The organism is Paenibacillus sp. P5_B5 (assembly GCF_056400365.1).
Map to the genome: position 1 here is coordinate 230,685 of NZ_JBFULK010000002.1, position 57,671 is coordinate 288,355.

A 57,671-nucleotide genomic window follows, 5' to 3' on the forward strand; every position below is an offset into this window, starting at 1 on the left:
ATTCCAGAATACTATATTGAAGGGGTGTAATTTCATCTGATTTAACATCCTTCGTAAGCTCATATGTAGCTTCATGAACAGCAGCTGTGAATGCGACTAATTTATGAAAAATAGTTTCCTTGTCCATAACGATCACCTCATACTGTTAACATAACAAAGTTATTATCATAAAACAATTATCATTTGACAACTAAAAAGAGAGTGTGTTACGATTTACTTATCAAATGATAAGTAAAGAGGTGCCCTTATGAGAACATTAGTTATTTACACACATCCTAATCATACAAGTTTAAGTTATACCTTTTTGCAAAAAGTCATTCAAGGAAGCCGTGAGAATTCCCATATAGAGGAGTTAGAGGTGCTGGATTTATATGAGGAGGGATTTGATCCTCTGCTTGTCTTTAATAAGAATAAACGAAGACGGGATATGCATGCTGATCCTAACTTTGAAAAGTATAGAAATCAAATTATCTGGGCTGACAAAATTGTTTTTGTCTATCCAATCTGGTGGGGACGGCCGCCAGCAATGCTCATGGGATATATCGACCAAATGTTTGCTTCTAATTTTGCGTACAAGGATAACGGTGGACTTTTGCCAGAGGGTCTTCTCAAAGGAAAGTCTGTCGTGTGTATTTCGAGCATGAAGGGACCTGCGAATTATCCTTTGATCTATTTGAATAATGCGCATAAGATATTAATGAAACGAGCTCTATTCAATTATGTGGGGATCAAAAAAGTTAAATTTTTTGAATTCGGGAATATGGAAAGTCCGAAGGGAAGACAAGCGGAGAAATTAAATAAGGTTTACCGTTATTTTCAACAAGTAGCCCGTTAAGAATAGATAGGATTAATTAAAATTAATGAACAAATGGGGCTGCCCCTTCGATCGATGCACGCTAGTGATACCTAGGGGCTGCACCAACAGTCATGAGTCACTGAGGTACAGCCCCTTTCTCTCCAGAAACTTGTTGTAGTTCTTCTTCTGAAAGCTCTATATCCTCTTCATGCAATTCATCGAGACTTAATTCGAATTCGCCTTGCTCTTGTTGTAAATGATTATAATAATCAGAATAATAAATAAATATCACCTAAAGAGGAAGAAACACTTGACACTTACCCTACGTAAGAAGGCTAAATATAGCTATAGGCAGGTGAATAAGATGAAAATCAAACAGGTTTGTGAGCTAACGGAGCTAACAGAGAGAACGATACGGTCTGCTATAGATTTACATCCGAATTTCGGCAGATTAGATCCTGAAACGAAAGAAGAGAAGGAGAATGCAGTTCTTGAATTTCGGGTTAAGCAGCGGATTTATGATCGGATTCACAGAATATGGTTACCTATTCGCAATGTTCTTCTCGTACTTGTTGGCATGGCGGCATTATTAGCTGTGATCGTTGGCATATCAGGCATACCGAAGAAGATTGATGTCGTTTATCCTGCAGTAGAGTTTCGTGCGGAAGAAGCAGGGTACTTCGACCACACGACAGTTACAATTAAAGGCAAGCTATATACTCGATTGTTCTCTGATCCCAAATTTGTAGGTAGGCTTAGTATTGATAAATATGATTACACGAAGACATATGAAGCAAGAAATATCATATTTTACGACGACATTTGGGGTGGCAATTTACACTATTCCACGATTATTTCCAATCAAACTTCACCAAACTCTGCACCAGAAGTACAGATTGTAATGGAATCCTTGGGTACGATCTTGATTGAAGGAGACATGGACAAGGTGAATATTTGGGTGTTTGAGCCAATCATTGGGGATTCCAAATCAACTAAGGATTTATTTATCTCTGCGCCTGCAACAACAAGAGAAGAGGCTGTTGTAATTACACAGCAGCTGAGTAACTATGGTGCTTTGCGAGAATAAATCTAGGGCAAGAAGCCAACTAACTGTTATAATAGAGCTATACTTGTAGTAAGGAGAGATAATTCCATGAACGTACGTATATATACTGACAGCGCTGCTGATTTGCCCGCATCTGTAATCCAAGCTTTAGGGATCACGGTGCTGCCTCTGATGGTAAGCATGGATGGACAAGAGTACGAAGATGGTGTCACTTTTACATCCAAAATGATGTTTGACGGTATGCGTGGCGGTAAAGCATATAAGACCGCTCAAGTGCCTATTCATACTTTTCAAAAGGCTTTCCAATCGATAGCTGAAACTGGAGAAGAAGTCCTTTACATAGCCTTTTCTTCTGAACTTTCAGGTACCTATTCTTCCTCACTTATGGTGCGGAATATGATCAAGGAAGATTACCCGGAAATCGCATGCGATATCATTGATACCAAATGTGCTTCCATAGGCTTCGGACTGGTAGTTCATCAGGCAGCCTTATGGGCACAAGAAGGTATGACCAGAGAAGAGCTTGTAGCTAAGGTTACGGATTTGGCTGCCAATATGGAGCATGTGTTCACGGTTGACGATCTTGAATATTTATATCGTGGTGGCCGTGTCAGCAAGACCTCTGCAATTATTGGCGGCTTGCTTAATATTAAACCCGTTCTTCATGTGGAAGATGGCAAGCTGATTCCAATTGAGAAGGTACGTGGTCGCAAAAAATCCATTAGCCGCCTCGCAGAGTTACTGAGTGAGCGTGGTAATATAGAAGATAAAGAGCAGCTTATCGGTATTTCACATGGTGATGATCTTGAAACGGCAGAAACACTCAAATCTATACTGGTTGAAAAATATGGTCTGAAGAACTTTATGATCAATAGTATCGGTTGTGTCATTGGTGCACATGCCGGACCAGGTACAATAGCCTTATTTTTCCGCAACCGGAACTACAAGACCTTACCGTAAGTGGTAGCAGAAAAATTAGGAATTCGAAATTGCACACAATTAAAAGCAAAGAATGTCCGCCTTCAACCCAGGTCTTAGAAAAGGGGTTGAAGGCGGACATTGCAGAGGTAGGCTTCTTAGGAAAGGATATATCCAAGTATCAGGCTGGGAAAGTAGCTCTCACTTGGTCGAACAGTACGTTATTCTCCAGATGGATATGTTCAAACGTATCTTGCTCAAGCAAAGATAAGCGTTGATAAACAAGACGGTATGTGCCACAGGCGTCTACAGGTGGTTCATAATCGTGTGTAATGTCGCGCAGCTCCTTCAGCAGATTGCCTGCGGAGTCATGCTCTTCTTCCAGATTGAGTAGATATGGCATAAGCTGATCCCTCGTTTCTTGCACAGGATTGCTTGTATATTGAAGCACCAATGGAAATACGACTTGATCCTCTTCCAATGTATGCTCGAGCAGTTCTTTCTTTAAAGCTGTGAACAATTCCTGTACACGCAGTAAGTGCGGATGATGATCGCCATGCACGCGAGCGACCTTCGTTACATATGGTGTCAACTGCGGTAGTTCTTCACGCAAAAAAGCATGGTGCTTCTTCTGAATATGTTCAATAAGCGTAGCCTCATCAAGTGATTGGGGCTTGCTTGATGCATGAGCAGCTTGGTGTTGTTCGATCTTCAATACATCTGCGAGAACCTGCTCTAGGTCTAAATTCCGCTCTTTAGCGGCTTCTTCCAAGCTGATTTTTCCGCCACAGCAATAATCAATCCGCAGCTTTCGGAACAAGTCGGCTGTTTGTGGAATAGCTGTAACAATATCTGCAACAAGTGTTTGATGAGTTGTTTTATTCATGTATAGTCCCCCTTAAAGAAATTAAATCCTTAAAACAATTTTATAGCTTAATCTGAGCTAAACTTGTGATTATACTCACACGATTAGAGAGCTTTATGTGACTATATGTTTTAAGCTCTCGTATAAATAAAAATAAAACCCATCCAGCAATTTAGTTTGCTGGATGGGTTTTATGATATAACGAATTATTTTTGTACTTGATAAATATTATAAAGCTCATCAACCATTAGATTCGCAGCACGAACGCCACCAGCCGTATTGAAAATGGCATCATCGACTTTAAATGCTTTGCCATTCTTCACGACATTTAGATTCTGCCAGAGTGGATCTTTCATGAATTCTTCAGCTTGCTTATTGCCTTTGTCATCCCCAGTCTCATAGGTGAAGTATAGCAACATATCTGCATCAACTTCAGGAATACGTTCCTTCGAAATCTCTTCTACGAATGTATCCTTATAGTTTGTTTCTGGGCGAGCAATCCCGATCTGCTTAAAGATGATCCCAGTAAACGTATCGGATAGGTAGATTCTTGTTTTGCCACCCATAAAACGGACAACCGATACTTTCTGATTCAGTTTATCTCCTGCTTTAACTTTGAAATCTTCAACCTTTTGGTCAAAAGCAGCAATAACTTTCTCGCCTTCTGCTTTCTTATTTAACGCCTCAGCATAGAGAGCGAAGTTCCCTTTCCACTCACCTCTAAGTGTTTCGGAGAATACAGTAGGGGCGATTGCTTTTAGCTGCTCATATACTTTCTCCTGGCGCATTTTATTACCGATAATCAGATCTGGCTTAAGACTTGCAATTAATTCTATGTTAGGCTGAGATTCTTCTCCAAGAACTGTTACACCTTCCATATCGGCTTTAATGTGATCATACCAAGGGTCACCTGTAAAGGATTTAACAGCTCCAACGGGCTTAATTCCAAGAGAGAGTAGTGCTTCAGTTCCTTCATTTGTAAGAATAACAACTCGTTTCGGAGTTCCTTTGATATCTGTTGTTCCCATTGCATGGGTGATGGTACGCGTTTCTTCTGAAGTTGGCGTAGCATCTTGTGTATTCTTGGCATCAGTTGAGGACTTACCACAGCCTGCAAGCAAGAGGCTAATAGATAGTGCTAATATGAGCATTTTAATAAAATTACCGTTTCGTTTGGTGGTTAACATGATCTTTAAATCCCCCTATATATGATTTTAAATGAATTAAGTGAAAATGATTATCATTACCATTGACAAAATAATAATATTGGATGTTAATAGTAGTGTCAATAGTTTATTTGAAAATGATTCTCAAACTCATTGACAGATAAAAGTTCGTCTCCTACAATTTAACTTGGGTTTAGGATCGAAATAGCTTCAAATTACAATAGGCGGAGTAGATGGGAATGAATATTGGAATATTATCGAAATCAAATAAATCGATCGGTTTGTTGGTTTTATTAGGTTTAGTCATCATCGCAATGATCTGCAGCGTACTGTTCGGTGTTACCCCGATTTCGCTAAAAACGGTGGTCGAATCCTATACATCCTTCAATGGGTCTAACGAGCATCTGATTATTAGAAATACACGTGTACCAAGGGCCCTCATCGCTGCTTCCGTTGGCGCTTCCCTTGCTGTAGCAGGGGCTTACATGCAGGCACTTACACGAAACCCACTAGCTTCCCCAAGTATTCTGGGCGTTAATGCAGGTGCGGCATTCTTCATCGTAGCTACTTTTTCTTTGTATTCAGATATTTCATACATAGGACTAACATGGGTGGCATTCATTGGTGCCGCTATTACAGTTGCACTAGTATACGGTATTGGCTCTCTTGGCAAAGATGGACTGACTCCGCTTAAAGTGACCTTGGCTGGGTCGGCGATGACGGCCTTCTTCTCCTCCTTAACGCAGGGCATTCAGCTAACGAATGGTAAGGCTTTTGAGCAGACTCTGTTCTGGCTTGTAGGCTCTGTGGCCGATCGGGAATTGGACATGCTTACCGTCGTATCTCCCTATTTATTAATCGGCGTTCTGCTTGCGTTATTTATATCGGGTCACCTTAATGTGCTCAGCATGGGGGAAGATGTCGCAACAGGCTTAGGTCAGAGAACGGCTGTTATTAAGGTGCTTGCTGTAATCATTATTCTCCTGCTTGCAGGAGGTTCTGTTGCTGTTGCTGGGCCGATCGCATTTGTCGGCATTATTATTCCTCATATGGCCCGTTATCTGGTTGGTAGCGATTATCGGTGGGTTATCCCTTACAGTGTGCTGTTAGGTGCGTTACTTCTACTGTCGGCTGATATAGGCTCTCGGTTCATCGCCATGCCGAAGGAAGTGCCTGTTGGGGTGATGACAGCGATCATTGGAGTTCCTTTCTTTGTTTATATCGCGCGCAGAGGAGGGGATCTGAAATGAGTAAATATATAACGGTAAGAGGTAAAAACTACTCCTTTATGCTAAGTCGGAGGGTGCTGGCGGTTAGCCTAATCCTCACTCTACTCATGCTAATCGTCGCCATAATTAGTATTGGCAGCGGCAGTGTTAAAATCAATCCATTAGATACTATTCTAGCGCTATTCGGCTCAGCCACTGACAGCTCGCATAGTGTGATTATTTATAATTTGCGTTTACCACGGATTATTGTTGCAATTCTAGTAGGTTCTGCTTTAGGGGTATCGGGTGCCATTCTTCAGGGCATGATTCGTAATCCACTTGCTTCACCAGATATCGTCGGAATTACAGGCGGTGCCACTCTGGGTGCAGTCACGTATTTCTATTTCTTTGCCGAAACATTAAGTATTCATCTGTTGCCTGTTGGCGCAATTCTAGGCGCATTCATCTCTACGTTCTTCATTTATTTGATGGCTTGGAAAAAGGGGGTTTCCCCCCTAAGACTAGTCTTAATCGGAATCGGAATGAATGCAGCTTTCACTTCCATCACGTACATGCTGCTCATTTCTGCACCACCCGTACTTGCGCAGAAGTCCTTAACCTTCATGTCGGGAAGTATTTACGGCACATCTTGGAGTAAGGATGTATTACCGCTGCTACCCTGGATGCTTCTGCTGATTCCGATTGCTTATCTGTACACTCGCCATGTGAATGTACAAGAGCTTGGGGATGATACCGCATTAGGACTTGGCAGCAGGGTTCAGAAGCATCGGCTTATCCTGCTTATTCTAGCTGTTGGCTTGGCTGGGGCAGCGGTTGCTATAGGGGGCGCAATTTCTTTTATAGGGCTAATGGCGCCGCATATCGCGAGGCGACTGGTGGGCCCATCCTTTGGAGGCGTACTTCCTGTTTCTGCACTCCTAGGTGCGTTACTCTTGCTAATAGCTGATTTAATTGGTCGCACCGTGTTTGCGCCTCTTGATATTCCAGCAGGTGTGTTTACCGCTATTGTCGGTGCGCCCTTCTTTGTCTACTTGTTGTACCGTCATCGCAATCACTAATCGGGATATAGAGAGGAGTATGGCATATGAGTGCTATAGAAGCCAATGACCTTTGCCTTGCTTATGGAGATACACGCATATTTGATGATCTGAACTTTACCATTCCGAAAGGCAAGATTACTGTGTTTGTGGGCAGTAACGGGTGTGGTAAATCGACCTTACTGCGCTCTTTGGCACGGCTGATTAAGCCCAGAGCAGGGAGCATTCTATTAGATGGCCATGAAATTGCCAAGCTACCCACGAAAGAAGTAGCGAAGCGTCTCGCTATTCTACCACAGGGACCTATAGCTCCCGAAGGACTAACTGTTCTGCAGCTCGTTAAGCAAGGGCGATACCCTTACCAATCATGGATGCGTCAGTGGTCGCAAGAAGATGAACAAATCGTCAGACAAGCACTTGATTCAACCAATATGGCGCCATTCGCAGAGAGAACGGTAGACTCCTTATCGGGCGGTCAGCGGCAACGGGCATGGATCGCCATGACTCTTGCGCAAGGCACCGACACGATTCTGCTAGATGAGCCAACGACATACCTTGATCTAGCCCATCAAGTTGACGTGCTTGATCTTTTGTTTGAACTGAATGAAACAGAGAACCGGACGATTGTGATGGTTCTACACGATATTAATTTGGCTAGTCGTTATGCACATCATATGGTTGCGATTAAAGACCATCAGATTTGGACTTCAGGCAAGCCAGAAGAGATTGTTAATGCAGAGATGATTTCTTCCGTTTTCCATATGGAGTGTGTGGTATCGAGTGATCCTTTATTCGGCACGCCTATGGTCATACCGCATGGCAAAGGGAGAAAAAACTCAACCTCGCAGGTAGAAGTTAACTTTTAACGTCTAACATCGAACTTCGAACTTCGAATATCTAGCGCGATTTATGCGTAGTACGAGTGACTACATTAAGTTAATTAATGGATAGCAATCAAAGAAGCGACCATTACCGGTTCATTACCGTGAAATGGTCGCTTTCATTTGTTTTCTATTCAGTTGTAGGCTTAACTTCTTAATGGAGTGCCTTGTACTTACGCAAACGCTCTTCCTCAGAAATACGCGGACATGTGTAACAGGAGCGGTCTTCGCCAGGCAAACAATGTTGAAGGCAGCACTTCGCACGAAGGAGTACAGGTTCACCGTCTATGTCCACCTTTTTGAACTGGGAATAGATCGGGTTAATCGGGCAATCAGCAAAGCTACCTACCCAAGCATAGTCTGTGAAGAAACGATAGTCTTCTTCAATCCTACTTCTCAGTTCTAAGGATTCTGTTATTCGAAGATCTTCTTCCTTCCAGTAGGCAAGCAAATAGGATAATGTTGCCCACAGTGTCGAGCCGCTAATTCCCGTAGCATGTATAACAGCACTCCACATAGGTTTAATGTTGGTATGATACAAATGATGGAGCAATAATCGCCTGCGTTCTTTCCGATCCTCTACCAAGCTAACCGCTTCTGGCTCATCATCATGTTCTAATACGATGAACAATTTATCCTTCTTCAGGACGAGATGGATGTGATCTAATGACAAGTCTAAGCATCGATTGTGCAACGAGAAGGCATGGAGGGCCCCAGCAACAAGGGATACGTAACGTTTGATGAAGATCGAACCGGTTACTTCTTTTTTGGGAGAGTTGATTGCACTCGCGAATACGGATAAGAAATCATTTAAGGCTTCCTCATCGGTAACATGTGACCCTTGTAATCGTAGGCTCTCCGGGATGATTCCATCTTTATTCTGAAAATATAAGCTATATCTACTTTGCAACAAAGGATATTCAGGAACAAGCATCAGATCCTCCACTAGTGGTTGTATTTGTGTGATATATAAATTTTATAAAATGCTTAACATTAAAGAGTTCGAGCATAATCTTTCTAATTCCTCTTCAAGAACTATACTTCTTGTTAAAAAGAGTTGTCAAAAAGAGTTGTCAAAAACACAATAAAATTGCATGATTTAGAGAGATAAGAGATCATAATAAATGAGGTAATGACATGATTATTAGGGAAATTGAAGATAAAGATAATAAGCAGATAGAAGAAGTCATTCGCACTTGTTTGAAGGAATTCGGAGGGGACCGCGAAGGTCTAGCTTGGGCAGATCCGTACTTGGGTCGATTATCAGAAGTATATGATACAAGTGGTTCTAAGTATTGGGTTGCTGAGCATGAGGGAAGAATTGTAGGAGGCTGTGGAATTGGGCCGATGGACAATCTGGAGGGAATCTGCGAACTGCAAAAGATGTATTGCTTGCAAGAGGTTAGAGGAACTGGAATCGCTCATCAGCTGATGACTACTGCATTAGCGTTCGCTAGTCTACATTATGATCGGTGCTATCTGGAAACTTTGAATAACATGGAAGCGGCAAATAAATTCTATAAGAAGCATCATTTTGCTGAGCTAGATCAGCCGCTTGGTGATACGGGACATTACTCCTGTGATGTGTGGTATCTCAAAAATTTATAACACTAACCTGATTAGAATCTGATTATAATATTCGATTATCCTTCGCTTATTTACCTCATATCGGTTAGAATTGAATATAGAAAGTAATTAGGAGCTGTGAAAATGTCAAATGAAGAAGTGCTTTTAACGCAAGAGGGTTACGATAAATTACAAGCTGAACTGGATGATCTAAAGTATGTGAAGCGCAAAGAATTAGCGGAGCGTATTAAACTGGCGATCAGCTATGGTGACTTAAAAGAGAATAGTGAATATCACTCTGCTAAGAATGATCAGTCGTTCATGGAGACGAGAATCATCATTCTAGAGAAGATGCTCAATAAGGCAAGAGTTGTTGATTCTAGCTCACTCAACCTTTCAACGGTTAGCATTGGTTCCACGGTCGTGCTCAACGATACAGAGTTCAACGAGAAAATCGAATATAAGATTGTGGGTACGGAAGAAGCAGATGTTATGGAAAACAAAATTTCCTATGAGAGTCCGTTGGGTAAGGAGCTTCTTGGGAAAAAAGTAGGCAGCGTTATTAGTGTAGACGCTCCAATGGGCATTATTAAATATGAGTTACTTGAAATCAGAGCATAATAGCCTAATGGAATAAAATGATGCAAAGCTGGTCTCGTTCGCAATTGCGATGGGATCAGTTTTTTTGTTATTTGAATCAATTTCATAACTGATCTAAATGGTTATATTGAAACTATATATAGACAAATTAAAGCGTTTTGATCTATATATACTCCCGATTGAAGCAGCTAAAGGTATTATGAAATTGATTCATTTACTCATTTTTTGTAGTATTGTGTAAAAAGTTCTGATAAAATTGGAAGGGTTTAACTATTATAAAACAAATAAAGTATCGGAAGGAAGAGATGAGATTGAGAAGAGTTAAAGCAATTATAATGGTTCTTTTGATGACAATGCTAGTTTCAAGTGTTGCGGTAGTGCCTGCATTTGCAGCGGGGATTAAAGGCGAGCAATTCAATCTTATTAATGAGAACTCTGGCTACAAAATTATTATTCCAAACTTAATCGAGTATAAGACAGTAACAGTAGAGGTTGATGATGAAGAATATGATTTAGATGTGATCGTTGTAGAGACTCCGCAAAAGGATGCTACTGGCGGTTATCCCATTTTTGAAATTGTGACAACGGATAAGAATGCTGATTCTGTCATCTCCTTCCCAGGAATTTTTGATGATGGTCAAATAGGCAACTTTGAACAAAAATTTAAGAATAGCAGTCTTCTGTACAATCCACAATTTAATACTAAGCAAGATTTAAAAGATTTTAGCAAAGATAAGGTTTTCAATTTTGACTTAATGTTCCGTGACAAAGATTCTAATGTCTTACTGGAAGTAATTGATATTAATTTCATGTTTGTCAATAAAGGTGATGCAAGCAACACAGAAAAGGAAACACCAACAACGACTGAAGCTGTTTCAGCGAAACCTACTGCTTCCAAAGTTATGGTTAACGGCAAGGAAGTGGCATTTGAAGCTTATGAAATTGCAGGCAGCAACTATTTCAAGCTGCGTGATCTTGCAATGGTCGTAAATGGAACAGGCAAGCAATTCAAGGTTGATTGGGACGGCGCTAAGAATGCGATTAGTTTAACGACTGGTACAGCTTATACGTCTGATGGCAACGAGCTTTCTGTATCAGCTAACCTTGCAGCAAAGGATGCCAAGTCTACGTCAGCTAAGGTTTATGTGAATGGTGAAGAGGTTCAATTTACAGCTTATGAAATTAACAATAACAACTATTTCAAATTGAGAGATATCGCGAAAGTTATTGATTTTGCAGTTACTTGGGATGCTCAAGCTAGCACAGTAGGTATCGATACATCAGCTGGCTATATGGAATAAGGTATACCAGACTTAAAATGTCTGTTTTATTCTTCTATGGAGGTAATTATGAAAAAATTTAAAGCATTTGTAATGATTCTTATGATGATAATGCTAGTATCAAGCATTGCCGCGCCCGCATTTGCAGCAGAGATGAAGGGCGAGGAAATCAATTTGGACAAGAAGGGCAGCTATAAACTGATTGTTCCCAATTTTATCGAGCACAAAATAATAAAAAAGAGTTATGCTGGCAAGGAATATCCTTTAGATATAATTGTCGTAGAAATGCCGCAAAAAAATGCGGATGGTACATATCCAATTTATGAAATCATTACAACGGATAAGAAAGCAAACATTATTGCTTCCTATCCCAACATTTTTGATGGTGATTTTATAGGAGGGGTCTATCAAGAGAAATTCGTGAATGGCAGTCTCGTTTATGCCCCAAAGTTTACATTAGGAGATAAAGTTATCAAAGACATTGTCGAAGGCAACATTTTAACACTAGACTTCATTGTTTATGATGATGATTATAGATCTAACGACTTATTCACATCACCTACTCTTTATTTCATGTTCGAAAATAAAGGTGGTTCAAACGCTTCAGCAGAAGAACCACTGAAGGTTGAAGCAGTTTCAGCTAAGCCTGCTGCTTCTAAAGTTGTTGTTAACGGTAAAGAAGTTGCTTTTGAAGCTTACGAAATTGCAGGTAGCAACTACTTCAAATTACGTGACCTCGCAAAGGTTGTTAATGGAACAGATAAGCAGTTCGAAATTTCATGGGACGGCGCTAAGAATGCGATTAGTTTAACGACTGGTGCAGCTTATACGTCTGATGGCAACGAGCTTACGGTATCTGCTAACCCGGCAGCTAAAGAAGCTAAATCTACGGAGTCCAAACTGTATCTGAACGGTCAAGAGCTTCAGCTTACAGCTTACAACATTAACGATAACAACTACTTCAAGCTAAGAGATATTGCGAAAGCAATCGACTTTGCAGTTACATGGGATGCTAAAGCTAGCACAGTAGGTATCGATACATCAGCTGCATATACGGAGTAAGTGTAAGTTTATAGCACCTATACGCACTCGTATTCACATGAAGAAACGCATTCGCCCTAAATGGACGGATGCGTTTCTTTGGCTATCAATTTGCAATACTGTTACATGTGTATCACTATTCTTTACTAGAAGGATGATATACTAGATTTACTATTGCACTAACAATACGAAGGGATTCACCATGATCATACCATTAAATCGATTGCGCTTATGCTGTAGCTTAATGATCATAGCAGTTGTAAGTTGCCTTATCATGCCACAGATGGTGAAGGCGGATTCACAGCCTTTATTATATCTAGACGGTAATCGTATACATATGCAAGAGCCTATTGTTCAAATGAATAATTCTGTGCTTGTACCTGTTCGGGTAGTTTCTGAGAAACTAGGTTATACAGTTGGTTGGAAGCATGAAACGAAGACAATCTCAATTAGTAATAGTAAACAAACGATTATACTTACAATAGATAAGAAAGAGGCACTCGTAAATAAACAAGTGGTTAAGCTTGATGTTCCAGCAACGATTGTTAATGGCGTGACTATAGTCCCGCTGAGGTTTGTTGGAGAAAGCTTGGGACTTGAGGTTGGATGGGATAACGCGACCAAATCCGTTCATTTATCGACGCCTAAAAATCCCAGTGGTCCTAATGTCAGTTCCGATGACCGCTCAGTGAAAGATCTTGTCTTTGTAAATGATCGCTTAAATATTACGCTGGATCGTGATGTGGAACCTAAAATTATGGTGTTGTCAGAGCCCAATCGTATTGTCATTGACATCCCTAATGCTTATTTCTCTGATGAATTCAGTCGCAAATTTGGGTTTCAGCCGCTTGGTCAAGGGGAAAGCGCGATAACGAACCATGCCTCCATTTATATTATTCGTTTTTCGATGTTTAGTACATCGCCTAATACGACTCGTTTTGTTGTAGACATGAAGGATAAACTAGATTATAAGATGACACGAGATGGCAAGGGACTGATATCCATTGCGTTTAGTAAGTCGACAGTAACAACACCGGGTGGTACAGGCTCTGTGAAACCGATTAACCCGGTAGATCCTATAAATCCAGTAGATCCAGTAGATCCTAGTAATCCTGGGCCGCCTACACCTACGATTCCTGTGAAGCCCAAAGACAGCTATACGGTCGTTCTAGATGCAGGTCATGGCGGCAAAGTGGGCTCCGTTAGTGTTCGAAATCTACATGAAGATGACTTGAACCTAGCGATCACAATGAAGGTTGCCGAACTAGCTAAGCAAGAAAAGAAGCTCCATATTCTATTAACACGAGATACGGATGTTGAACTAGCGCTGTCAGCCCGTGCTCCTATTGCGAATAACGCAAATGCAGATTTATTCGTCTCCATTCATACGAATAGTGTGGAGGATCGCAATCCGATTGCACGCGGAACAGAGACGCATTATACCCGGAGTGAAAGCCTAGCTTTTGCAGAAACGATGCATAAGTATTTGCTGCAAGGTACACAGTTCAAAGATCGAGGAGTTAAGCAAACCGATCTTAACGTGACACGCACGACGACGATGCCGGCGATCCTACTCGAAATTGGATTTTTGACCAACCCTGAAGAAGAAGCGATCATGTTTACGGATGAGTTCCAGTGGCGCGTAGCCAAGCAAATTGTGAATGGGATTAAAGCCGAGCTTGGCTTACTGTAATTTCTTCAGCATCATCACATGCGAGAGTGTGTATAATAGAGGTTAGAATTGTTGAAAGGATGAGGACATGCTGAACATCAAAGAATACAGCGTAGAACTAGTTAAAGACCCATTTGGGATTTTATCTGGAGAAAGATATGAATTTTTGATTGATCTAGACGTTCCGGAGGATGATGAGCTTTATTCAGAGAATGGCGTCTATGTAAGAGTTATTTTTGCAGTGGATGGTGATCAATTACGTATTACCAAATATGATTTTTACGAGAAAACGACCGATCTATACCTCGACTTCGATATGGAAGAAGACGAAGAAGCAGCGTTAACGACTTTCTGTAAAGAGCATTATGTAGAGGCTTAAAGTACAACTGAAGGTTTGTGTAAAAGGCTTATTCCTACTTGTTACAAGGGGAATGAGCCTTTATTTGATTGATATAGCATCTATATCTATCGGCTTGCTAAGTATCACCTTAAGAAACGTACTCGCCTTTGTAAAGACGGCACAACGAGGACTGCTTGGTTACGAATCTCAATTTCGTTATACTAGAATTGTGCTTGAAGATGGATCGGAGGCTTAGTCATGTCCACAAACATTCTAATCATAGATGATGATACGGATTTATGCAGATTGCTTAAGAAGTGTATGGAGATGGAAGGGTACGAGGCAGAGGTCGCTCATAATGGGGCAGAAGGCTTAAGGCTTCTACATCATCGTGACTACCATCTCATTATTTTGGACGTTATGATGCCTGTAATGGATGGGATTACAGCTCTTGCTCGCATTAGGGAGAACAAGAACACACCCGTTCTTATGCTCACAGCCAAAAGTGATGAGATGGATAAGGTGCTGGGGCTGAAGTCAGGAGCGGATGACTATATCACCAAGCCATTTAGCTTGTCTGAATTAACGGCCAGAGTGCAATCCTTGATTCGTCGTTATATGGTGTTAGGTGCTGCTGAAGCAAAGCCCAATTGCAGAACCTATGGTCCACTTGTGATTGATCCTGCGCATATGCGTGCCACTTATAAGGGACAAGATCTTGGACTGACAGGCAAGGAATATGATTTGCTGTATTTTCTATCTTCCTTTCCGGGGCAGATCTTTACGAAGAAGCAAATCTATCAGAACGTATGGCAGGATGAGTACGCTTATGATGATAACAATATTATGGTACATATTAGAAGACTACGTAAGAAGCTGGAGCCAGACCCTGAGAACCCTATCTATATCGTGACTGCATGGGGAATGGGCTATAAATTTAATGGAGATGCGGGTCATGAGTAACGAATGGATCTGGTTTATTGTCATACTAGTGTTTGTTATATCATTCTTTATTTATCGTGAACGACAGAGTCGGAGCCGCATTCAGGAAACTTTACATACGCTAGAGGACATTATTGCAGGTAATGAAAATCGCAGGATTCATGTAGGAGCTAAGGAGTCGATTGCTCCCTTAATTTTTAAGATTAATGAACTTGTAGATTCTTATCAGAAGGTTCAAGTCCAACAGCTTCGAACGGAGAAGGCAAGGAAACAGCTGCTATCGAACTTATCACATGATGTGCGTACACCCTTGACCTCCGTGTTAGGTTACTTGGATGCTCTCTATGAAGGTAAGGCTGGTCATGAGGCGGATGAATACTTACAGATTGCACGTAATAAAGCCTACTCATTAAAGGAATATATGGACGAGCTGTTTACGATTGCCCAGCTAGATGCTGACGAAATGCAGCTAGTCTCTGAGCCAATTGATCTCTACGAGCTGTTGCGAAGTGAGCTGATTGGCTTTATTCCTATACTACAGCAAGCAAATATAGAGCTGCAGGTCGATATGCCGGATGATGAAAGCTATATTGTAGGCGACCCGCATGCGGTAAAACGTATTTTGAGCAATTTGCTTCAGAATGCGATGCGATATGGTAAAGACGGTCGATTCATTGGTGTAACAGCTTGGACCGACGAGGCATATGTTCATTTTGAAGTATGGGATAAGGGTACCGGGCTTGCAGCTGAGGAAATAGATAAAGCGTTCGATCGCCTTTATAAAGTGGATTCTTCAAGATCGACGAAGGGGCATGGACTGGGTCTGGCTATTGCCAAGGATTTGGTACAGAAGATGAATGGAGCCATTCAGATGACGAGCAAGCCATATGTGAAAACGGCTGTACGAGTTTCTCTTCCGAAATAGCAAAGAATCGAAGTTAACCAAAGTAAGAAAAAGTAAGAATTGCGTAAGCTCCATGTCAGAACTGCTAAGTACAATTGAACTATAAGTCGTATAACAACAGAGATGACAAGGAGTGATTACGGGTGCAGGAGTGGATTCTAGAAACCAAGGCGCTAACCAGGAAGTATGATGGGCAAATAGCGGTTGATGCAGTTAATCTTCATGTTCCTAAAGGATGCATCTATGGGCTATTAGGACGTAATGGTGCTGGTAAGACAACGACAATTCGTATGATTATGGGGCTGGTGAAGCCAACCTCTGGCGAAATTCAGCTTTTTGGTAAGCCGGTACAGTCGTCGAATAGCAAGCAAATCTATGGGCGGATTGGTTCGATCATTGAAGCTCCAGGATTCTATCAGAATCTGACGGGAAGGGAGAATCTTGATATTCTAGCACGCCTGCGGGGAGTTCACCGCTCAGATGCTGCCGAGTATGCTCTTGCTAGATTGGGTCTCGATCAGGAACCTCGGAAATTGGTATCTCAATATTCCATGGGCATGAAGCAACGGCTAGGGATAGCAGCCGCTATTATGCATGAACCAGAGCTATTGATTCTGGATGAGCCCATTAACGGTCTTGATCCGATCGGTATACAAGAGATGCGCAGCTTTTTAACCGATTTGTGCAAAGAGAAGCGTGTAACGATTGTCATCTCTAGTCACATACTAAGTGAGATAGAGCAGCTAGCGGATGTCGTTGGAGTTATCCATCAAGGGAAGCTGATCGAGGAAATCACAATTCAAGAAATTCAGAGAAGAAATCGTCGATATCTTGAGTTTCAAGTATCAAATCCGAATAAAGCAGTTATGCTGATGGAGCAGCATTATCAGATTGACGATTATGAAGTACATGAGCAAGGCTGCATTCGGGTTTACTCCCATCACGGTGAACAAGCCCAGATTAATCGCTTATTGGTAGAGCATGATATCGATGTCTCCAAAATTGCTCTAAGCGAGGATAATCTTGAAGATTACTTCGTGAAGCTGATCGGAGGTGGGACGATTGGTTAATTTATTCTTAACTGAGCTCCTGAAGCTAAAGCGAGCCAAAATGTTCCTGGTCAGTCTCTTGGGTGCTTCTGCTGCTCCAATCGTCAGTTTTATTGCTTATCTTGATAGTAGTAGAATCGAAAGGGATTCCATTACTTTTGCTGAGTTTATGGCGAACACGAATATGAACCAAATTATGCTGACTAACGTTCTGATCTTTGGCGTTGTGACAACGTATTTAATCAGCCGAGAATATGAAGAGGATACTTTGAAAAGTATACTGACCATTCCAGTGTCAAGAACTAGCTTTCTTCTGAGCAAGTTTATGCTGCTATTTATCTGGTTTATGATATTGACCTTTGTTTCTTGGGGATTAACGTTTGGATTTGGAGTCATTGGACAAATGCAAGGTCTGAGCCTTACAGTTGTATTAGAATCACTAAAGCAGTATGCTATAGGCGGTAGCTTATTGTTTCTACTTTCGACACCTGTCGTATTTGTAACGCTGCTATTCAAGAATTTTGTGCCAACAATTATTTTTACAGCTGTACTCACGATGATTAATCTCATGATTATAAACAACGAGTATAAAGCGTTATATCCTTGGTCAGCTGTGCTACTTATCGCAGAGAATCAGTTCGTCCCTGAATATTCGCCGATCTATTCGTTTATTTCAATTTTTGTTACAGCAATTGTGGGATTCGCAGCAACTATTCTTTATTTCAAAAAGGTGGATATTTAGATAATGGATAATTTATGGTTTATTTTAAAATCGATTGTTTTAGGTATTGTTGAGGGCATAACGGAGTTTCTGCCTGTATCTTCAACGGGACATTTGGTTATTTTTCAAAATTTAATGGGCTTTGAAGGGACAACACCAAATTATGTGGAGATGTACACCTATGTCATCCAGCTTGGTGCCATACTTGCAGTAGTCGTTCTCTATTGGCAAAAAATCAAAGGAACTTTAGTTAACTTTTTTCCTAAGAAGGTTGGATATGAGAAGTCAGGATTCAAATTCTGGCTGATGATTGTGATTGCTTGTATTCCTGGTGGGGTCCTAGGCATATTATTTGATGATATAGCGGAGCAATACCTGTTCAATACAGTATCGATTGCCATCACTTTATTCGTAGGTGGGGTCTTGATGATCTACGCTGAGAATAAATTTCGTAACAACAGGGCAGAGGGTCATGAATTAAAGGTCACGGTAAAACAAGCATGGATCATTGGATTATTCCAATGTTTAGCCATTATTCCGGGGATGTCTCGCTCGGCCTCGACTATTATCGGTGGATGGGTATCTGGTCTGTCTACGGTGGCAGCTGCTGAATTCTCATTCTTCTTAGCTATTCCCGTTATGGTCGGCATGAGCTTCTTGAAGCTTGTGAAGATTGGCGGATTCGCGGTTCTAACATCGCAAGAGATTATTTCACTCATCGTCGGCTTCGTCGTATCGTTCATCGTTGCTCTAGTCGTTATTAAACAATTTATTTCCTATCTTCAAAGAAAGCCAATGCGAATTTTCGCCATCTATCGCATGATTTTTGCGGTTATTATCCTTCTAGTAGGATTTGCACTATAAGATATATGCAACTTTCTCCAGCATTTTCGGATACAACAAATACAGTTCTTTACCGAACTTGAAAAGGGAACGAATGGATTAAGGTTTCGTTGAAATAGACGAGACCTTTTTCTTATACTCTGAAAAGGGAAACGTGGTATTACAGAACGCAAACCTCGCAAGCGTGGTGGAACATCATTTGTATTTCAAATGACAGATACTTATGATAGTTAAAGAAGATTTAAATAAAACCGTAATGAAATAGGTTAAAATTTAATAAAGTTCTAATGAGGAGCAGGTATTAAAAATCATGAAAAAAATTATGGTTGTTGGAGCATCTGGCGCTCTTGGTAAATTAGTTTGCATTGAGTTACTAAGAATATTTGAAAATAAAATAAATTTAATAGTAACAGATTATAAGACTACAAGAGGAAAGAAATTAGCAGACTCTTTTAACAGAGACGTTCAATTTCAATATTTAGATGTAAATGATGAAGAAAATGTAAAACAAGTAATTAAGAATGTTGATATTGTAGTAGTTGTATTAAAACAGATAATTCCTAATATCCAAAAATCATGTATCGAAAATAAGATATTATGTATAGATGTTACACCGTTTTATGACTTTATAGAGAAAGTAAATGAGCTAAATGAAAGTGCAGAAAAAAATGATATAGGATCGGTTATTATGTCAGGATTTTTCCCTGGATTATCAGGTTTAATGGTAAAAGAAGCTGTCTCAAATTTTCAAGAAGTAGAAGAAGTAAGCGTTGGATTATTACAAAATACGAATGCTAAAGCGGGAGTATCTGGGATTTTAGATATGTTAAAGATAATTGCTCAACCAATAAATTTTCAAAACAAAGTTATATCTGGATTTACTAAAAAAAGAAAAATGTATTTTCTTAATCACTATAAGGAAAAAGAAGTAAGGCTTATAGATCATTCAGAGAGAATTCTATTAAAAGACAAATTAACAACTAAGCCTATAAACTATTGGACTTCTTGGAATATTAATGCTTTCAATAAACAGGTGTCTTTACTAAGAAAAATAGGCTTCATTGGAATTATTCATAAGGTTAATAATAAATTTCTTTCTAAGCTAGTAAAACATAATCCTAATAAAAATGAAAATGCTTTTCTTACTGTTGAGGTAAAAGGAATAGTTGATAATAAAAAGAGGGTAAAAATATTATCTTTATCTACTTTTTCTGATTATCATACAACAGCAATGGTTACGGCATCATTAGCAAAAATTGCTCAACACAAAAACGTGAAAGGTGTAGTTTGTCCTTTTGAAGTAACAAGTTTAGATGAATTGTTATCCGTAATAAATTGCCCTAATATTGTAATCGATATGGATTCACACGATATTTAAAGCGGAGTAAAGAGTAAGCTTACGGTTTATATACGGCTGGGTTAGTGCCATCATTAGGAGGTAATTGCATGTCAAATGTCCGAATGTCTGTTTCGTCAACTGTCCAGCGAATAGCCGTTGTTACAGGAGCAAGCGGTGGTATGGGTAAAGCAACTGCTGCTCTGCTGGCTTCCGAGTATGGAATGAAGGTTTACTTGCTTGCGCGTAACGCGGAGAAAGGTCGATTAGCTGTTGAGTATGTGAACGGTCGAAGCGGTCGGAAGGATGCTGAGCTTGTGATTTGTGATCTAGCATCGCTGGACAGTGTTCGCAGAGCTGCTGCTGATCTTGCAGAGAGATGTCAGCATATTGATATACTGATTAACAATGCTGGTGTCGTCACCTTAAAACGAGAACAAACCAAGGAAGGCTTTGAGCAGCAGCTTGGAGTGAATCATCTTGGGCATTTTGTACTGACAGGATTGCTAATCCCTCTCTTGAAGCAAAGCCAAGCAGGCCGCATTATTATCGTCTCATCAGGGGCTCACAAAATAGGGCGCATGAATTATGAGGATATACATATGTCGAAGAAGTTCACGGTTTGGGCGGCATATGGTCGCTCCAAGCTTGCGAATATTTGGTTCATGAAGGAACTGGCGAATCGGTTGAAGAATACTTCGATTACGGTTAATGCCTTGCATCCCGGCGCAGTATCCACTCAGATCGGGGTTGACCGTCAAACTGGATTCGGTGCTTTTATTCATAAGCTACTTAAACCATTCTTTCTCACTCCAGAACAAGGGTCAGCGACTGCGCTGTATTTGGCAACCTCAAGTGATGTGGAAGGGAAGTCGGGACAGTATTATTTCAAACGTAAAGTAGCTCCGGTGTCACAGCGAGCTGGCTCATCTGAAGATGCTAAGCGATTCTGGGACTGGAGTGAACAAGCGACTCAGTACAGATATCATATAAATAACGATGCCACCAACTAGAGTGCTATCCTCAAGTATAAAGGGGGGTATAGGGAATTCATTATGGCAGCATTAATCTATCCAATCGTATCTTTATTCGTAGTAGCAATTGTGTTACTTGCCATATTGTCCATTGTATATAGGAGCTTAAGAAATGGGATATCTCCGATGCCTTCATCCTTTGCCGTTCGGCGAGTAGTGGTAGGTGAAATGAATCGAATCGGTAGCGGAGGTTCCGTGATAGAAGCAGGTTCTGGCTGGGGGACACTAGCATTTCATCTGACAAAAGCATGTCCTTCATGGCAGGTGAAAGGGATCGAGAATTCATGGATTCCATTAGGAGTATCTCAGCTCGTTAAAAGGTTACGTGTACACTCGAATGTTACTTTTAACAGAGGTGATATTTACACTTGCGCTTATCATAATGCAGATCTAGTCGTCTGCTACCTCTTTCCTGGGGCGATGCGAAAGTTAAGCCCATTACTTCGTGAGCAATTAAAACCGGGAGCGTATATGATCAGTGTTTGCTTTGTGCTTCCTGATTGGGAGCCTGAACGAGTCATTACTTGTCGGGATTTATACCAAACGAAGGTGTATGTGTACCGCCATATGTGAGGAGACGTAACGTATGTCAGAATCGATTCTACAATTTCTAGGAACCGGAGATGCAATGGGAGTTCCTCGGGTATATTGTGATTGTGAAATTTGCACGGAAGCACGTCGTACTGGCGTGAATCGGCGTTACCGCTCGTCAGTCCTATTACGTACGGATGAAGGTGATTTACTGATCGACTGCGGTCCTGATTGGCGCGTGCAAACAGAGGCTCTTCACATGCGAGGTATGGAGCGGGCGCTAATCACACATGCACATTTTGATCATATCGGAGGGTTACCCGAATGGGTGGATGCCTGCCGGTGGACGGGGAATACAGGGAGCATCTTTGCTCCACAAGAGGTACTCGCTATCATTAATGGACAATATCCTTGGTTAACCAATCATATGAAATATATAGCACTAGAATCACTTCAATCGCAAGAGGGGACGCTTTGCTTCGGTGGTTGGAGGATCACTTGGTGTAAGGTGTGCCATGGAAAGAATGGTTATTCGTATGCGTATCGTTTCACTCGAGATGCGTTCAGCTTTGCGTACTGCTCGGATGCGATTGATCTAAAATCGGAGCAGAAAGAATTCTTAATGGATTTGAACCTTCTTATTCTAGGGACAAGCTTCTACTATGAGGAAGCCGAGTTTGCATCACGTTCTGTGTACGATATGGTAGAGGCAGCGCAGCTTGTTGAAGAGCTAGGAGCTGAGCAAGTGATTTATACGCACATGGGACATGGGGTGGATCTGAATTATCCCTATCCATTACCGGAGAACGTTAAGCTAGCGATAACAGGGATGCAGGTAACTTTACCAACCAGGGATAAGACATAAGCTAATCATTTCTCCTGATTGGGAGGATGCTCTATTTACCATTGCTGATTCATTCCTAAATAGGATTTAAAGCGAGGGTGTATGAAGTTGAATTCACATACTAGTTGTTGAAAGGTGGTTGTTGTAGTGCCAAGTTGGGAAAATCGATTTGATGATGAAATGCTGACTAAAGCAGCTCATATCATTGGAATACAGAAGGAAGCGTTAAAGCATATTGGCGGCTTTGAAAATGTGATCTATGGTTTTGAACGTGAAGGTAGAGCTCTCATTCTGCGTGTCACGCATGACTCTCACCGTTCAGTTGAACTGATGGCCTCAGAGATGCATTTTATGGACTATCTGGCTAAGCATGGGGTACAAATCGCGAGCCCAGTTGCTTTTGATTCGGGTAATTTGATGGAGTGTATTTCTAGAGAGAATGAGACGTTCATTCTGACTTTATTCGTGAAAGCACCCGGTGGACATATTGATGCAAGACATAAGGATTGGGGACCACAGTTATTCGAGCAGTGGGGAGAAATCACGGGAACCATGCATGCTTTGGAGCAGAATTATGAGTTGCCAGAAGGCATGATCCCGAGACCACATCAGGATAAGATCGATTTCGATCTATCGAAGTTTAGTGAGATCGAGAAGATGGCTTACGAGAAGCTACTCCAAGTAGATGCGCAGATTAATGCACTTCCGCATGAAGCAGGTGCTTATGGCTTATGTCACCGCGACCTGCATCATGGAAATTTTCATGTACATAATGGGCAAATGATTGCCTTTGACTTCGACGATTGTGGGTATGATTATTTCTTGCAGGACATTGCGATGGCGGTCTATTATGGTTCAGTGTTTGGAAACCGCAGCATGCTGCAATACGACAAGGAGCGAATATCCGAACTAGCGAACGGGATTCTAACATCCTTCATGAAAGGATACAATCGTGAGTATCAATTGGATTCCAAGTGGCTCGTTCATCTGCCGTTATTCATTGAGAAGCGTCGTTTGGAGCTTTTCTTATTGCTATTTGAAGAGTTCGGTAATTCAGCCGATCAAGATAAGAAGGCATGGTTAGAGTACAATCTCCATGAGATTGAACAAGGGATTCCATGTATGGAGCTAGACATTCAATAATTAACTAGACACCCATGTAAACAATTAGACATTCAATAAGTAAACAGGGACTCAAGGAGCCTGCCCCCAAAGTAGAGTTATCTATTTTAAGGGGTAAGCTTCTTTTTTTGATGTAAGTTTTCTGCGCAAGTAGATCTTGCATGTTTCAGGCTAGGCATATATTTCTTCTACCACGCATCATCGTTTATCCACTCGAATTTTATCCATTTGCCAGCCCATATTAAAAATCTTAACTCTAGGATTGAGCGCGCTATTCTTTACACAAGTCATATCAGCCTCTCCATATTGGTTCATGAGAACTGGATATATGCTTGCATTGGGTAAGGAGGATTCTTCTGCTGCAGAAATCATAAGGTAGGTATTTTCATGTGAAATACTGTAAGTAATATCTCCTTCTAGGTAAAAATATGGCTCTCTACTTCGTAAAGCTTTATTCACTGCACTGAAAAATCGCTTCTTCTCGTTGGTATGTAAGGGTTCAATTTTGACCTTAACTGAAGCTGTGTCGATCATTTCGTCACCTCTATTACGAATATATGTTCTTATTGTATAGGATTATAGCAGGAGATTACAAGTGATATGTTAAATTACAGGTAGATGGATAGATTAAATAAGGTTGGTGCTAAAATGAAATCAATGACGATAACGAGAGAGCAATTACGGCAATTCCTAGTTACATACCATCATTTGACGGACGAGACAGCCTTAGATCAGAATCAGATCGTAGCGTATATCCGTAAGGTTGGCTGTATACAATACGATCCTCTTGATGTGGTAGGGAGAAATCCAGATCTCGTGCTTCAGGCTCGTTGCCCTACTTATCTCAAAGGTGATATTGATACCTTCTTATACAAGAATCGAAGTCTGTTTGATGTATGGGATAAGTGTATGTCCATCTGCACTGTTGAAGACTGGCCTTATTTTTCGAGATACCGACAAAAATTTCTATCCTGGTGTGAACAGTACAGCGAGGTCATACAGCAAATAACGAATGATTTACATGAGCATGAATCTGCTTGTTCATCTGACTTTGCTCTCGAAGAGAAGGTTAGCTGGCATTATGGCCCACAACGTCTTGCGAAGGCGGCACTAGAATGTATGTGCTATGCAGGGCTTGCTGTTGTTCATCATAAGAAGGGCACTCGCAGGTATTATGGTTTAGCAGAGCGACATATTCCGAGTCAACTATATACGGCTTCAGATCCTAACCAAACAAATGAAGCATACGAGCAATGGCTAGTGCTGAGGCGAATGAATAGTATTGGCGTGCTTTGGAACAGACCTAGTGATGCTTGGCTGGGTGTTAATAATTTTAAGAGTGAACAGCGTAAGAGAGCTTTCGTAGCCTTGCTTCAGGACGATAAGATTGCTGAATTGCAAGTAGATGGCTTAAAACACCCTGTATATATAGATCGGAAGAATATCCCGCTGTTAGAAGAGGTCATGCAGAAGAAACCCGAGTCCAGTGGGACAATCCGATTTCTTGCGCCTCTTGATAATCTGTTATGGGATCGTAAGTTTATCGCTGTGTTATTTGATTTTGATTACAAATGGGAAGTATATACACCAATCGAGTTAAGAAAATACGGCTATTATGTATTACCCATTTTGTGCGATGCTAAACTGATTGGACGAATTGAATTGAGTACGGATAAGAAAACGAAGACCTTAACATTGAAGTCTTTGTGGTGGGAGGACAGTGTTCAATCGCAAGATCTCTATCAAGACAGTCTTGTTCAAGCTATTCATAGATTAGCAAACTATAATCAATGTACAACTGTCGATTTGGGAGTCTAAGTGATCCTATTAATCCAGCCAGCCTTTATCGCGGGCGATCGTGATCGCCTCGATTCGGGTATGTGCGCCAACTCGGCTGATGGCCTCAGACATGTAATTGCGTACGGTGCCATGCGACAAGAATAGAGCTGCGCCAATGTCTTGGAGCGTCATCCCTTGTGCAGCGTAACGCAGCACCTCCCGCTCACGCGGAGATAGTGGACAGGGGTCATCCCAGACGGCGAGTGATAGCTCTGGGCTGATCACTCTCTTGCCTTCATATACTTGCCTGATGGCATCGGCTAATTGGTCACTTGTGCTTTCTTTTAATAGATATCCACCGATCCCGCTTGTCATCGCCCTTTGAAAATATCCCGGCCGCGCAAACGTGGTGAGTATTAGCACCTTGCAAGTTAACCCTAGCTTATTGACGGCTTCAGCAACGTCCAGTCCCGTTTTTAAAGGCATTTCTATATCGAGGATAGCAATGTCGGGCTCTTCCTTCTGAATAAGTGCGAGCGCCTCTTCCCCATTCTCGGCTTGTCCTACTACTTCTATATCGTCTTCCAGCGATAAAAGAGTTGCTAACGCGACTCTCAATAGCTTCTGATCTTCTCCAAGAATGACACGAATCATCCTGTTGCACCTATCCTTTCATTACGTATTGTTCGCGGAATATGTAATGTGAGCTTAGTTCCTTGGTCCGGCTCCGAATCTAGAGTCAAGTACCCATCCACGAGTGCAAGTCGTTGCTTGAGTCCAACGATTCCACTTCCGTTTGCCTGCTTCATACGTTCTTGATCGATTCCAGCCCCATCATCGGCAATCGTCAGCCGCACCAATCCGTCTTCAATTTCAAGCGTAGCGCTGCAATGAGTCGCACGGCTATGACGAACGACGTTTGTTAACGTCTCCCGAAAGCACATAGCAAGGATTGACTCCTGCAGTGGTGAAAGCGGCAAGCGTTCGAAACTGGAGGTGGGTGCACCGCTCCTTGTATCCTGATCGAAATCCGTTCCATAGCACGAATCTGTAATTTTAACTGAAATCCCTGCCGCTGCGCACAAGGCCTTGGCATGAGTATACTCATCATGCAACCTTACAACACGCATCGTTGTCACAAGCTCTCGCATTTGCTTAAGAGCAGCTCTTGCTGTTTCGCTTATCTCATGTGCTTCCTCAAGCGCTTTTTCTGGTGCACGCTTAATCAATTTACTCATTAAATCTCCCTTGAGAGAAATCAGAGACAACGTATGACCAAGTGTATCATGCAGCTCTTGCGCAATACGTTGACGCTCTTCCTGCTGTGCCATTCGTTCCAATTGCTCGGTCGCTGCCTTCAGCCGCTCAGCCATCTGCATCTGACTGCGGATGATAAACGGCATGATGCATATGCCAAACATTGGCGGTAATAAAATGAGCGGAAGCACCACACCCATTTTGGTATAAAGAGGGAAGGCAAGCACCACGCCCAAGACGGCAAAAATAACCGCGATTATACTTATAAATCGTAAACTTTGCCTGCTCAGCGGTAAAGCAATGAGAAATGCAATATAGGCATAGAAAGGATGGTAGAAAGTAATGAAAGCCAAAACAATCGCCAGTTGAATGATGATAAATAGCTGTACATACGCTTTTCTCCAGAATTGCTCTCGGTATACTACAATGAATACAAGCAGCAAAGCGAGCCCGATCCCAAGTTTCAGGGGTGGCTCGCGAAGAAGTAAGAATAAGGGTACTGATAGATTAGCAAGAGAGATGAGAGGTAAGAGGCCTTCATTTGCCGGAAATAATTTGTCTCGAATGGGTTTCATTTACACTGCTTCCCGTCGATTTAGTATGTATCCCGATAATACCATAAACACGATTCCACAGCCGAGAAGAATTGCCCAATCGAGCGATACTGGCGCACTTCCGCTTAACATATTCCACGCACCATGCGCGTAACGGTAAGATGGTAGCCATACTCCGATTTGCTGAATCCAGTTAGGCAGTCCTTGAAGCGGCATCCAGAGGCCACCGAGAATGGCAAGTGCCATCTGCAGGACATTCGCTATAGCGACGACCGCATCAGCATTTTTCATCGTACCAAGCAAAGCGCCGATTGCTAGAAACGGCAAGCTACCGAGCCATAACCATAAGCCGCATAGGACCCACTCTGTTAATGTCATATCCAATTCATAAGCAAGGTGTGCAGCAGAGAAAATAACGAGAATCGTAAGAAGGTGAACACCCATGTGTGCAATCATTTTGCTGCCAATCCAGATGGATGACTTAAGTGGAGTTAACTTGAGCAGACGAACCCAACCATCGCGACGCTCATAAGAAATACGGATTCCGAATTGGCTCATTGCTGTGCTGATCAAGCTGAATGCCGTCATCGACATTAAGGAATATTGGGCATACGTTGTGGATTCAATCGTTTTATTGGCACCGCTTAAACTTGCGAATAAGAAGTAGAAAGCAAGCGGCATTAAGATCGAGAATAGTAGGAAAAAAGGGCTGCGTATAATACGTAAGCTTTCGGCTTTTGTTTGGCTAATTAACATGTTCATATTCATGGTGAATTCCTCCTGGAATGATGTTTTAGTTAGTTTAATAAGTTTTATTTGGTTTACTTGATTATTTCGTAAGTGACCGGAATGCATCTTCGAAATTAGCTGCGTGGACTTCGATATCGGATACGCCCCAGTCCTGCTGCAATAAGAGAGTAAGTAGTTCATCTGTTTGTTTCACATGTAAGCAGATACGGGATTGAAGCATCTCCACTTTCTCAACACCTGGTAGCTTACGTAATTCATCTTCTTGAGGTGGGTGTATGGCTTGGAACGATACGGTACGAAGTGCGCTTTGTTTCTTCAAATCTTGCGGAGTTCCTTCAGCTACGATTCGACCGCCTGCGATAATGCTGATATGATCAGCAACTGCATCTGCCTCATGCAAATCATGTGTCGTGAGCAATACAGAGCGTCCATTAGCTGCCAATGCCCGAATCGTGTCCCAGAAGCGTATTCTCGCCTCGACATCCATTCCCACCGTTGGTTCATCAAGCACGATCAGCTCAGGATTGCCAATTAAACTTTGAGCAAAAGCAAGTCTGCGACGCTGCCCACCAGAGAGCGTGGATGCACGACGCTTAGCTTCTGAGTGAAGACCGGAAATGTCTAGAAGCTGCTCTAAGGACATTGGATTCGCATAATAGCTACGGAACAATTTCAGTACTTCCACCACTGTTAATCCGTCGGCTGCCTTTACCTCCTGCATCAATGCCCCTACACGCTGCCGTAATTCACTTGTTCCTGCAGGCTTGCCAAGCACGCTAATTTCACCAGAGGTTGGCTTAATTAAGCCAAGAATCATCGATATTGTAGTCGTTTTACCTGCTCCGTTTGGGCCAAGTAATGCGCTTATTTTTCCTGCTTCAAACTTCAAATTTATTTGATCAACAGCTCGGTAGCTGCCAAATTGCTTCACTACGTTCTTAGCTTCGATTATGAATGTCATGGCTCATCATCCTTATTTGTTATGGTGTGTTTCACTTGTTATGTCCTTATTGTAGGGGATGAGCGCAACTGTCAGTTAGTCGTCAATGTCACCTGTTTCCTATGACAAATGTCAGAAAGTCATGATAAGAAATGATTTCATCTAACAAAAAGAGGCGATTCAGCAACCTCATTAGGTTCCTAATCGCCTCTATTTATAAGCTTCGTCGATGGTTATTGTTATGATAATGCCTGCCTAGCTTAGTGTAGAATCATAGCTTTGTCGTATCATGAATAGGTCGTGAACCTAAAAAGAAGTATAATAAGAAGTATCAGCCAAATTATACACAATAAAAGGGGTTCACATATGAGTGGAAGTAGCTTTAAAGACTATAAATTAAGTGAAGAAATCATTCGAGCGTTAGATAGCTTGGGTTATGATAAGCCGACAGACGTACAAAGTAAAGTGATACCGATTGCACTAGAAGAGCGAGATCTTACCGTTAAAGCCAGAACAGGAAGCGGTAAAACAGCAGCCTTCGGGATTCCGCTTTGTGAACTGGTCGATTGGGAAGAGAACAAACCGCAAGCCTTAATCTTAACACCGACACGTGAGCTTGCTGATCAAGTGAAAGCAGATATCACGAATATCGGGAGATTTAAACGGATTAAAGCAACTGCTGTCTATGGCAAAAGTCCGTTTGCGAAGCAAAAAGCTGAATTGAAGCAAAAGAGTCATGTTGTCGTTGGTACACCAGGCCGTGTGCTCGACCATATTGAGAAGGGGACGCTGCAACTAGATCGGTTAAAGTATCTTGTCATTGATGAAGCTGATGAGATGCTCCGTATGGGATTCATCGATCAAGTAGGCGCAATTATTGATGAGCTACCTAGAGATCGCATGACCATGTTGTTCTCCGCGACACTGCCTGAAGACGTAGAGAGATTATGTCATCGGTATATGAATGATCCTCTCGATATTGAGATCAAAACAGAGGAAAGAAAGACCGATCAGATCGAACATTCTCTTTATGTGGTTCGAGAAAATGATAAACTGGGTCTTTTTAAAGACATAACGATCATAGAGAATCCGGACAGCTGCATTGTTTTCTGCCGAACGCAAGAACATGTAGAAACTTTATATAAAGAATTGAATCAATTGGGTTATCCTTGTGACAAAATCCATGGGGGCATGATGCAGGACGATCGATTCCGCGTAATGAATGAGTTCAAAAGAGGGGAATTCCGCTTCCTTATCGCAACTGATGTAGCAGCGAGAGGTATTGATGTGGACAATATAACCCATGTCATCAACTACGATCTTCCTCTTGAGAGAGAAAGCTATGTACACCGGATCGGAAGAACGGGTCGCGCTGGCAAAACAGGCAAGGCGATCAGCTTTGTCACACCGCATGAAGATAGATTTCTGGCTGATATTGAGGCTTATATTGGTTTTGAAATCCGCAGAGATGAGTTCCCTTCAAGAGAAGAGGTTTCCGGCGCTAAGCCTGCCTTTGAAAAGAAAATGAAGGTTCAGCCCGTTCTCAAGAAGGATAAGAATGAAGAGCTGAACAAGGAAATCATGAAGCTCTATTTTAATGGTGGCAAGAAAAAGAAAATAAGAGCCGTAGATTTTGTAGGTACGATTGCTAAAATTGATGGTGTATCGGCAGAGGATATTGGGATTATTACAATCCAGGATAACGTCTCTTACGTGGATATTCTTAACGGCAAAGGCCCGCTTGTCATCAAGGTCATGAAGCAAACGACGATCAAAGGTAAGCTGTTAAAGGTACATCAAGCGAATGAGCAATAGAATATTTGCGATAGGGGATATGGTCCTCTGTCAAGAAAGTGGACACTCCGATAGTGTAAATTAGCTGCTCTTCATATAAAAAGGTCAACCAGTGATTACTGGTTGACCTTTGTTAGGTTAATTCGCCTATAACATAGCGTTTTCGCTGCTATTAAGCAATGATATAAAATAGAAGCTCTTGTCCATTCTTTTCTGGCTCTTTAGCAAGTGTATAGCCATGTTTAACGACTTCTTCTGGTACGTTAATGAATGCTGCGGGGCAGTCTGCTATAACTTGTAGCAGTTGGCCTTTTTGCATATCCTTCAAGGTTTCGAGCGTATAGATAACTGGATAGGGACAAGGTTCTCCTCTAAGATCTAATGTGAAATCAATTGACATTCTTGTTAACCCCTTTCTTAAATCCGACTCCGAATCGGTAATTCTTTTGCCAATACACGGCGACTGCATAGCTTAATCCTAACAGACCCAAGGTTAATAGAATAGCCCCTGTAGGTCCCATAGTTGTGATTAGATTGATCGGTTTACCACTCTTAACAAGTAGGTTGAAGACACCAAGATGATCCCAAGCATAAGCAAGTGCAGTAGCGCCCAAGATGTTACCCATAAATACAGGTAGGAAGATAACTTGACCTTCCATTAGTCGGTACATCATACCTGTCTCACAGCCACCAGCTAGTACAATACCGATACCAAACAGAATACCACCGACTAGTGTACTTGGAGCAGCAATTTTGGTAATCGGATCGATTCCATATGCCAATATAACAATAATCGTCGCAACGGAGCTGATTGCCATACCAAGCGTGATTGCTTTGGTCATCGTAGCTCTACCGCTGATCCATAAATCACGGAATGCAGATGTGAAACAGATTTGTCCTCTTTCGATCAAAATACCAAAGGCTGCGCCGAATATAGCAGCAACGCCCAGCATGTTTTGACCAGTAGAGAAGAAGTAAATAATAAGACCTGCATAAGCGATTGCAACGACAGTGCCAATATACGGCTGAATCTTTCTTGGCTTGCTGGCGCGTACCGCTGTATTTCCTTTTTGTAAAACAGGCTTACCTTTCCACCATCTGGTATTCACTACTTTAACACCCAAATAGGTACCAATCGCAGTCGCGACAATGAAAATCCAAGCATGTAGTGAAAATTGTGGAACGCCAGTGAAGAAAGCAGCTAAGTTACAGCCTAAAGCCATCCTTGCCCCCAAACCAGCGATGATGCCGCCAATAAATCCTTGTACGTAACGACGTTTTTGTCTCGGGACTCTAATCTTAAAATTATTGCTAAATAGAATCATCACTAGTGCGCCGATAAACATTCCCCATACGATCCAGCCATCGGTTCTAGTTAATGTCGATCCATTCATGCCCACTAGCTTAAAATAAGCCCAATCCGAAATATCTACCCCAAAGAGTTGTAGGATATGACCTCCAAGACGAGTGAATTCGCCTGTCACAGCCCATACGGTATGGGTAATACCAAAATATAAAGCAGAGAGTATACCGGCAATACCCATGGCGATATATGGGCTCCAGTAGTGGGTAAATAGTTTACTTACTTTGAATTTCATCTTTCTTAACCCCTTACGTTAATCATGATAGCAAATAGAATTAGACTTGGTTGTGACTAAACAGCCACTGTTTACTCGCCTGTAAATTGTCCTTATTCATATTACTATAATCCGTTAGATAATAGGGATATATATATTTTGGTTATCGCTGAACCAACTGTTGTACAACCCTACCGTTTTGCTTCCTCCCTCTTTTTGGTGACAAAAGTAATATCTATTATGTGACTATAGTGAATTATAAATTAATTCTAACCATTATATATTTAATCTATAGACCAAATAAGAAGCGGAGCGATATAAGATGGATGGAAATAGTGGAGTCGTGTTTGATGCAAATGTGATGGGGCAAATGTCAGTTGGGATCATACTTTTGGTAGCTGTACTTGTACTATGGAAACGAGCTAAGGCCATGTATAGACCGATGAATAAGAATAGCTTCCGAATTATCTTACCCTTACTTTTCCTTACACCAGCATTTACACTATTTATGGATTCCAGAATTCATTTAACTGTGGGTGAAGTCCTTATTCCTGCCTTGATTGGAATCGTATGTTCCATTCCACTTATGCTGACTACCGTATATGAAATCCGCGAAGATGGGAACATATATATGAAGAAAGATATGTGGTTTATCATCTCATTTCTAGCGATTCTATCTTTGCGGTTTCTACTTAGAGGTTATTTACAAACACTCGAGCCGATTAACTTCACATCGATGGTTATCATTATTGGGATCTGCTACTTGGTGCCTTGGCGAATTGTATCCTTCATCAAATTCCGCAAAATCGTTGCGTTAAGCGCAAGAACGTGATTGAACGAATAACATGTTTTAATTTTAAAAAAAAGACCAGCCCAGATGAGATTGTATCCAATCTCATCTGGCGCTGGTCTTCTTGGTGTTATAGGTTTTTATAAACCGCTGCTTCTAGGTTGTATAGTCTTAACCTGCTTCAACATCCTCAAACTGACTGTTGTAGAGGCCCTCATAGACGCCGCCTTTAGCAAGCAGTTCTTCATGATTACCTTGCTCTACAATGTCTCCGTCTTTCATGACGAGAATCATATCGGCATCACGGATTGTAGATAATCGGTGTGCAATTACGAAGCTGGTACGACCCTTCATGAGATTGGTCATCGCTTTCTGGATCAAGGTTTCTGTACGCGTATCAACTGAGCTCGTCGCTTCATCCAGGATCAAGATTTGCGGATCTGCAAGGATCGCACGTGCGATTGTGAGAAGCTGCTTCTGTCCTTGAGATACATTGCTTGCTTCCTCATTCAGCACCATGTTGTAACCATCTGGCAATGTACGAATAAAGTGGTCAACCTGTGCAGCTTTGGCAGCAGCTAATACTTCTTCGTCGGTTGCATCAAGTCTACCGTACCTGATGTTCTCTTTAATGCTGGTATTATACAGCCATGTTTCCTGAAGTACCATACCGAATAATGAACGCAGATCATTACGTGTAAAGTCCTTGATGTTCACGCCATCGATCAGAATCGCGCCTTCTTGAATTTCGTAGAATCGCATTAACAATTTAATGATCGTTGATTTACCTGCACCCGTAGGTCCGACAATCGCGACCTTCTGTCCATTCTTGACTGTTGAAGAGAAATTGTTAATAACCGTTTTGTCTGCATTGTAGCCAAAGTGAACACGGTCAAATGTCACATCACCTTTAATATGAGTGACATCAGCAGGTGTCTTCGTATCTTCAGGCTCTTCTTCTTCTGCTAGGAATTCAAACACACGTTCAGCCGCGGCTGCGGTTTGTTGAAGAACGTTCGAGATGTTCGCAACCTGTGCGATAGGTTGTGTGAATTGACGCATATATTGGATAAAGGCTTGAATATCCCCGACAGAAATTTTGCCGTTAACAGCTAAATATCCACCTAGTATACTAATAGCCACATATCCTAAGTTCCCGATAAAGCTCATGACAGGCATCATAAGTCCGGATAAGAACTGGGACTTCCAAGCTGATGAGTAGAGCTTATCATTGTATTTATCAAAAGCTTTTACAGAATCCTCTTCACCATTGAATGCCTTCATTACCATATGGCTTCCATACATTTCTTCCACATGTCCGTTTACCTTGCCTAAATATTCCTGTTGCGCATTGAAATGCTTTTGCGATTTTTTGACAACCAGAATAATGAAAGCAAAGGATAACGGAACCACACATAAAGCGACTAGAGCCATCTGCCAGCTGATTGTAAACATCATGATCAGAATACCAATGATACTTGTAACTGACGTAATGATCTGGGTCAGACTCTGATTTAAGCTTTGGCTGATCGCATCCACGTCGTTCGTAATATGGGATAGGACCTCACCATAGTTCCGTTTATCAAAATACTTAAGTGGGAGCCTGTTAATCTTGGCTGAGATATCTCGTCTAAGATTATAGGTTACTTTCATCGAGACACCTGACATAACATAGCCTTGCAAGTAACCGAACACGGCACTAATGACATAGAGCACGACAAGGAGCAGCATGATTTGACCAATATAACCAAAATCAATACCTTCACCTTTACCCGAAATCATATTCATGACGCCTTCAAAGATTTTGGTCGTTGCATTACCTAGAATCTTAGGACCTAGGATGTTAAAAATAGTTGAAGCAATCGCGAAAATAATGACGATGCTAATCGCTAGCTTGTATTTGCCAAGATAGGAGACGAGCTTCTTAAAGGTTCCTTTGAAGTCCTTGGCTTTTTCCCCGGCCATCATAGCTCCGGGTCCACCACCCATAGGTCCCCCTGTAGGTCCTTTGCGAGCAGGTTTTTTAAATTTGGAGGTTTTGTCACTCATTGTAATTCCTCCTTCGAAAACTGAGATGAAGCAATCTCATAATAAGTTGGGCATTCCTTCAGAAGTTGTTCATGGGTACCAATTCCAACAACTTCACCATCGTTAAGAACGATAATTTGTTCTGCATTCATAATGGTGCTGACACGCTGAGCCACGATTATAACCGTGCTATCACCTGTTTCTGATTTGAGTGCGCGGCGCAAGGCCACATCTGTCTTGTAATCTAATGCCGAGAAGCTATCGTCAAAAATATAAATCGGTGGTCGTTTCACGAGCGCACGCGCAATCGATATCCGCTGTTTCTGTCCACCAGAAACGTTAGCTCCACCTTCGGATATGGCTTTCTCGAAGCCTTCTTCTTGCCCTTTAATGAATTCCATCGCTTGCGCAATCTCAGCAGCTGTCTGAATTTCTTCATCTGTTGCTTCTTTTTTACCATAGCGAAGATTGGAAGCAATCGTGCCTGTTAATAGTATGCCCTTCTGTGGCACATAACCAATTTGTTCGTGCAGATCATATTGCGATACATCCTTAACATTCACACCACTTACCAGAATTTCACCAGCTGTTACATCATAGAAACGCGGGATGAGGTTAATTAAAGTCGTTTTACCTGAGCCCGTTGAGCCAATGATAGCAGTTGTTTCTCCTGGCTTAGCGGTAAAGGAAATATTACGCAGCACATCTTCCTCAGCATTCTCAAAATGGAAGCTGACATTGTTGAATTCTATAAGACCACGTTTACTGTTAACGAAAGGTTTAGGTTGTTTAGGGTCCATAATAGATGGTTCTGTTTCGAGAACTTCTGCAATCCGTGTAGCGGATACAGATGCACGCGGAACCATAATGAACATCATCGAGATCATGAGGAACGCCATTATGATTTGCATTGCATATTGCATGAACGCCATCATATCCCCAACCTGCATAGAGGCATCAGCAATTTGTTTCGAGCCAATCCATACGATTAGTAGACTGATTAAGTTCATTATGAGCATCATCGCTGGCATCATGAATACCATCACGCGATTGACGAACAGGTTTGTTTTGGTTAAATCGGTATTTGCTTGATCAAAGCGCTTCTCTTCAAACTTCTGTGTACCGAAGGCTCTGACAACCATCAGACCGCTTAAATTCTCTCTAGAGACAAGATTCAGCCTATCAATGAGCTTCTGGATAATCTTGAATTTAGGCATAGCCACAGAGAATACAATACCAATTAAGGCGATAAGTAATGCCACGGCAATACCAATGATCCATGTCATCGAGGCATTCTCTCGAACGACCATGATGACACCGCCGATTCCGAGAATCGGAGCATAGAAGACCATTCTCACGCCCATAATGATGAGCATTTGGACTTGCGTCACGTCATTCGTTGTACGAGTAATGAGCGAAGAGGTTGAGAATTTATCAAATTCATTATTCGAGTAGCTCTCCACCTTGCTAAAAATATCACTCCGCAGTTTTTTAGACACACCTGCTGCCACGAGAGCGGCACAGTAGCCAACCCCAACAGTTGCAGCAACACCGCCTAGAGCAATTAATAGCATGATAAGACCTGTTTTAATAATATAGGCATTCTGAATGCTGCCTAGATCCATCCCAAGCTCACTATAAAATAGCTTTACAAACCCAACACCTGTTTGTTTCTGCATCAATTCATCGGTTTGTGCTGCCTTGGTTCTTGCGGAGTCTAGGATATCTGCTGGCAGTTGCTCGAACACCGGAATCATCGAATAGAGCTGATTAAAATCCACATTAGCTGGATCACTTGTATTCGTCGTTGTGGATTGTCCACCCGACTGAGCAGCCATCTCTTTGGAAACATTAATGAACGTCCCAGCGGCTTGACCGAAGATAGGCGTTAATTCCTCAATCGTCTGTTTATCTGATGATTTGAGAATATATATAGGCTCTGTTTCAGCAAGTGGATATTGATCCGTATAGGCTTTGTCACCTGCGGATACAAGTTCATAATTGTTATCAACAGTAGCTTTATCTTCATCTGTCATGAAGGTCTTCATTAAGGCGAAGCCATTCTGACTAACGGCTTCAGGCACGGCAGTCTCAATTCCGTTCTGCTGAATACCTGTGTTGACGATGTCGGACATATAGTTTGGCAAATTGAGGTCTGCCATAGCTTGCCCGAATAGCAGTGCAATCGATATAATCAATGTCACTGTAAAAGGTTTTAGATACTTAATTAATTTTCTCATACAGGGATAGCTTCCTTCCTTTCACCTAAGTAATGTGACAATTGAGTTGGTTTACTTAGCATTCTCTTTCTCCGCTCTTATATCACCAATGATTTCATATAACCGATCAATCAGTCTAATCAAGTGATCGGCTTCTTCCGTACCTAATCGATGAACGATTTCGTCTGTAAAAAGCAGAAAATTTTTGGTGACATCTTCTAAAACCGATTTCCCTTGATCTGTTAACCGAATGTAAACGACCCGTCGGTCATTCTTGGTATTGATTCGCTCGACGAGGTCTTTGTTCTCGAGTAAATTGACCATTTGGGAGACAGAAGGAGGACTGATTTTGAGAAGCTCACTGAGCTCGGATACTTTAATACCTGGAGGAGTATGTTGCTCTTCCAATTCGCTGGCTTGTTTTTGCATTGCGTGCCAAATGACATGCAGCATTTGAAACTCTCCCCTAGGGATCTGCTCATTTAAGCCTGTTTTAGCATGCAATTGTTTAAGTTTGGCCATAACATTTAAGAGTTGTTGGCCTTGACTGCTGCCGGCTTCCATGATAACCTCCTTAAATTATGTTGTTATAAACTTTAATATTTAAATTTATACTATATTAGTATACCTAACTATTTACCTGTTAACAAGTTTGTATGAAAGACAATTTCTGGTAATAAATTGGGCTCTAAGTCATAATCAGTGCTTGCTAGAAAAAGCTAAACGTAGATCGTAGCGGAGGGAACGGAATTGTCCTGAAGAAGCGAAGCGTTCGCCTTTGCCACCGGATTTCTACCGCTCTAAGCGGTATATGATCAAGAAATCTGGGGGCAACAGCGATCGTAAGGATAATCCGTTAACGCAGCGGTCATTTATGGGCACTGACAATCTTTAACCACTGGTTTTGGGGCTGAGCCTATAAATTGAATTCTAATCATCGTATTTTGGAAGCCTTATGTTACAATGGCAACATCAATACATTTAGGAGATGACAATCATGAGCGAGAAGTTAAACGAGCAAGAGCTCTTGCAGTACATAGCAGATAAAACGAAGGCGGATTCACATAACATTAAGCTTGTCCTCAAGCATGAGCAGGTATTTATGGATAACGCGAAGGCAGATGCTAAAGGTGAAGTGGACATCGATAGTGATGATCTTGTGGATTATATTATGGGTCAGCGAGAAGTGAAGCTAGACGAAATTACGGTTGAAGCCATTCTGGATGCAGAAATGGACTACCTGATCAAACAGGGGATTGCTGGTTACTTAGACTAATATTACTTATTCTCTCCCTTACAACGCTCTCTTAACAAGAATGACCGGATCGAACCTGAGGGTTCTTCCGGTCATTTTCATTAACTACTCCTGATTATAGCTGTGTCAAAATAATAGGACCATCATCCGTAATGGCAAGTGTATGCTCATACTGGGCGGATAGACCGCCATCGATAGTTCTTGCGGTCCAACCATCGCTATCCATCTTGATTTGATAAGAGCCTGTGTTGAGCATCGGCTCAATTGTAATTACCATACCAGCTTTAAGACGTACGCCTTTACCTGGGGAACCGTAGTGAGGTACCTGCGGATCCTCGTGCATGGTTTTGCCTATTCCATGCCCAATAAAGTGACGAACTACGGAGAAGCCATTCGCCTCGGCATATTGCTGAATAGCATGGCCAATATCGCCAATTCGGTTGCCAACAACCGCTTGTTCAATGCCAAGAAAGAGACTTTTTTCAGTCACAGTTAGCAGCTTATCTGCTTGTTCGGATACTTCGCCTACTCGGTAGCTCCACGCGGAATCGGACAATGCACCATTGAGATTGACGACCATGTCAATTGTTACAATGTCTCCTTCTTTTAAGGGTTCATTCTTTGGAAATCCATGGCAGATTACATCGTTAACGGATGCGCAGGTTGCAAATGGGAATCCATGGTATCCTTTTTGTTCGGGTGTAGCTCCATGTTTTCGTAAGAAATTCTCAACAAATTGATCTATTTCAAGTGTAGTAACACCTGGCTTGATCTTGCTCTTCAATTCCTGATGACACTGAGCCAATAATTTCCCTGAAACTCGCATGTCCTCGATTTCTTGCTTCGTCTTTAGAATAATCATGATAGTCCCTTCTTTATCTTAGGATTGGTTGGTAAGGCATCTATTCTATTTTACCATTATTCGCGCCAATAGCGTGTCATATTGTTTTAATCCTGCTTGGAAATTAGTAACAAACGTTATTGGCCAAAATTTAATGATAAACGTTGATACCAATGGTATACATAAAATGGCTATTTTTAAGACATTTGATAGTAGAGTTGACATAATTGGGATATTCTAATAACATTAAGGTACGCTTAGTTCCTAATTTAGGGAGCGGGGGAACCATTTCTGGGGCGAATCGCAGTCATGCGTAGGAAACCATCTATTCCGAGTCCGTCAGCTAACCTCGTTTGCAGAAGATGGGTCATATTTTTATATTGAACAACCATGACCCGAATTTATATTCGGGTTTTTTGCAGTGATACACAATTAATATTGTTCAGGCTGTGTTTTTAAATGACCCTAATTCACATCAAAATGACTCATTAGTCGTTTTTTTTGTGTTGGGGTCTTTTTCTATATATTTGGATAGGGGGAAATAAATGTGATTGAATTTCAACATGTCAATAAAGTATATGATGATGGTTTTCAAGCGCTCAAAGACATTAATCTGACGATTAAGAAGGGTGAGCTTACGGTTATTATTGGTCCGAGTGGTTGTGGAAAGTCAACGACAATGAAGCATATTAATCGGCTCATTACAGCCTCGAGCGGTAAAGTGCTGATTAATGGTGAGGATATTTCAGAGAAGAACCCGGTTGAGCTTAGACGTAAAGTAGGTTACGTGATTCAGAACGTAGGGTTATTTCCACATATGACAATTGCAAAGAATGTTGCGGTAGTTCCTCACTTATTGAAGTGGGAGCAGAGCAAAATTGATCAGCGTGTGAATGAACTGATGGAGATGGTTAATCTAGAACCTGAAGTTTATAGTCATCGTTATCCCTCAGAGTTAAGTGGTGGTCAACAGCAGAGGATTGGTGTTATCCGAGCATTAGCAGCGGATCCTGATATTATTCTGATGGATGAGCCCTTCAGCGCACTTGATCCGATTAGTCGTGAACAGCTTCAAGATGAATTAATTCGTCTACAGCAGGACTTGCAGAAGACGATTATCTTCGTTACGCATGATATGAATGAGGCTATTAAAATCGCCGATACCATCGTACTGATGAAGGATGGAGAAATTATACAGGCTGGCACACCAGAAACAATCTTACGTTATCCAGCGAATGATTTTGTGCGTACATTCATCGGACAGAAGAATGTGGAGTCAACACAGCTCGGAGAGCCTATGCGCGTATCGACTGTGGATGATGTGATGGTGACACAGCCAGCAACAACCTACCCGAATCGTGGTTTAGCAGAAGCAATTAAGATGATGGAGGCTCGTAAGGTGGACAGCTTATTTGTAGTCGATCGTTATCGTAAGCTGCTTGGGATTGTATCCATTTATCGTGTGCTGCATGAATTCGGTGGGGAAGACAAGACGGTACAGGATGTGATGCGTCTGATTGCCTATCAGGTGTCTCCTGGAACTATTTTGCCTGAAGCTGTCGAGATGATGACTAATCATCGGTTATCGAACCTTGCAGTTGTTGATGACACGGGCAGATTGGTTGGACTACTAACCAGAGGTAGTATTGTCAGCCATCTGAATGAGGTTTACCCAGCTCTAATTGATCAGTATGCGTTGAGCCTCGGAGAGGAGGCTAAATGATGAACGATTTACTAACTTTCTTTTCAGAGCGAAGTGGAGATATTTTTACGGCATTACAGGAGCATTTAACCATTACGGCAATTTCTGTTCTTCTAGGCTGTATTGTATCCATCCCACTCGCAATTCTCCTTGTCTATAATAACAGGTTCAAATGGTTGAACAGCGTGGTATTCTTCTTGGCGAATTTATTACAGACGATACCAAGCTTAGCCTTGTTAGCTGTTCTTATTCCGTTTCTTGGAATCGGGATGAAGCCGGCGATTATGGCGCTCTTCCTCTATTCCATCATGCCAATTCTTCGTAATACGTACGATGGCTTCCAATCAGTTGATTCAAGTGTATTGGAGTCAGCGAGGGGCATGGGCTACAGTACGATACAACGTATTTTGCAGGTTCAATTGCCGCTTGCGCTGCCTTATATTATGTCAGGTATTCGGATTACGACCGTTTATATTATCAGCTGGGCGACACTCGCTACACTTATTGGAGCAGGTGGCTTAGGACAGTTAATTGTTGCTGGTCTTGGGGTTAATAAGATCGAATTGATTGTTACTGGTGCTGGTGGTGCGATCGTGTTAGCCTTGCTCGCAGATGCATTACTTGGCTGGCTTGAGCGTGTACTTGCACGCCGTTATGGCAGAACAAGTTCTGTTACGGCTTAATTAGGATCGGCAAAGGAACAGAAGGGGGAATTCAATATGCTACCTAAACGGATGAAGGTGGGAGTAGCAAGTCTACTTCTAGCATCAATGGCTTTATTAACGGGCTGCGGCTCTAGCAACGAAATTGTAATTGGTACTCAAACTTTTACCGAAGTGAAGATTATTGCCGAAATGTATAAAGCACTCATTGAAGATCGAACGGAGCTTGAAGCGAAGATTATTCCTGACTTAGCATCAAGTACCGTTGTCGTTAATGCAATGAAGCGTGGTGAAGTTCAGCTGGCGACTCTCTATTCTGGTGAAATTTTCAATAACCATTTTCCAATAGAGGATACGAAGGATCGCGAGAAGGTACTACAGCAAGCTAAAGTAGGTTTTGATCAATATTATGGTTTTAACTGGATGGATTCTCTTGGATTCGAGAATACGTATGCATTTACTGTGCGTAAAGAAGTAGCAGAAGAGAAAGGCTATAAGAATATTTCAGATGTAGCTAAGGATGCAGACAAGCTTCGTCTTGGAGTAGATACAAATTGGCTTGAACGCTCGAATGATGGATATCCAGCATTCCAGAAGACATACAACTTTAAGTTCGGAGAAGAATATCCGATGACACAGAGTCTTGTGTATGAAGCAGTAGGTAACAATCAGGTCGATGTTGTTCTATCGTATTCAACTGACTCTCGTCTGAAAGCCTATGGTCTAGAAACTCTAGATGACGATAAGCAGTTCTTTCCTCCATTCGATGCATCGCCTGTCATGCTGAATGAAATTGCAGAGAAGTATCCTGAAGTAGAACAAGCTGTGCAGGAGCTAGTAGGTAAGCTGAATGCAGACACCATCATTGGTTTGAGTTATGAAGTTGATATTGAGAAGAAAAGTGAGCGAGAAGTCGCTCTTAAATATTTGAACGATCAAGGGATGTTAGCTAATAAATAGGAGGCAGTCAGAAGGGAGTAGGCTATGGGCGATTATCAATGGACGATTGTAGATTTACTGTCTTATATGAGTCGAAATTCAGGTTTGTTGTGGGATTATTTGGTGTCACATGTGATCATGGTACTAGGAGGACTAGGCTTGGCCATTGTGATTGGGATTCCGCTAGGCATATTATGTTCCAAGAATGCGAAGCTGGCTAAAGTGATTCTAGCGATTACAAATGTATTGCAAGTTATTCCAAGCCTAGCTTTACTTGTATTGCTTATGCTCGTATTAGGTTTAGGAGCGGCTACTGTAACGGTTGGATTACTATTCTATTCGTTAAATCCAATTGTGCGTAGCACTTATGTAGGATTAAACCAAGTGAACCCTAGTTACATTGAAGCGGGACGAGGAATTGGTATGAGCCCCATTCAATTATTAATGAAGGTTCAGTTCCCATTATCTTTGACCTATATCATGACAGGACTACGTATTGCAGCTGTCATTGCAATTGGTGTTGTAACGATTGCACCGCTAGTTGGGGGAGAAGGGCTTGGACGTGAAATCTATGCAGGTATTAACAATCAGAATCCACTGCGTATTTTTGCAGGGGCGATTCCAGCTGCAGCGCTTGCGATCGTAGCAGATGTTGTACTTGGTTACTTCCAGCGTCGCTTGAAGTTTGATGAACGTAAATCTAAGCAGAATTGTTAATGGTCTAACTAAACAGAGGATACTAAGCTCGCCTATTGAGCTCAAGTATCCTCTGTTTAATGTTCACGTTTGTTGACATGTATCGCATACCTTATAGGTATACAACAGGCTTAAGTGTTCCTTAGACCTGTATGCTAAGATAACGCTTGTCACGTAGGTGAGGAACTTGAGAATCATTTATGATAGCAAAAGTAAAGCACATAAACAGCCATTTGGCTGTCTAAAGCAGGATGAATTCTGCACGATGACGATTCATATTCCAAGAACAGTTGAGACTATCTCTGTCTCTATTTGCATGGAAGGTCACAAGGGATACCATACGGAAGTACCAATGGCTTGGACTCGTTTATACAACGGGTATGATTACTATACAGGCGAAGTCACATTAGAGCACTGTGATCTGTACTTTTACTATTTTAGAATCGTTACCGATCAGCCCTCTGAATTTAAATTATTTAAGCAAGGCTCTCGTGACACGAATATTGGTGTAGGAGAGAAGTGGCAACTGACCTGTTATGACAAAAACTATGATACTCCTCGTCATTATAAAGGGAGTGTAATATATCAGATATTCCCGGATCGATTCTATAAAATAGGAGATTGTGATGTAACGGATAAGCTGCAGCCCTATACGGTGCATGACAATCTGGAAGACACACCTCATTATTACCCTGATCTTAAGGGTGAAATTAAGAATAATGATTTTTATGGAGGAAATCTAAAGGGAATCGAGGCTAAACTGCCTTATTTACAAAAGCTACATGTGACGGTTATTTATCTCAACCCCATCTTTAAGGCGTACTCCAACCATCGATATGATACGGCTGATTATATGCAGATTGACCCCATGCTTGGGACAGAGGAGGACTTTGTTCAGCTTTGCCATGCCGCACATGAGCTAGGGATGAAAATCATTTTAGATGGTGTGTTTTCACATGTAGGTAGTAATAGTGTGTACTTTGATATCGATAATATCTTCGGTAATGGGGCTTATCACCACCTAACATCACCTTATGCATCCTGGTTTCAATTTACCCAATTTCCACATCGATATGTTTGTTGGTGGGGAATTCATACATTACCTCATGTGGATGAATTAGATGAAAGCTATATGGACTTTATCGTCAATGGGGAGAACAGTGTGGTTCGTCATTGGCTTATGGCTGGGGCAGATGGGTTTAGACTCGATGTGGCTGATGAACTTCCAGATGCATTCATCCTGAGGCTGAACCAAGTGGTCAAAGAAGTGAAACCAGATTCCATTGTGATAGGTGAGGTGTGGGAAGATGCATCGAACAAAGAAAGCTATGGTGTGAAAAGGCAATATTTTACCCAATCTGAGCTTGATTCGGTTATGAATTATCCCTATAAGGACGCTATCCAAGCGTTTGTTAGAGGAGAACATTCTGCTGCTCAGCTCTCCGAGGCCATCATGACGATTGCAGAAAATTATCCCAAACCCGTACTAGATTGTCTCATGAACAGCCTCTCAACCCATGATACGATGCGTATTCTCACGGCTGTTGGTGTTGACGATTTCAATCTTACGAAGGAAGCCAAAGCTAGCCATAAGCTTTCGGACGTAGAACGGATTACTGCGATCGATAAGACGAAGCTTGCAGTTCTGTTACAGTATACACTGCCAGGAAGTCCCTGCATTTATTATGGAGATGAGGCGGGGCTAGAAGGGTTTGAAGACCCTTTTAATCGCCGGTTTTTCCCCTGGGACGAACTTGATGGGCAATTACTTGGTTTCTATCAAGAGTTAGGACGTCTAAAGTCAGAATATGAGGCACTATCCATAGGTAATATCGAGGTCATAATAGAAGAAAATCGGATTTTTGGTTTTACACGAGCGTGCCATACATCGATTGTAACTGTAATCGTCAGCCTAGATGATAAACCCTATGAACGTGAGAGCATAACTGGCACTGTCCTGATATCCCATAATTGCGTGTGTTTACAGGACCGAATCATTCTGAATAAATATGGTTTTATTCTATTTAGGAACGCTGATATGGCAAACTAAGCGCTCTTTCCATAGATAAATGCAGTGAGATTCATCACATATATAGGCTCATACAAAAATATATATTTCATATATGTACACACCCCATAATCTGCTCCATTCAGGCGTCAATGCCCGGTTTGAGCAGGTTTTTCTTTTTTATCGCGTGCAGATATGTCTGAATTAAGTTGAAAACTTTGTGAAAATAAGTACAAACATAGAAATCTGCTATATAATAGTTACCAAGGGTAGCTACCGAGGCATAAGAATCAAATACAACGTGAAAATAATCACAAACTATAAAAAGAAATGAACTTGTTTTCCTATAGGGGGTGAGAGACATGGATCACATTATTCAATTACTAAAGAGTTTTCATTTCACAGAATCAGAATCGAAGGTTTATATTTCTTTATTACAAAAAGGTGCAGGCACTGGTTATGAAATCAGCAAAAGCTCCTCTGTCCCGCGCTCGAAGGTTTATAACATTCTTGAAATGCTGATGGAAAAGGGCTGTATTGTTGTTTCGAAGCAGACAAATCCAGTTCACTATAGCGCGGTACCGATTGATGAGTTTGTAGAAAACATCAAGTGCAATGTGGAAGATCGCCTTTCAGCAGTGAAAGAAGAGCTTTCAAGCTACAATCAGACAATGGATCTTGAGAAGCTTTGGTATATCAAAGGGTACAACAATATTTTTAACAAATGTAAGCATGTCTTAAATGAAGCGAAGAGCGAAGTGTATGTGCAGGTGTGGAAGGACGATATTGAACAGATCATCGAGGAATTAAAGGGTGTTGAAGCAAGGCTCGATCAAGTCGTTATTATTCTCTACAGCAGCAATCACGACTACGATGTTGATTTACAACATTATTATAAGCATGGTTTCGAAGAAGATAAGTTGAGGGAAAGTGGAGGCAGATGGGTTAACATCGTTGTCGATTCCAAAGAGGTCATCTTTGGTCATATCCAAAATGAAAAGAATGCCGAAGTCATTTGGACACAAAGTACACCTATGGTTTTCTTGGCAAAAGAAAATATAAGCCATGATGCATATTGCTTAAAGCTTATTGATGCTTTGGGGGAAGATGCGAAACATAAATTTGGCGGTGAGTTGAAAGGGATTCGAAGTATTTTTAAAAAATAAATCAACAAAGAAGGATGAGCATGATGACAGTAACAACGCTCCTATTAGCGCTAATCGTGATCGTAAATGGTATTTTTGCTTTTAGATTTGTGAAGGATGTAATGAAGAACAAGCAGGAGATGAAAAAAGAACCGGGTAACAACCTATTGCTAGCTATTTCTTCGCCAATCATATTCTTCTTCTCGTCGTTCGGGGTTTCGGATTTCGCAGTGTCGACAATTCTTTACCGTAAGAAGAAGTTAGTGTCGGATAAAATGCTGCCAGGTACATTGAATACACAATGTGTAATACCTGTGGCCGTAACTGCCTTAGCTTTTATCTCCGTTATTGAAGTAGATATTTTAACATTGGCCGTATGTATCGTTGCTCAAATCATCGGTGCGTATATCGGACCCCGATTTGTTGTTAAGCTTTCGGCTAAAGCGATTCGAAGATTTATTGGTGTGGGACTTATTATTGCGACACTATTCATTCTGGCAGGTAAATTTAACTTGATCCCTTCGGGTGGTACAGCAATTGGATTAAGTGGCACCAAACTTGTTATTGCAGCCATTTGTTTATTCGTATTCGGTGCCTTAAATAACATTGGAATTGGCTCTTACGCATTAACAATGGTTACGATTTACGCACTTGGTATGAACCCAGCGGTTGCTTTCCCGATTATGATGGGTGCTTGCACATTCTCGGTTCCAATCGGCAGTATGGAATTTATTAAGTACGGACAATACAGTAGAAAAATTACGTTATTTACATCGACCTTTGGTGTGATTGGTGTTCTAGTTGGTGTGTACTTAGTCAAAGGATTAGATGTATCGATGCTTCAATGGGTTGTTGCAGCCATCCTTCTTTATAGTGGTGTGAGCATGTTAATCAATGAAATAAAAGCAGCTAAAGCAGAGAAAAGAGACGAACAACAGCCAGTAACAGCATAAAAAGTAGAAGGAAGAGGTGGACCATCATGTTAGTTCTAACAAAAGCAGATATTAAAAAAGTGTTTACGATGAAAGATGCCATTCAAGCCGATAAAGAAGCGTTACGTATGTATTCAGAAGGAAAAAGTGTCGTGCCACTACGAGTAAACATAGATATCCCTAAAGAGCAGGGGCAAAGCTTATTTATGCCAGCCTATGTAGAAGAGCTTGATGCCACGGGTATTAAAATTGTTTCGGTCTTCCCGAAGAACATTGAGATCGGCAAACCCACTGTTCCAGCCCAAATGATCTTGATGGATGGAAAAACTGGTGAAGTGTGCGCCATTATGGACGGTACATACTTAACCCAACTACGAACAGGCGCGGTTCAAGGTGCGGCGACTGATATTCTTGCCAGGGAAGATGCGAAGATTGCCGTGTTATTCGGTACTGGCGGACAAGCGGGCACGCAGCTCGAAGCCATGTTAAATGTAAGAGACTTAGAGGAAGTCAGAGTGTTCGATATTAACTTTGAGCGTGCTGAGCAATTTGCAACGGCGATGCAGCAAGAATTTGCTCATTTTAACACGAGAATTATAGCTGTTGAAGATGGCAATGAAGCGATTAAAGATGCAGATATAATAACAGCAGTAACTACGTCGAGAAGACCTGTATTCGATGGCACACTCGTGAAGAAAGGTGCCCATGTCAATGGGGTGGGTGCTTACACACCTGAGATGCAGGAGTTACCGGAAACCATTGTGCAGCGGGCAGATAAAGTTATTTTCGATACCAAGGAAGGCGTCCTTGCAGAAGCGGGAGATTTCATTATTCCCATGCAAAAGGGCATCGTTTCAGAGGAAGACTTTGGTGGTGATCTCGGACAAGTGATTCTAGGTAAAGTGAAAGGAAGAGAAACAGAGCAAGAGATTACCCTATTCAAATCAGTTGGCACGGCTGTGCTTGATGTTGTAACTGCACATCAGATTTATAAGAAAGCGTTGGAGCTTAACGTAGGGCAAAACGTGGAAATTTAGAGCAGGATGAAGTGATCAACATAATGTTATTAAGAAGGAGGGCCCCTTAAGTGTGGATGCCCTCTTTCTTCTTAGTTATCAATATCCTCAACTTGCGTTGATTTCCTTGCTCACTTCTTTCTGGGAATCACAAATGCCTTATCCGATTTTTCAAATCCGATCTTAGGATAGAATTCAACTGCTCCTGGCGCAGATAGAAGCACTAAAGATATTTCATCTCCTAATAGATTCTGTAATCTATTAACTAGATTCTTGCCTATTTGTTGATGCTGATATGCCTTGTCGACTGCTAGATCCGATAAATAACAGCAATAGGAGAAATCCGTAATCGCCCTTGCGATTCCAATCATTTTATCATCAGCCCAAGCACTAATAATCAGATCTGAATTGTCTATCATTCTTTGGATTCTCTTTACATCTTCATAAGGCCGTTTAATTCCTGAATTTATAAATAACTCAGCTACATCCTTTGCTTCAAGCAATTTATTATCGGAATAAGTAACCATGGTTCAATTCCTTCCGCAATAGATTTTTATATTCTCTTAAGAGGATATCGCCGCAGTCTATTATAAAGTCGCTGTTTGTTTGATTAGATTTCAATTCCGTATTCATGTTTGGCCTCCATGTCGCTTGTAGAGAAAAGCTGGTTATAGGTCAGCAACCATAGTTATTGATGTACCTTCTATTCCCACTTCTTTAAAACCAAATCGTTGATACAGCTTTACCGCTGCCAAATTATCAGGAGCCACACTCAATGATATTTGCTTAATTCCAATTTCTCTCGATTCATCAAATAGCCTTTGGAATAAAGCCGTTCCAATTCCTTGTCCTCTGTATGCTGCTAATAAAGCCATACCTAGTTCTGGTATATCATGATTCACGTAGCCAAAGCCTTTATGATCTTCATCAAAATATCGAATAGTTATGGATCCTATAGATTGGCCCTCAGTATTAACCGCAATGAAGCCCAAATCCCCTTCCCTACCCCAATCGTCTACATACTTTGATATGTGTGGTTCTTTAATCACATGCCTGCCAAAAGGCTCCTCACCTTCTGGAACATATAAGGATTCATATAACATATCCCGTAGAAAAGGCACATCACCTTCTGTTACAGGTCGAATTGTGTATGGATTCATTGGAATCTCCTTTTGGTTTAACTGTTGGAAGCGTTAATATGTTGTTAAACGTATAATATCTTCTTTAAGTTGCTAATTATTATCTATCCAAAATCGTTTAATTACGTTCCCATCTTCTTCAATGAAGTTATGATCAGGTATACCACCATTATTCATAATAGTCTTTGCTGAAGCCACATTTACCTCATCACATACCACAAGAGCCTTATTAATACCTATTTCTCTTGCTTTCTCTAATGATAATCTCAATAATTGGGTTGCATATCCTTTTCTTCTTTCAGAGGGACGTATGCCATATCCGATATGACCTCCACTATTCATGAGCTTCTCTGTTAATTGGTGTCTGATATTGACTGCACCTATCACACGCTTATCGCCATCAACTAACCAATAAGTTGAATCGGGTACCCAGTTCTTTGGAATGTTCTCTCCCTTTTCATTATCAGTTAGAAATTGAATCATACCTTGGAAGTCAGATGGATCTTTACTAATTACCCAAGGAATCATAGCCTCTCCGCTTTCTTGCCACTCTTGATAAAAGGATAAGTATTCTTTCTGTAGTTCTATAGTTGGTTTAGTTAAGAAAACAGGATTAGGCATTCTACATTCCCCCATGAATAGTAACTATGTACGTGTAAATCCAGTGTTATACTTTATATTTCTCTTGAACTGTTGGCAATAAGGTAGTTGCTTGTATCAATAATCCAAGGGTAATATAGACCAAATGAATGGTCGTAAATGCATTGATGATATAAACCTGAACCGTAATCCAGATAATTAATGCAAAGCCGGAATATAATGAAAAAGTCCAAGACCAATGCTTATTTCGAAATACATTAAGCTTCTCAGCTAATTTTGAATTCCACCTCATTTTTAAACCTGAAGCAATGATAACTGGAATTATTCCGAGAACAATAAATAGAATTAAGCCAGGTATCGCATAACTTTTAAAGAAAGAACTCTCTATTAAGGTAAGAGGCATACCTATGAGATCGCCACTTGGATCTATCATTAATGCTGCTCCGCCGAACATGGCTCCGATTCCTAGAAATAATTGAAGATAGATTAATAGATTTGATTTCTTCGGCTTATTCTTATACATCAAGGTAACCTACTTTCAGCATGAATTTTCATTGATACTTGGATTATTAGATAACCCTTCTAACTCAAAGTAAAATCAGGTTCTCAATATGTCTTTTGTCCCCATCTTTAAATCTTCAAAAATTGGTCTCTGGACAGAACTAATAGTCGAAATTTCGATTTCCTCAAGCGCTTTAAACTCAAGCTCTAAAGACTCATTATTATAATCATTGAATATAAGAGTCTTTCCGTCATTCGCTATTCTCCCTTGTAAGTCTGCCTGTGCATTAAAAATAAACATGACAAAAACGACTTCATTTCCATCCGGATATCGATACTGCATTCTGGGTCCGCTATATACGCCATAAAGTTCATTATCAGTAATTACAAGAACTGTCTCTTCCAAAGCTTCACGTTTCATTGTGTTTTCGATTGTTTCTCCCGGTTCCATTCCACCACCAGGCAGTCCCCAGTTCCCGTAGTCAGATCGTCTCTGAAGTAATATTCTACCTTGTTGATCTCGAATTATGGCTCCACCTGTTACAATAGTCCGCATTTATAAATACCTCTCTCTGCATATTGCCTCGAAGCGATTGGTCTGAAGTCATTTAGGATAGCTCTTTAGTAAAATACAAATTTAAATCATCATCTACTCGCACCATAGATCCTGGTTCAACTATTTGCTCGCCATATGTAATCCCATTCCCATCGGGAATATAACCTCTTCGGCAATATATTCTTTGAGCAGCCCCGTAATCTTTATATAATCCAACACCAATTCCAATGTATGTATGGGTTCTTGAAGCCTGCTTTTCAAATTCATCTAACAACTGATTAGCTATTCCTTGTCTTTGATATTCACTAAATACATTTAAATCATTAATTTCCGGGATTCCATTCTGCTGAAAATAAGGATAATCCGAATTGAACTTTAAATGTGCACAGCCAGCTATTTGACCATCTACTAGAGCGAAGAGCGTAATTCGTGTTCCTTGCAGGTTCTCTTGTAAACAATTGAAATAATAATCTTCTGCTCTATTCATATTGTGTCTATTAAAAGCATCTTTCCAACTCTCCATTTGATCTAATGCTTCAAATTTACTTATGCTTACGTTCATGAGATGAACTCCTTTATACTTTAATTTCGCGATCCTTTATTCTCTAATTCTTTAATTCATTGATACGTATCCTCTCTCCACATAAATAGGTTAATATTTCCATTATTATATCATGGGACGGATGGAAACGGAGATGCGCCGTTGCCGAATCATTAATAAATAGCGTGAAATAGTCCCTATTCTTTGTCTAGGTGGGACTATTTTACGCTTATTTTTGAATTATTAATATTTACCTATTCGTTTAAGTAGAGTGTCGTGCGGCTCTGGATTAGCTTCGCCACTTCTTTAGCAGACTTTTGACCGCTGAAGAATGCCCCAGACTCCTCATCGATAATTGACCTCACTTTATTGTCTGCCCCTCCATAGCTATCTGCGGTACTGATGATCGTATTTAAATCGGCAAAGTCTTTATCCGTTACCGAAATTGCTTCTCCGCTTGGAAGCTTCTGCTCTCCACTTTTAAGTTGTTCCTGAAATTCTTTCAGCTTCTTCTCATTCACAGATTTAAGGAGTGAAAGTCCTTCTCTCTCTTTTAGTGATTGCACTTCTTCGGATAACAAGAAGGTAATAAACTTCCAAGCTTCCTCTTTAACCGTAGATTTGGCTTGTATCGCAAGTTCAGAGAAGGCAACAATCTTGGCTCCACCTGTTTGTCCTTCGGCATGCGGCTTTTGCAGCAACTTCGGATTCGAGTAGAGCATACGTGGTACGATAATGTCTTCTGGTGAGATCAATCGTCCGGTATAGAACAACGGATTTTCTTTTTCCTGCGGTTCCGAGGTCATGACTTTATCATCATACATTTTTTTGATTTGTAGCAGGGTTTCCTCGAATATAGGAGAATCGAACTTCGCTTTCCGAGTCGTCACGTCGACGAACTCCCTGTAACTATCCACCACCATTTCTTGAAGGAGTAATTCTGGCGGGTTATTCCCTAAAGCGTAGCGATGATCCTTGCTACTTTTTCCCGCCTCTTGTATGAGCTGCTTCGAAATCTCCCCAAACTGCTTCCAGGTCCAATTCTTATCGTCGACCTTCGCGCTCGTCTTCTCCAGAATGTCTCCATCCCCTACGAATGTCCTTAGCATGAACCCGGAAGGCATGGCATACAAGCCGCCATTCAGTTTCAAAGGTTCCAGAATGTTCATATACAAATCGCTCTTATTTAGCGTCTTGTCTTGTTCGATCAAATCATTCATGTTCACGAGAAGCTTTTTGTCCACATATTTGTCAATAGGCAAATCGCTCACTTCGAAAATATCAGCACCTTTTCCTGATAACAGAGCTGTACTCGTCGTTTTTATGTATTTTTCAAATCCACCCTCACCATAACCTTCATCCATTTTTTTATAAGATTGGATTTGCAGGTCGATATCCGGATTCTTCTCCTCAAATTTTTTCTCTACCACCTGGTAGAATGGGTTCGGTTCTTTTAGAGATAAGGTGACGACCGTCTTTCCCTCTTTGGATTTCGTTTTCTCTTTATTTGCGGTTTCACCGCTACCTCCAGCTCCGCATGCGGTTGTTGTCGCCGCCAGTAAAATGCTGGTAAATACAATTAATAATTGCTTTTTCATCGTATGATTCTCTCTCCTTTATTATTTCATCTTATACGTGCCTCTCTATTGGAGACGAACTCGGTTGCCATCCTGCAGGGGCTCACTGCTTTCCAGGATAATCAGATCTTTCTCAGAGACGAACTCGGATTGGATCATCGTTTCTTTGTCATTCGTTTCACTGAAGTGAATGGGGACCTTTCGTGCAACAAAGACATTACCTAATGCGCCTTTTTGCCCTTCAATTTTGTAGATAAACTTCCCTTCACGATCTTGATGAATCGCCTCACTTGAAATCAGTAGCCCCTTCTGATTGGAGCGTTTCGAGAGTTTAACAAGTGCCTGTTCACCTCCCTTCAGATCTGCGTCCATTACTTTTACGCGAAGAATTTTCTGTGCAATAGTTACGGTATTATTGACCCCATTACTAGATGAGTTCTCGGTGCGTGATTCTGCATCCACTATTTCAGCAACTGTGCCATCGATGATTTTCGTTTGCTGATCTGACAAAGCTTGCACTTCGACCTGTATCTTCTCGTCAGTCGCAATTCCTATGCTGGACAATAACGACCTATCTACCATAAAATCAAACCGATAACCCCGACTGTTGTTCGTGATAAGAACATCTGGTTCTCCCATTGACGATAAGCCCTCGACGGCGTTTATTTTTGTAATAACCCCATCGAACGGGGCTGAAATCTCCTTTTGGTTAGCCAGACGGTCGCTCAATTCGTTAATCTTTCGTTCCTGCACAACTAGATCAAGGTTATGCACCTCCATATCTCGTCTTGCGTTCCGAATTGCGATCTCATCCCCGTCTCTTGTTGATAGAATCAACTGATCTTGTATAGTAAGTAGCTCGATTTTTTGTTTTTTCAATTGAGTCTGTTCATCTTGCAATTCCCGTTCGGCAGATTTGCTGTCATAGGTGATCAGTTTTTGGCCCTTCTCGACATGATCCCCTTCTTTCACGAGAACTGTTGTAATTTTCCAGCCGGCAGGATTCAGTAGTTTAGCTTCCACAATTGGCTGGAGCACACCGCCTCCTTCAAGCGTATGTTCGAGGCTGCCAATTGTCAGCTGTTCCGTTCTAACCTTGGGTAATGTTAGAGACTCTAACGTATTGCTGAATAGCGTAAAAAACACTAACAACAGGGTAAATATACTGAAAATGAATTGAATTGTTCGTTTACGTTTATGGTCTTTAGGCACTTCTTGTAGTCCCATTCCCACGTCTTTTTCCTCCTAACCGTAGAAATTACCCCTTGATGCCAGACATTTGAACACCCTCAATGAAATAAGTTTCCGCATACAGAAACAGCAGTACCATTGGAGTCATATAGAGCATAGATGCAGCAAAAGCAACACCTAGTTCGCCTTTGTTAATTCTGGATAAATAAACCGATAGGGGCTGTTTGAACGGATCATCCAGAAAAATAAGCGGTTGCTCTACCATGTTCCAGTAATCGACAAATAAGAGAATAATGAGCGCAGCGAGACCAGGTTTGATCATCGGGATAATGATCGTGCAGAAAATCCGCAAATGTCCAGCTCCATCAATCTTGGCCGCTTCGATGTAGGGATAGGGGATATGCAGCATGAACTGCCTGAGCATAAACACGCCGAAAGCTGCGAAAATCCCAGGTAATATAATTGCACCCTGAGTGTGCAGCAGTCCAAGCTTATCCGCCATAATGTAATTCGGCACGAGTGTCACTTGGAATGGCATGAGCATCGTCAAGACATAGACGAGAAACAAGGCTTCCCGACCACGAAATTCCAGCTTGGAGAACGCGTACGCAGCCAGTGCTGCTACGAGGGTCTGTCCTACGATGATGGGCAACACTATGAATACCGAATTCCAAAACATAGTTAGAAATTTCGGACTATTGACCAATATTTTGCCATACTGCGTAAGCGACACTAGATCTGGCAGCAGCTTTAGATTAACAAAAGGATTCGTATCTCCAGCAGTGACCTCGTTCATTTCCCCTATTAACCCATAATTCATGCCGATTTCCTGTTCGGTCATGAGTGAATTTGTGAAGGTAATCACAATTGGGAATAGGAACAGCACTGCGATGGCCGTCATGACTACCGTTAACGCACATTTATGCCATACTCTTGTACTTTGCAATCGCTTCTCGCTCCTAATCCATAAAATGTCGAAAACGGCGTTCCACCGCAAAAAGTGCAATAACAATAACTAGAATACAACCTACCATCATCGTTGCCGCAGCTGTCAGTTTCTGAATATCTAGCGACATGAACATATTGTTCATATAGTGCTGGAGCATATAGATACTGTCATGCGGGTAATCACCTGCGATCAAATACGTTTCACGAAACACTTTGAACGAATTAATGATGGACATTAAGACAACGAAGAACATCGTCGGTGTTAAATAGACCAGCGTAATACTACCGAACTGTCGTAAACGTCCTGCGCCTTCAATTTGGGCGGTTTCGTAATAATCCTTGGGAATTTGCTGTAGTCCCGCTAAGAACAATATGATGTTATAGCCAATGTTCTTCCATAAATAAACGACGATCACAACATTTCGAGCGGCATCTGTCTTCATCCAATCTACACGTTCGTGTCCGAAGTAGTTCAGCCAGGCGTTAAGCGAACCGTTCCAATCGAGCAGTATTTGCCAGATCAGAATGATCGAGGCTACAGGAACGACAAGCGGAAGTACATAAGTAGTCCTGAGCCAATTGCGCATATATACATTTTGGTTCAGCAGCATTGCGAGTCCTAGAGACAGTGCAAGCATGACTGGAACACTAACCGCCGTAAAATAAAATGTATTGGATGCCGCTTTACGAAAGGATTCGCTCGCCAGTAGCTCACGATAATTAGTTAGTCCAACGAATTGGCAGTCAACCGAACTGTCCATGAAGGAGTAGAAGACACCCATAGCAAACGGAATCAGGTAGAATAGTGCAAATCCTATAGCGCTCGGCGCAAGAAACATCAATGCCGTTGAAGCATCCTTGCGAACCCATTGTCTCCTTGTTGTCTTTAGCATGGAGGGGTAGCCTCCTTGAATCGTGCAAACCAAAAAGCCCACTTCTTCATCTTCAGTTTCCTCCTGCCCTATATTCAATAGGATAGGGGAAATTGTTTAAAAAGAAGTAGGCTAAATATAAAGTTTATCTTAAATAATTGACTTGGATTGAATAGGGGGTTCTTTGGATGAGCTTTGTTGTGGTATACGTACCTCAAAGAGCGTACGAATCAAACTGCTTTCTGCGGAAACAGTACCCTTATGCTGCGACACAATATTTTTTGTGATGAACAAGCCTAGCCCTGTGCTCCCGCCTTGATGAGTTCGTGATTGGTCACCGGTGTAGAATATATCAAAGATATGCGGCAACTCTTCTGGGTGAATAGGATCCCCATAATTGACCACTTGAACGACCACATCTTCTGCATCAAGATAGCCATTAATATCTACAAACTGACCATCACCTCCATAACGTATAGCATTGGTCAGTAGATTCTCGAACACACGTGCAAGCAGTTCTCCATCAGCCCAAAGATTCAAATGAGGGGCCACATTCAATCGCGTCATTAGGTGGTTTTTCTCAAAAACGGGAAATAACTCTTCGTTTAATTGGATGAGCAGTTCACTTAGATCAATTGGTTTTTTTTCAATCGTAAGCATGCCGTAGTTCATTCTAGTAATTTCGAATAGTTCATCAATTAGCTTCTCTAATCGTTGAGATTTGGTAAACGCAATGGTCGTATAATGTCTGATTTGTTCTCTCGTCAATTGATCGTCCCGAAGAATGAAATCTAAATAACCTAAAACAGAAGTTAGCGGTGTACGCAAGTCATGAGCCAAATTCAAGACCAATTGATCCTTACTGCTTTCTGCAAAATCGCCTCTTTCTACAGATTCTTGCAGTTTTTCACTAGCTAGATTAATGTCCTTTGCAATATCCCCGAACTCATCATTGGATGAAATCGGTACCCGATTTTTAAAATCACCACTCGCAAGATGATGAATGCCACTCGAAATCTCTTTGAAATAAGTGGCATAAGGCTTGGTGAGGAGAAAGAAAAACAAAATGGAAAGAGGGA

Annotated in this window: 61 protein-coding genes and 1 riboswitch (2 of these 62 cut by a window edge); of the genes, 34 read left to right on the forward strand and 27 right to left on the reverse strand. The window is 41.4% G+C overall.

Going from position 1 to position 57,671, the window contains the following annotated elements; all coding sequences use genetic code 11:
• On the reverse strand, positions 1–127 hold the 5' end (the start) of the coding sequence (locus AC1DOK_RS03705; protein ID WP_477552880.1) for a MarR family winged helix-turn-helix transcriptional regulator. It extends 302 nt beyond the left edge of the window; the window shows 127 of its 429 coding nt (coding positions 1–127); it begins with the start codon at positions 125–127; its stop codon lies beyond the left edge, outside the window.
• A gap of 120 nt (positions 128–247) precedes the next feature.
• On the opposite strand from AC1DOK_RS03705, the gene AC1DOK_RS03710 reads away from it, so the two are divergent.
• On the forward strand, positions 248–835 hold the full coding sequence (locus tag AC1DOK_RS03710) for an NAD(P)H-dependent oxidoreductase (protein ID WP_477552881.1): 588 nt from the start codon (positions 248–250) through the stop codon (positions 833–835).
• Positions 836–932: 97 nt separating this feature from the next.
• On the opposite strand, the gene AC1DOK_RS03715 is transcribed toward AC1DOK_RS03710, so the two are convergent.
• On the reverse strand, positions 933–1,088 hold the full coding sequence (locus AC1DOK_RS03715) for a hypothetical protein (protein ID WP_477552882.1): 156 nt from the start codon (positions 1,086–1,088) through the stop codon (positions 933–935).
• A gap of 18 nt (positions 1,089–1,106) precedes the next feature.
• On the opposite strand from AC1DOK_RS03715, the gene AC1DOK_RS03720 reads away from it, so the two are divergent.
• Entirely contained in the window at positions 1,107–1,883 is a 777-nt protein-coding gene (locus AC1DOK_RS03720) for a hypothetical protein (RefSeq protein WP_477552883.1), read from the forward strand.
• Positions 1,884–1,949: 66 nt separating this feature from the next.
• Entirely contained in the window at positions 1,950–2,822 is an 873-nt protein-coding gene (locus AC1DOK_RS03725; RefSeq protein ID WP_477552884.1) for a DegV family protein, read from the forward strand.
• A 139-nt stretch (positions 2,823–2,961) separates the two neighbouring features.
• On the opposite strand, the gene ric is transcribed toward AC1DOK_RS03725, so the two are convergent.
• Together ric and AC1DOK_RS03735 are read right to left on the reverse strand one after the other, a co-directional pair.
• Positions 2,962–3,666, reverse strand: coding sequence for an iron-sulfur cluster repair di-iron protein (ric, locus tag AC1DOK_RS03730; protein ID WP_477552885.1), 705 nt, complete (start codon positions 3,664–3,666; stop codon positions 2,962–2,964).
• Between the two features lie 185 nt (positions 3,667–3,851).
• A complete protein-coding gene (locus AC1DOK_RS03735; protein WP_477552886.1) occupies positions 3,852–4,832 on the reverse strand; it encodes an ABC transporter substrate-binding protein in 981 nt (326 codons plus the stop codon).
• A gap of 218 nt (positions 4,833–5,050) precedes the next feature.
• On the opposite strand from AC1DOK_RS03735, the gene AC1DOK_RS03740 reads away from it, so the two are divergent.
• The 3 genes from AC1DOK_RS03740 to AC1DOK_RS03750 are packed head-to-tail and all read left to right on the forward strand — an operon-like array spanning position 5,051 to position 7,943.
• The gene (locus tag AC1DOK_RS03740) at positions 5,051–6,061 is read left to right on the forward strand and encodes a FecCD family ABC transporter permease (protein ID WP_477552887.1); all 1,011 of its coding nucleotides are present in this window, start codon (positions 5,051–5,053) and stop codon (positions 6,059–6,061) included.
• Entirely contained in the window at positions 6,058–7,098 is a 1,041-nt protein-coding gene (locus AC1DOK_RS03745) for a FecCD family ABC transporter permease (protein WP_477552888.1), read from the forward strand. The genes AC1DOK_RS03740 and AC1DOK_RS03745 overlap by 4 nt, the downstream gene beginning before the upstream one ends.
• Before the next feature lie 26 nt (positions 7,099–7,124).
• Positions 7,125–7,943 carry an ABC transporter ATP-binding protein gene (locus AC1DOK_RS03750; RefSeq protein ID WP_477552889.1) on the forward strand — a complete coding sequence of 273 codons (819 nt, stop codon included), beginning with the start codon at positions 7,125–7,127 and terminating at the stop codon, positions 7,941–7,943.
• A gap of 169 nt (positions 7,944–8,112) precedes the next feature.
• Here AC1DOK_RS03750 and AC1DOK_RS03755 read toward each other — a convergent pair whose 3' ends face one another.
• Positions 8,113–8,892, reverse strand: coding sequence for an IucA/IucC family C-terminal-domain containing protein (locus AC1DOK_RS03755; RefSeq protein WP_477552890.1), 780 nt, complete (start codon positions 8,890–8,892; stop codon positions 8,113–8,115).
• Positions 8,893–9,095: 203 nt separating this feature from the next.
• Here AC1DOK_RS03755 and AC1DOK_RS03760 point away from each other — a divergent pair, with 203 nt between their 5' ends.
• The 16 genes from AC1DOK_RS03760 to AC1DOK_RS03835 all read left to right on the forward strand — a co-directional run bounded on the left by AC1DOK_RS03760 (position 9,096) and on the right by AC1DOK_RS03835 (position 23,804).
• Entirely contained in the window at positions 9,096–9,566 is a 471-nt protein-coding gene (locus tag AC1DOK_RS03760) for a GNAT family N-acetyltransferase (RefSeq protein WP_477552891.1), read from the forward strand.
• 102 nt (positions 9,567–9,668) lie between these two features.
• Positions 9,669–10,145: a transcription elongation factor GreA gene (gene greA / locus AC1DOK_RS03765; protein ID WP_477552892.1), complete on the forward strand. Its 477-nt coding sequence runs from the start codon at positions 9,669–9,671 to the stop codon at positions 10,143–10,145.
• A gap of 290 nt (positions 10,146–10,435) precedes the next feature.
• On the forward strand, positions 10,436–11,425 hold the full coding sequence (locus AC1DOK_RS03770; RefSeq protein WP_477552893.1) for a hypothetical protein: 990 nt from the start codon (positions 10,436–10,438) through the stop codon (positions 11,423–11,425).
• A 48-nt stretch (positions 11,426–11,473) separates the two neighbouring features.
• Positions 11,474–12,466: a hypothetical protein gene (locus AC1DOK_RS03775; RefSeq protein WP_477552894.1), complete on the forward strand. Its 993-nt coding sequence runs from the start codon at positions 11,474–11,476 to the stop codon at positions 12,464–12,466.
• A gap of 223 nt (positions 12,467–12,689) precedes the next feature.
• Positions 12,690–14,138, forward strand: coding sequence for an N-acetylmuramoyl-L-alanine amidase (locus tag AC1DOK_RS03780; RefSeq protein WP_477552895.1), 1,449 nt, complete (start codon positions 12,690–12,692; stop codon positions 14,136–14,138).
• Positions 14,139–14,205: 67 nt separating this feature from the next.
• On the forward strand, positions 14,206–14,496 hold the full coding sequence (locus AC1DOK_RS03785) for a DUF6509 family protein (protein ID WP_477552896.1): 291 nt from the start codon (positions 14,206–14,208) through the stop codon (positions 14,494–14,496).
• 219 nt (positions 14,497–14,715) lie between these two features.
• The gene (locus AC1DOK_RS03790) at positions 14,716–15,420 is read left to right on the forward strand and encodes a response regulator transcription factor (RefSeq protein ID WP_477552897.1); all 705 of its coding nucleotides are present in this window, start codon (positions 14,716–14,718) and stop codon (positions 15,418–15,420) included.
• Positions 15,413–16,324 (forward strand): sensor histidine kinase, encoded by a 912-nt coding sequence (locus tag AC1DOK_RS03795; protein ID WP_477552898.1) that lies wholly within the window; start codon positions 15,413–15,415, stop codon positions 16,322–16,324. Before AC1DOK_RS03790 ends, AC1DOK_RS03795 begins: the two co-directional genes overlap by 8 nt.
• Before the next feature lie 122 nt (positions 16,325–16,446).
• Positions 16,447–17,373: an ABC transporter ATP-binding protein gene (locus tag AC1DOK_RS03800; RefSeq protein ID WP_477552899.1), complete on the forward strand. Its 927-nt coding sequence runs from the start codon at positions 16,447–16,449 to the stop codon at positions 17,371–17,373.
• Positions 17,366–18,094, forward strand: coding sequence for an ABC transporter permease (locus AC1DOK_RS03805; RefSeq protein ID WP_477552900.1), 729 nt, complete (start codon positions 17,366–17,368; stop codon positions 18,092–18,094). Before AC1DOK_RS03800 ends, AC1DOK_RS03805 begins: the two co-directional genes overlap by 8 nt.
• A gap of 3 nt (positions 18,095–18,097) precedes the next feature.
• A complete protein-coding gene (locus tag AC1DOK_RS03810; RefSeq protein ID WP_477552901.1) occupies positions 18,098–18,937 on the forward strand; it encodes an undecaprenyl-diphosphate phosphatase in 840 nt (279 codons plus the stop codon).
• Between the two features lie 289 nt (positions 18,938–19,226).
• Positions 19,227–20,294, forward strand: a complete 1,068-nt coding sequence (locus AC1DOK_RS03815) for a saccharopine dehydrogenase NADP-binding domain-containing protein (RefSeq protein WP_477552902.1) — start codon at positions 19,227–19,229, stop codon at positions 20,292–20,294.
• 68 nt (positions 20,295–20,362) lie between these two features.
• The gene (locus AC1DOK_RS03820) at positions 20,363–21,265 is read left to right on the forward strand and encodes an SDR family oxidoreductase (protein WP_477552903.1); all 903 of its coding nucleotides are present in this window, start codon (positions 20,363–20,365) and stop codon (positions 21,263–21,265) included.
• Positions 21,266–21,307: 42 nt separating this feature from the next.
• The gene (locus AC1DOK_RS03825; RefSeq protein ID WP_477552904.1) at positions 21,308–21,859 is read left to right on the forward strand and encodes a class I SAM-dependent methyltransferase; all 552 of its coding nucleotides are present in this window, start codon (positions 21,308–21,310) and stop codon (positions 21,857–21,859) included.
• 13 nt (positions 21,860–21,872) lie between these two features.
• Positions 21,873–22,682: an MBL fold metallo-hydrolase gene (locus tag AC1DOK_RS03830; protein ID WP_477552905.1), complete on the forward strand. Its 810-nt coding sequence runs from the start codon at positions 21,873–21,875 to the stop codon at positions 22,680–22,682.
• Positions 22,683–22,808: 126 nt separating this feature from the next.
• Positions 22,809–23,804 carry a phosphotransferase enzyme family protein gene (locus tag AC1DOK_RS03835; protein WP_477552906.1) on the forward strand — a complete coding sequence of 332 codons (996 nt, stop codon included), beginning with the start codon at positions 22,809–22,811 and terminating at the stop codon, positions 23,802–23,804.
• A gap of 177 nt (positions 23,805–23,981) precedes the next feature.
• On the opposite strand, the gene AC1DOK_RS03840 is transcribed toward AC1DOK_RS03835, so the two are convergent.
• Positions 23,982–24,317 (reverse strand): hypothetical protein, encoded by a 336-nt coding sequence (locus AC1DOK_RS03840; RefSeq protein WP_477552907.1) that lies wholly within the window; start codon positions 24,315–24,317, stop codon positions 23,982–23,984.
• A gap of 84 nt (positions 24,318–24,401) precedes the next feature.
• Between AC1DOK_RS03840 and AC1DOK_RS03845 the strand changes: the two genes are divergently transcribed.
• Positions 24,402–25,601 carry a DNA glycosylase AlkZ-like family protein gene (locus AC1DOK_RS03845; RefSeq protein WP_477552908.1) on the forward strand — a complete coding sequence of 400 codons (1,200 nt, stop codon included), beginning with the start codon at positions 24,402–24,404 and terminating at the stop codon, positions 25,599–25,601.
• A gap of 9 nt (positions 25,602–25,610) precedes the next feature.
• On the opposite strand, the gene AC1DOK_RS03850 is transcribed toward AC1DOK_RS03845, so the two are convergent.
• From AC1DOK_RS03850 to AC1DOK_RS03865, 4 genes are all read right to left on the reverse strand, one after another.
• Positions 25,611–26,216 (reverse strand): response regulator transcription factor, encoded by a 606-nt coding sequence (locus AC1DOK_RS03850; protein ID WP_477552909.1) that lies wholly within the window; start codon positions 26,214–26,216, stop codon positions 25,611–25,613.
• Positions 26,213–27,394, reverse strand: a complete 1,182-nt coding sequence (locus AC1DOK_RS03855) for a histidine kinase (RefSeq protein ID WP_477552910.1) — start codon at positions 27,392–27,394, stop codon at positions 26,213–26,215. The genes AC1DOK_RS03850 and AC1DOK_RS03855 overlap by 4 nt, the downstream gene beginning before the upstream one ends.
• Positions 27,395–28,141: an ABC transporter permease gene (locus tag AC1DOK_RS03860; RefSeq protein WP_477552911.1), complete on the reverse strand. Its 747-nt coding sequence runs from the start codon at positions 28,139–28,141 to the stop codon at positions 27,395–27,397.
• Between the two features lie 61 nt (positions 28,142–28,202).
• On the reverse strand, positions 28,203–29,084 hold the full coding sequence (locus AC1DOK_RS03865; RefSeq protein ID WP_477552912.1) for an ABC transporter ATP-binding protein: 882 nt from the start codon (positions 29,082–29,084) through the stop codon (positions 28,203–28,205).
• A 345-nt stretch (positions 29,085–29,429) separates the two neighbouring features.
• Here AC1DOK_RS03865 and AC1DOK_RS03870 point away from each other — a divergent pair, with 345 nt between their 5' ends.
• Entirely contained in the window at positions 29,430–30,878 is a 1,449-nt protein-coding gene (locus AC1DOK_RS03870) for a DEAD/DEAH box helicase (RefSeq protein WP_477552913.1), read from the forward strand.
• Between the two features lie 151 nt (positions 30,879–31,029).
• Here the strand turns inward: AC1DOK_RS03870 and yedF are convergent, their stop codons facing one another.
• Together yedF and yedE are read right to left on the reverse strand one after the other, a co-directional pair.
• Positions 31,030–31,257, reverse strand: a complete 228-nt coding sequence (gene yedF, locus AC1DOK_RS03875; protein ID WP_477552914.1) for a sulfurtransferase-like selenium metabolism protein YedF — start codon at positions 31,255–31,257, stop codon at positions 31,030–31,032.
• Positions 31,247–32,455 (reverse strand): selenium metabolism membrane protein YedE/FdhT, encoded by a 1,209-nt coding sequence (yedE, locus tag AC1DOK_RS03880; protein WP_477552915.1) that lies wholly within the window; start codon positions 32,453–32,455, stop codon positions 31,247–31,249. The genes yedF and yedE overlap by 11 nt, the downstream gene beginning before the upstream one ends.
• 301 nt (positions 32,456–32,756) lie before the next feature.
• Here yedE and AC1DOK_RS03885 point away from each other — a divergent pair, with 301 nt between their 5' ends.
• On the forward strand, positions 32,757–33,266 hold the full coding sequence (locus AC1DOK_RS03885) for a CcdC protein domain-containing protein (protein ID WP_477552916.1): 510 nt from the start codon (positions 32,757–32,759) through the stop codon (positions 33,264–33,266).
• Between the two features lie 129 nt (positions 33,267–33,395).
• Here the strand turns inward: AC1DOK_RS03885 and AC1DOK_RS03890 are convergent, their stop codons facing one another.
• From AC1DOK_RS03890 to AC1DOK_RS03900, 3 genes are read right to left on the reverse strand one after another with little or no spacing between them, the layout of a single operon-like run.
• Positions 33,396–35,273, reverse strand: a complete 1,878-nt coding sequence (locus AC1DOK_RS03890; RefSeq protein WP_477552917.1) for an ABC transporter ATP-binding protein — start codon at positions 35,271–35,273, stop codon at positions 33,396–33,398.
• Positions 35,270–37,492 carry an ABC transporter ATP-binding protein gene (locus AC1DOK_RS03895; protein WP_477552918.1) on the reverse strand — a complete coding sequence of 741 codons (2,223 nt, stop codon included), beginning with the start codon at positions 37,490–37,492 and terminating at the stop codon, positions 35,270–35,272. Before AC1DOK_RS03895 ends, AC1DOK_RS03890 begins: the two co-directional genes overlap by 4 nt.
• A 51-nt stretch (positions 37,493–37,543) precedes the next feature.
• Complete coding sequence (locus tag AC1DOK_RS03900; protein WP_477552919.1) at positions 37,544–38,035, reverse strand: MarR family winged helix-turn-helix transcriptional regulator; 492 nt, start codon at positions 38,033–38,035, stop codon at positions 37,544–37,546.
• Between the two features lie 433 nt (positions 38,036–38,468).
• Between AC1DOK_RS03900 and AC1DOK_RS03905 the strand changes: the two genes are divergently transcribed.
• Positions 38,469–38,747 carry a hypothetical protein gene (locus AC1DOK_RS03905; protein ID WP_477552920.1) on the forward strand — a complete coding sequence of 93 codons (279 nt, stop codon included), beginning with the start codon at positions 38,469–38,471 and terminating at the stop codon, positions 38,745–38,747.
• A gap of 94 nt (positions 38,748–38,841) precedes the next feature.
• On the opposite strand, the gene map is transcribed toward AC1DOK_RS03905, so the two are convergent.
• A complete protein-coding gene (map, locus tag AC1DOK_RS03910; protein ID WP_477552921.1) occupies positions 38,842–39,588 on the reverse strand; it encodes a type I methionyl aminopeptidase in 747 nt (248 codons plus the stop codon).
• Positions 39,589–39,811: 223 nt separating this feature from the next.
• Positions 39,812–39,940, forward strand: a riboswitch (cyclic di-AMP (ydaO/yuaA leader).
• 174 nt (positions 39,941–40,114) lie between these two features.
• Between map and AC1DOK_RS03915 the strand changes: the two genes are divergently transcribed.
• The 8 genes from AC1DOK_RS03915 (at position 40,115) to AC1DOK_RS03950 (ending at position 48,688) form a co-directional block, all read left to right on the forward strand.
• Positions 40,115–41,290, forward strand: a complete 1,176-nt coding sequence (locus tag AC1DOK_RS03915) for a betaine/proline/choline family ABC transporter ATP-binding protein (RefSeq protein WP_477552922.1) — start codon at positions 40,115–40,117, stop codon at positions 41,288–41,290.
• Entirely contained in the window at positions 41,290–41,952 is a 663-nt protein-coding gene (locus AC1DOK_RS03920) for an ABC transporter permease (protein ID WP_477552923.1), read from the forward strand. Before AC1DOK_RS03915 ends, AC1DOK_RS03920 begins: the two co-directional genes overlap by 1 nt.
• Positions 41,953–41,988: 36 nt before the next feature.
• On the forward strand, positions 41,989–42,891 hold the full coding sequence (locus AC1DOK_RS03925) for a glycine betaine ABC transporter substrate-binding protein (protein WP_477552924.1): 903 nt from the start codon (positions 41,989–41,991) through the stop codon (positions 42,889–42,891).
• Positions 42,892–42,915: 24 nt separating this feature from the next.
• The gene (locus AC1DOK_RS03930) at positions 42,916–43,587 is read left to right on the forward strand and encodes an ABC transporter permease (RefSeq protein WP_477552925.1); all 672 of its coding nucleotides are present in this window, start codon (positions 42,916–42,918) and stop codon (positions 43,585–43,587) included.
• 166 nt (positions 43,588–43,753) lie between these two features.
• On the forward strand, positions 43,754–45,616 hold the full coding sequence (locus tag AC1DOK_RS03935; RefSeq protein WP_477552926.1) for a glycoside hydrolase family 13 protein: 1,863 nt from the start codon (positions 43,754–43,756) through the stop codon (positions 45,614–45,616).
• A 320-nt stretch (positions 45,617–45,936) separates the two neighbouring features.
• The gene (locus AC1DOK_RS03940) at positions 45,937–46,740 is read left to right on the forward strand and encodes a TrmB family transcriptional regulator (RefSeq protein WP_477552927.1); all 804 of its coding nucleotides are present in this window, start codon (positions 45,937–45,939) and stop codon (positions 46,738–46,740) included.
• Between the two features lie 23 nt (positions 46,741–46,763).
• A complete protein-coding gene (locus AC1DOK_RS03945; protein ID WP_477552928.1) occupies positions 46,764–47,672 on the forward strand; it encodes a TSUP family transporter in 909 nt (302 codons plus the stop codon).
• Positions 47,673–47,698: 26 nt separating this feature from the next.
• On the forward strand, positions 47,699–48,688 hold the full coding sequence (locus AC1DOK_RS03950) for an ornithine cyclodeaminase family protein (RefSeq protein WP_477552929.1): 990 nt from the start codon (positions 47,699–47,701) through the stop codon (positions 48,686–48,688).
• Between the two features lie 110 nt (positions 48,689–48,798).
• On the opposite strand, the gene AC1DOK_RS03955 is transcribed toward AC1DOK_RS03950, so the two are convergent.
• From AC1DOK_RS03955 to AC1DOK_RS04005, 11 genes are all read right to left on the reverse strand, one after another.
• Complete coding sequence (locus AC1DOK_RS03955) at positions 48,799–49,194, reverse strand: GNAT family N-acetyltransferase (RefSeq protein WP_477552930.1); 396 nt, start codon at positions 49,192–49,194, stop codon at positions 48,799–48,801.
• Between the two features lie 141 nt (positions 49,195–49,335).
• The gene (locus tag AC1DOK_RS03960) at positions 49,336–49,827 is read right to left on the reverse strand and encodes an N-acetyltransferase family protein (RefSeq protein WP_477552931.1); all 492 of its coding nucleotides are present in this window, start codon (positions 49,825–49,827) and stop codon (positions 49,336–49,338) included.
• 72 nt (positions 49,828–49,899) lie between these two features.
• A complete protein-coding gene (locus AC1DOK_RS03965) occupies positions 49,900–50,427 on the reverse strand; it encodes a GNAT family N-acetyltransferase (RefSeq protein ID WP_477552932.1) in 528 nt (175 codons plus the stop codon).
• A gap of 46 nt (positions 50,428–50,473) precedes the next feature.
• Entirely contained in the window at positions 50,474–50,929 is a 456-nt protein-coding gene (locus AC1DOK_RS03970; protein WP_477552933.1) for a hypothetical protein, read from the reverse strand.
• A gap of 75 nt (positions 50,930–51,004) precedes the next feature.
• Positions 51,005–51,463 carry an NUDIX domain-containing protein gene (locus AC1DOK_RS03975; RefSeq protein WP_477552934.1) on the reverse strand — a complete coding sequence of 153 codons (459 nt, stop codon included), beginning with the start codon at positions 51,461–51,463 and terminating at the stop codon, positions 51,005–51,007.
• A 52-nt stretch (positions 51,464–51,515) separates the two neighbouring features.
• On the reverse strand, positions 51,516–52,025 hold the full coding sequence (locus AC1DOK_RS03980; protein WP_477552935.1) for a GNAT family N-acetyltransferase: 510 nt from the start codon (positions 52,023–52,025) through the stop codon (positions 51,516–51,518).
• Between the two features lie 233 nt (positions 52,026–52,258).
• Positions 52,259–53,602, reverse strand: coding sequence for an ABC transporter substrate-binding protein (locus AC1DOK_RS03985; protein ID WP_477552936.1), 1,344 nt, complete (start codon positions 53,600–53,602; stop codon positions 52,259–52,261).
• Positions 53,603–53,647: 45 nt separating this feature from the next.
• Positions 53,648–54,808 carry an efflux RND transporter periplasmic adaptor subunit gene (locus tag AC1DOK_RS03990; RefSeq protein ID WP_477553096.1) on the reverse strand — a complete coding sequence of 387 codons (1,161 nt, stop codon included), beginning with the start codon at positions 54,806–54,808 and terminating at the stop codon, positions 53,648–53,650.
• Between the two features lie 31 nt (positions 54,809–54,839).
• Entirely contained in the window at positions 54,840–55,673 is an 834-nt protein-coding gene (locus AC1DOK_RS03995) for a carbohydrate ABC transporter permease (RefSeq protein WP_477553097.1), read from the reverse strand.
• A gap of 58 nt (positions 55,674–55,731) precedes the next feature.
• Positions 55,732–56,613, reverse strand: a complete 882-nt coding sequence (locus AC1DOK_RS04000) for a carbohydrate ABC transporter permease (protein WP_477552937.1) — start codon at positions 56,611–56,613, stop codon at positions 55,732–55,734.
• Positions 56,614–56,742: 129 nt separating this feature from the next.
• Positions 56,743–57,671: the 3' portion of a sensor histidine kinase gene (locus tag AC1DOK_RS04005; protein WP_477552938.1), read on the reverse strand. The gene runs 205 nt beyond the window's last position; 929 of the gene's 1,134 nt are visible here — the last part of the coding sequence; the start codon falls outside the window, past its right edge — the gene reads right to left on this strand; its stop codon occupies positions 56,743–56,745.

Excerpts from the sequence above, each read along its gene's own strand:
- AC1DOK_RS03945 (WP_477552928.1), top strand. The coding sequence starts at position 46,764 with ATGACAGTAACAACGCTCCTATTAGCGCTAATCGTGATCGTAAATGGT.
- AC1DOK_RS03790 (WP_477552897.1), top strand. The coding sequence starts at position 14,716 with ATGTCCACAAACATTCTAATCATAGATGATGATACGGATTTATGCAGA.
- AC1DOK_RS03755 (WP_477552890.1), bottom strand. The coding sequence starts at position 8,892 with ATGCTTGTTCCTGAATATCCTTTGTTGCAAAGTAGATATAGCTTATAT.
- AC1DOK_RS03810 (WP_477552901.1), top strand. The coding sequence starts at position 18,098 with ATGGATAATTTATGGTTTATTTTAAAATCGATTGTTTTAGGTATTGTT.
- AC1DOK_RS03990 (WP_477553096.1), bottom strand. The coding sequence starts at position 54,808 with ATGGGACTACAAGAAGTGCCTAAAGACCATAAACGTAAACGAACAATT.
- AC1DOK_RS03820 (WP_477552903.1), top strand. The coding sequence starts at position 20,363 with ATGTCAAATGTCCGAATGTCTGTTTCGTCAACTGTCCAGCGAATAGCC.
- AC1DOK_RS03965 (WP_477552932.1), bottom strand. The coding sequence starts at position 50,427 with ATGCCTAATCCTGTTTTCTTAACTAAACCAACTATAGAACTACAGAAA.
- yedE (WP_477552915.1), bottom strand. The coding sequence starts at position 32,455 with ATGAAATTCAAAGTAAGTAAACTATTTACCCACTACTGGAGCCCATAT.
- AC1DOK_RS03920 (WP_477552923.1), top strand. The coding sequence starts at position 41,290 with ATGAACGATTTACTAACTTTCTTTTCAGAGCGAAGTGGAGATATTTTT.
- AC1DOK_RS03930 (WP_477552925.1), top strand. The coding sequence starts at position 42,916 with ATGGGCGATTATCAATGGACGATTGTAGATTTACTGTCTTATATGAGT.
- AC1DOK_RS03760 (WP_477552891.1), top strand. The coding sequence starts at position 9,096 with ATGATTATTAGGGAAATTGAAGATAAAGATAATAAGCAGATAGAAGAA.
- AC1DOK_RS03815 (WP_477552902.1), top strand. The coding sequence starts at position 19,227 with ATGAAAAAAATTATGGTTGTTGGAGCATCTGGCGCTCTTGGTAAATTA.
- AC1DOK_RS03775 (WP_477552894.1), top strand. The coding sequence starts at position 11,474 with ATGAAAAAATTTAAAGCATTTGTAATGATTCTTATGATGATAATGCTA.
- AC1DOK_RS03780 (WP_477552895.1), top strand. The coding sequence starts at position 12,690 with ATGATCATAGCAGTTGTAAGTTGCCTTATCATGCCACAGATGGTGAAG.
- AC1DOK_RS03785 (WP_477552896.1), top strand. The coding sequence starts at position 14,206 with ATGCTGAACATCAAAGAATACAGCGTAGAACTAGTTAAAGACCCATTT.
- AC1DOK_RS03960 (WP_477552931.1), bottom strand. The coding sequence starts at position 49,827 with ATGAATCCATACACAATTCGACCTGTAACAGAAGGTGATGTGCCTTTT.
- greA (WP_477552892.1), top strand. The coding sequence starts at position 9,669 with ATGTCAAATGAAGAAGTGCTTTTAACGCAAGAGGGTTACGATAAATTA.
- AC1DOK_RS03735 (WP_477552886.1), bottom strand. The coding sequence starts at position 4,832 with ATGTTAACCACCAAACGAAACGGTAATTTTATTAAAATGCTCATATTA.
- AC1DOK_RS03850 (WP_477552909.1), bottom strand. The coding sequence starts at position 26,216 with ATGATTCGTGTCATTCTTGGAGAAGATCAGAAGCTATTGAGAGTCGCG.
- AC1DOK_RS03860 (WP_477552911.1), bottom strand. The coding sequence starts at position 28,141 with ATGAATATGAACATGTTAATTAGCCAAACAAAAGCCGAAAGCTTACGT.
- AC1DOK_RS03905 (WP_477552920.1), top strand. The coding sequence starts at position 38,469 with ATGAGCGAGAAGTTAAACGAGCAAGAGCTCTTGCAGTACATAGCAGAT.
- AC1DOK_RS03950 (WP_477552929.1), top strand. The coding sequence starts at position 47,699 with ATGTTAGTTCTAACAAAAGCAGATATTAAAAAAGTGTTTACGATGAAA.
- AC1DOK_RS03980 (WP_477552935.1), bottom strand. The coding sequence starts at position 52,025 with ATGAACGTAAGCATAAGTAAATTTGAAGCATTAGATCAAATGGAGAGT.
- AC1DOK_RS03890 (WP_477552917.1), bottom strand. The coding sequence starts at position 35,273 with ATGAGTGACAAAACCTCCAAATTTAAAAAACCTGCTCGCAAAGGACCT.
- AC1DOK_RS03985 (WP_477552936.1), bottom strand. The coding sequence starts at position 53,602 with ATGAAAAAGCAATTATTAATTGTATTTACCAGCATTTTACTGGCGGCG.
- AC1DOK_RS03975 (WP_477552934.1), bottom strand. The coding sequence starts at position 51,463 with ATGCGGACTATTGTAACAGGTGGAGCCATAATTCGAGATCAACAAGGT.
- AC1DOK_RS03925 (WP_477552924.1), top strand. The coding sequence starts at position 41,989 with ATGCTACCTAAACGGATGAAGGTGGGAGTAGCAAGTCTACTTCTAGCA.
- AC1DOK_RS03845 (WP_477552908.1), top strand. The coding sequence starts at position 24,402 with ATGGATAGATTAAATAAGGTTGGTGCTAAAATGAAATCAATGACGATA.
- AC1DOK_RS04000 (WP_477552937.1), bottom strand. The coding sequence starts at position 56,613 with ATGCTAAAGACAACAAGGAGACAATGGGTTCGCAAGGATGCTTCAACG.
- map (WP_477552921.1), bottom strand. The coding sequence starts at position 39,588 with ATGATTATTCTAAAGACGAAGCAAGAAATCGAGGACATGCGAGTTTCA.
- AC1DOK_RS03740 (WP_477552887.1), top strand. The coding sequence starts at position 5,051 with ATGAATATTGGAATATTATCGAAATCAAATAAATCGATCGGTTTGTTG.
- AC1DOK_RS03870 (WP_477552913.1), top strand. The coding sequence starts at position 29,430 with ATGAGTGGAAGTAGCTTTAAAGACTATAAATTAAGTGAAGAAATCATT.
- AC1DOK_RS03830 (WP_477552905.1), top strand. The coding sequence starts at position 21,873 with ATGTCAGAATCGATTCTACAATTTCTAGGAACCGGAGATGCAATGGGA.
- AC1DOK_RS03745 (WP_477552888.1), top strand. The coding sequence starts at position 6,058 with ATGAGTAAATATATAACGGTAAGAGGTAAAAACTACTCCTTTATGCTA.
- AC1DOK_RS03840 (WP_477552907.1), bottom strand. The coding sequence starts at position 24,317 with ATGATCGACACAGCTTCAGTTAAGGTCAAAATTGAACCCTTACATACC.
- AC1DOK_RS03900 (WP_477552919.1), bottom strand. The coding sequence starts at position 38,035 with ATGGAAGCCGGCAGCAGTCAAGGCCAACAACTCTTAAATGTTATGGCC.
- AC1DOK_RS03710 (WP_477552881.1), top strand. The coding sequence starts at position 248 with ATGAGAACATTAGTTATTTACACACATCCTAATCATACAAGTTTAAGT.
- yedF (WP_477552914.1), bottom strand. The coding sequence starts at position 31,257 with ATGTCAATTGATTTCACATTAGATCTTAGAGGAGAACCTTGTCCCTAT.
- AC1DOK_RS03995 (WP_477553097.1), bottom strand. The coding sequence starts at position 55,673 with ATGACGGCCATCGCAGTGCTGTTCCTATTCCCAATTGTGATTACCTTC.
- AC1DOK_RS03940 (WP_477552927.1), top strand. The coding sequence starts at position 45,937 with ATGGATCACATTATTCAATTACTAAAGAGTTTTCATTTCACAGAATCA.
- ric (WP_477552885.1), bottom strand. The coding sequence starts at position 3,666 with ATGAATAAAACAACTCATCAAACACTTGTTGCAGATATTGTTACAGCT.
- AC1DOK_RS03885 (WP_477552916.1), top strand. The coding sequence starts at position 32,757 with ATGGATGGAAATAGTGGAGTCGTGTTTGATGCAAATGTGATGGGGCAA.
- AC1DOK_RS03795 (WP_477552898.1), top strand. The coding sequence starts at position 15,413 with ATGAGTAACGAATGGATCTGGTTTATTGTCATACTAGTGTTTGTTATA.
- AC1DOK_RS03855 (WP_477552910.1), bottom strand. The coding sequence starts at position 27,394 with ATGAAACCCATTCGAGACAAATTATTTCCGGCAAATGAAGGCCTCTTA.
- AC1DOK_RS03750 (WP_477552889.1), top strand. The coding sequence starts at position 7,125 with ATGAGTGCTATAGAAGCCAATGACCTTTGCCTTGCTTATGGAGATACA.
- AC1DOK_RS03865 (WP_477552912.1), bottom strand. The coding sequence starts at position 29,084 with ATGACATTCATAATCGAAGCTAAGAACGTAGTGAAGCAATTTGGCAGC.
- AC1DOK_RS03970 (WP_477552933.1), bottom strand. The coding sequence starts at position 50,929 with ATGTATAAGAATAAGCCGAAGAAATCAAATCTATTAATCTATCTTCAA.
- AC1DOK_RS03725 (WP_477552884.1), top strand. The coding sequence starts at position 1,950 with ATGAACGTACGTATATATACTGACAGCGCTGCTGATTTGCCCGCATCT.
- AC1DOK_RS03955 (WP_477552930.1), bottom strand. The coding sequence starts at position 49,194 with ATGGTTACTTATTCCGATAATAAATTGCTTGAAGCAAAGGATGTAGCT.
- AC1DOK_RS03895 (WP_477552918.1), bottom strand. The coding sequence starts at position 37,492 with ATGAGAAAATTAATTAAGTATCTAAAACCTTTTACAGTGACATTGATT.
- AC1DOK_RS03825 (WP_477552904.1), top strand. The coding sequence starts at position 21,308 with ATGGCAGCATTAATCTATCCAATCGTATCTTTATTCGTAGTAGCAATT.